The sequence below is a fragment of the Paraburkholderia sp. BGA-UO-ETr-F12 genome (assembly GCF_059567945.1).
This window is the reverse complement of sequence record NZ_JCAQOZ010000034.1, coordinates 1-41,411: the sequence shown is the minus strand read 5'-3', so window position 1 is coordinate 41,411 and position 41,411 is coordinate 1. Positions and strand designations below refer to the sequence as shown.

35 protein-coding genes are annotated in these 41,411 nt (G+C 63.0%); 10 read left to right on the top strand and 25 right to left on the bottom strand.

What is annotated here, in order from left to right; genetic code table 11:
* Window positions 1-178: 178 nt before the first annotated feature.
* Window positions 179-1,834: a Na+/H+ antiporter gene (locus AC57B6_RS16515; RefSeq protein ID WP_496421721.1), complete on the bottom strand. Its 1,656-nt coding sequence runs from the start codon at window positions 1,832-1,834 to the stop codon at window positions 179-181.
* A gap of 427 nt (window positions 1,835-2,261) precedes the next feature.
* Between AC57B6_RS16515 and AC57B6_RS16510 the strand changes: the two genes are divergently transcribed.
* Both AC57B6_RS16510 and AC57B6_RS16505 read left to right on the top strand, forming a co-directional pair.
* Entirely contained in the window at window positions 2,262-3,530 is a 1,269-nt protein-coding gene (locus AC57B6_RS16510) for a sensor domain-containing phosphodiesterase (RefSeq protein ID WP_028198927.1), read from the top strand.
* Between the two features lie 146 nt (window positions 3,531-3,676).
* The gene (locus AC57B6_RS16505; RefSeq protein WP_183802736.1) at window positions 3,677-4,381 is read left to right on the top strand and encodes a copper homeostasis protein CutC; all 705 of its coding nucleotides are present in this window, start codon (window positions 3,677-3,679) and stop codon (window positions 4,379-4,381) included.
* A 164-nt stretch (window positions 4,382-4,545) separates the two neighbouring features.
* Here the strand turns inward: AC57B6_RS16505 and AC57B6_RS16500 are convergent, their stop codons facing one another.
* The 4 genes from AC57B6_RS16500 to AC57B6_RS16485 all read right to left on the bottom strand — a co-directional run bounded on the left by AC57B6_RS16500 (window position 4,546) and on the right by AC57B6_RS16485 (window position 11,681).
* Entirely contained in the window at window positions 4,546-8,133 is a 3,588-nt protein-coding gene (locus AC57B6_RS16500) for an indolepyruvate ferredoxin oxidoreductase family protein (protein ID WP_496421720.1), read from the bottom strand.
* A 357-nt stretch (window positions 8,134-8,490) separates the two neighbouring features.
* Window positions 8,491-9,972, bottom strand: coding sequence for a YfcC family protein (locus AC57B6_RS16495; RefSeq protein WP_496421719.1), 1,482 nt, complete (start codon window positions 9,970-9,972; stop codon window positions 8,491-8,493).
* Window positions 9,973-9,985: 13 nt separating this feature from the next.
* Window positions 9,986-10,756 (bottom strand): IclR family transcriptional regulator, encoded by a 771-nt coding sequence (locus AC57B6_RS16490; protein WP_030100020.1) that lies wholly within the window; start codon window positions 10,754-10,756, stop codon window positions 9,986-9,988.
* Between the two features lie 22 nt (window positions 10,757-10,778).
* A complete protein-coding gene (locus AC57B6_RS16485) occupies window positions 10,779-11,681 on the bottom strand; it encodes an N-formylglutamate amidohydrolase (protein WP_028198932.1) in 903 nt (300 codons plus the stop codon).
* Between the two features lie 400 nt (window positions 11,682-12,081).
* On the opposite strand from AC57B6_RS16485, the gene AC57B6_RS16480 reads away from it, so the two are divergent.
* Window positions 12,082-13,197 carry a porin gene (locus AC57B6_RS16480; protein WP_454804914.1) on the top strand — a complete coding sequence of 372 codons (1,116 nt, stop codon included), beginning with the start codon at window positions 12,082-12,084 and terminating at the stop codon, window positions 13,195-13,197.
* Window positions 13,198-13,227: 30 nt separating this feature from the next.
* Here the strand turns inward: AC57B6_RS16480 and AC57B6_RS16475 are convergent, their stop codons facing one another.
* From AC57B6_RS16475 to AC57B6_RS16440, 8 genes are all read right to left on the bottom strand, one after another.
* A complete protein-coding gene (locus AC57B6_RS16475; RefSeq protein ID WP_106352085.1) occupies window positions 13,228-14,199 on the bottom strand; it encodes an ion channel in 972 nt (323 codons plus the stop codon).
* Window positions 14,200-14,331: 132 nt separating this feature from the next.
* Window positions 14,332-14,577 (bottom strand): hypothetical protein, encoded by a 246-nt coding sequence (locus AC57B6_RS16470; RefSeq protein ID WP_030100016.1) that lies wholly within the window; start codon window positions 14,575-14,577, stop codon window positions 14,332-14,334.
* A 61-nt stretch (window positions 14,578-14,638) separates the two neighbouring features.
* The gene (locus tag AC57B6_RS16465) at window positions 14,639-14,869 is read right to left on the bottom strand and encodes a hypothetical protein (protein WP_216751680.1); all 231 of its coding nucleotides are present in this window, start codon (window positions 14,867-14,869) and stop codon (window positions 14,639-14,641) included.
* 207 nt (window positions 14,870-15,076) lie between these two features.
* On the bottom strand, window positions 15,077-15,994 hold the full coding sequence (locus tag AC57B6_RS16460) for a carbohydrate kinase family protein (RefSeq protein ID WP_046567063.1): 918 nt from the start codon (window positions 15,992-15,994) through the stop codon (window positions 15,077-15,079).
* Window positions 15,995-15,999: 5 nt separating this feature from the next.
* Window positions 16,000-17,271 carry an AGE family epimerase/isomerase gene (locus tag AC57B6_RS16455; protein WP_046567061.1) on the bottom strand — a complete coding sequence of 424 codons (1,272 nt, stop codon included), beginning with the start codon at window positions 17,269-17,271 and terminating at the stop codon, window positions 16,000-16,002.
* Complete coding sequence (locus AC57B6_RS16450; protein ID WP_046567059.1) at window positions 17,268-18,254, bottom strand: LacI family DNA-binding transcriptional regulator; 987 nt, start codon at window positions 18,252-18,254, stop codon at window positions 17,268-17,270. The genes AC57B6_RS16455 and AC57B6_RS16450 overlap by 4 nt, the downstream gene beginning before the upstream one ends.
* Before the next feature lie 199 nt (window positions 18,255-18,453).
* Window positions 18,454-20,307, bottom strand: a complete 1,854-nt coding sequence (locus tag AC57B6_RS16445) for an EAL domain-containing protein (RefSeq protein WP_496421718.1) — start codon at window positions 20,305-20,307, stop codon at window positions 18,454-18,456.
* Between the two features lie 285 nt (window positions 20,308-20,592).
* A complete protein-coding gene (locus tag AC57B6_RS16440; protein ID WP_028198941.1) occupies window positions 20,593-21,621 on the bottom strand; it encodes a bile acid:sodium symporter family protein in 1,029 nt (342 codons plus the stop codon).
* Between the two features lie 554 nt (window positions 21,622-22,175).
* Here AC57B6_RS16440 and AC57B6_RS16435 point away from each other — a divergent pair.
* From AC57B6_RS16435 to AC57B6_RS16425, 3 genes are all read left to right on the top strand, one after another.
* On the top strand, window positions 22,176-22,709 hold the full coding sequence (locus AC57B6_RS16435) for a hypothetical protein (RefSeq protein ID WP_042276309.1): 534 nt from the start codon (window positions 22,176-22,178) through the stop codon (window positions 22,707-22,709).
* 559 nt (window positions 22,710-23,268) lie between these two features.
* Window positions 23,269-24,357 carry a porin gene (locus AC57B6_RS16430; RefSeq protein ID WP_028198943.1) on the top strand — a complete coding sequence of 363 codons (1,089 nt, stop codon included), beginning with the start codon at window positions 23,269-23,271 and terminating at the stop codon, window positions 24,355-24,357.
* 261 nt (window positions 24,358-24,618) lie between these two features.
* On the top strand, window positions 24,619-25,557 hold the full coding sequence (locus AC57B6_RS16425) for a LysR family transcriptional regulator (RefSeq protein ID WP_252888656.1): 939 nt from the start codon (window positions 24,619-24,621) through the stop codon (window positions 25,555-25,557).
* A 90-nt stretch (window positions 25,558-25,647) separates the two neighbouring features.
* On the opposite strand, the gene AC57B6_RS16420 is transcribed toward AC57B6_RS16425, so the two are convergent.
* Entirely contained in the window at window positions 25,648-26,607 is a 960-nt protein-coding gene (locus AC57B6_RS16420) for an NAD(P)H-dependent flavin oxidoreductase (protein ID WP_030100009.1), read from the bottom strand.
* Window positions 26,608-26,918: 311 nt separating this feature from the next.
* Between AC57B6_RS16420 and AC57B6_RS16415 the strand changes: the two genes are divergently transcribed.
* Window positions 26,919-27,809, top strand: a complete 891-nt coding sequence (locus AC57B6_RS16415) for an alpha/beta fold hydrolase (protein ID WP_046567048.1) — start codon at window positions 26,919-26,921, stop codon at window positions 27,807-27,809.
* Window positions 27,810-27,880: 71 nt separating this feature from the next.
* On the opposite strand, the gene AC57B6_RS16410 is transcribed toward AC57B6_RS16415, so the two are convergent.
* Window positions 27,881-28,351 carry an Lrp/AsnC family transcriptional regulator gene (locus AC57B6_RS16410; RefSeq protein ID WP_046567047.1) on the bottom strand — a complete coding sequence of 157 codons (471 nt, stop codon included), beginning with the start codon at window positions 28,349-28,351 and terminating at the stop codon, window positions 27,881-27,883.
* A 114-nt stretch (window positions 28,352-28,465) separates the two neighbouring features.
* Between AC57B6_RS16410 and AC57B6_RS16405 the strand changes: the two genes are divergently transcribed.
* Entirely contained in the window at window positions 28,466-29,365 is a 900-nt protein-coding gene (locus AC57B6_RS16405; protein WP_030100006.1) for a DMT family transporter, read from the top strand.
* A 319-nt stretch (window positions 29,366-29,684) separates the two neighbouring features.
* Here the strand turns inward: AC57B6_RS16405 and AC57B6_RS16400 are convergent, their stop codons facing one another.
* The 6 genes from AC57B6_RS16400 to AC57B6_RS16375 form a co-directional block, all read right to left on the bottom strand.
* A complete protein-coding gene (locus AC57B6_RS16400; RefSeq protein WP_178369061.1) occupies window positions 29,685-30,605 on the bottom strand; it encodes an MBL fold metallo-hydrolase in 921 nt (306 codons plus the stop codon).
* On the bottom strand, window positions 30,602-31,075 hold the full coding sequence (locus tag AC57B6_RS16395; RefSeq protein WP_178369060.1) for a MaoC family dehydratase: 474 nt from the start codon (window positions 31,073-31,075) through the stop codon (window positions 30,602-30,604). The genes AC57B6_RS16400 and AC57B6_RS16395 overlap by 4 nt, the downstream gene beginning before the upstream one ends.
* A complete protein-coding gene (locus AC57B6_RS16390; protein ID WP_028198951.1) occupies window positions 31,072-31,299 on the bottom strand; it encodes a DUF1289 domain-containing protein in 228 nt (75 codons plus the stop codon). The genes AC57B6_RS16395 and AC57B6_RS16390 overlap by 4 nt, the downstream gene beginning before the upstream one ends.
* A gap of 4 nt (window positions 31,300-31,303) precedes the next feature.
* Entirely contained in the window at window positions 31,304-31,825 is a 522-nt protein-coding gene (locus AC57B6_RS16385) for a YbaK/EbsC family protein (protein ID WP_030100001.1), read from the bottom strand.
* A gap of 28 nt (window positions 31,826-31,853) precedes the next feature.
* Entirely contained in the window at window positions 31,854-32,780 is a 927-nt protein-coding gene (locus tag AC57B6_RS16380) for a hydroxymethylglutaryl-CoA lyase (RefSeq protein WP_030100000.1), read from the bottom strand.
* Window positions 32,781-32,870: 90 nt separating this feature from the next.
* Window positions 32,871-33,812, bottom strand: coding sequence for a 2-hydroxyacid dehydrogenase (locus AC57B6_RS16375; RefSeq protein WP_496421717.1), 942 nt, complete (start codon window positions 33,810-33,812; stop codon window positions 32,871-32,873).
* A gap of 281 nt (window positions 33,813-34,093) precedes the next feature.
* Between AC57B6_RS16375 and AC57B6_RS16370 the strand changes: the two genes are divergently transcribed.
* Both AC57B6_RS16370 and AC57B6_RS16365 read left to right on the top strand, forming a co-directional pair.
* Entirely contained in the window at window positions 34,094-34,696 is a 603-nt protein-coding gene (locus tag AC57B6_RS16370; protein WP_279224034.1) for an alpha/beta hydrolase, read from the top strand.
* Between the two features lie 110 nt (window positions 34,697-34,806).
* On the top strand, window positions 34,807-35,832 hold the full coding sequence (locus tag AC57B6_RS16365) for a sulfate ABC transporter substrate-binding protein (RefSeq protein WP_030099997.1): 1,026 nt from the start codon (window positions 34,807-34,809) through the stop codon (window positions 35,830-35,832).
* 73 nt (window positions 35,833-35,905) lie between these two features.
* Here AC57B6_RS16365 and bioB read toward each other — a convergent pair whose 3' ends face one another.
* The 4 genes from bioB to bioA are packed head-to-tail and all read right to left on the bottom strand — an operon-like array spanning window position 35,906 to window position 40,335.
* A complete protein-coding gene (gene bioB, locus AC57B6_RS16360; RefSeq protein ID WP_496421716.1) occupies window positions 35,906-37,006 on the bottom strand; it encodes a biotin synthase BioB in 1,101 nt (366 codons plus the stop codon).
* Between the two features lie 34 nt (window positions 37,007-37,040).
* Window positions 37,041-37,772, bottom strand: a complete 732-nt coding sequence (bioD, locus tag AC57B6_RS16355) for a dethiobiotin synthase (protein ID WP_496421715.1) — start codon at window positions 37,770-37,772, stop codon at window positions 37,041-37,043.
* On the bottom strand, window positions 37,769-38,953 hold the full coding sequence (gene bioF / locus AC57B6_RS16350) for an 8-amino-7-oxononanoate synthase (protein WP_496421714.1): 1,185 nt from the start codon (window positions 38,951-38,953) through the stop codon (window positions 37,769-37,771). The genes bioD and bioF overlap by 4 nt, the downstream gene beginning before the upstream one ends.
* Entirely contained in the window at window positions 38,953-40,335 is a 1,383-nt protein-coding gene (bioA, locus tag AC57B6_RS16345; RefSeq protein WP_496421713.1) for an adenosylmethionine--8-amino-7-oxononanoate transaminase, read from the bottom strand. Before bioA ends, bioF begins: the two co-directional genes overlap by 1 nt.
* Between the last annotated feature and the right edge of the window lie 1,076 nt (window positions 40,336-41,411).

The window sequence follows — 41,411 nt, the reverse complement described above, 5'->3', positions numbered from 1 at the left end:
TTTGAGCCGCTTTCTTTTGCCTACTTTTCTTTGCGGCAGGCAAAGAAAAGTAGGTGCCGCCCCGCACAGGGGCAACGCTAATAGACCACTAACAATTCAAGGAAAGGCCAAAAGACCAACACCAGAACGGACCACTACAACAAGGCAACACCCAAAATCCAGACCAAAAACAAAACCTTCATTTCCTCCGCACAGTAAGTGCGGTCTCAGCCAGATCCACTTCCCGCATGAGCTTATTCAAAGTCTCATCATTAATCTGCTGAGAATTCCGCAGCGCAAGCAGCGCCTTCCTCTCCGCCCGCATAGCCGCCAACTTCATCCGGAACTCCAGCGCATCGGCACGACGCGCCAACTCCCTTGGCTCCTGCTCCTCATCGAGCGTCGCAAGCCGCCGTCGATACACATCCATCACCCTCGCGGTGACATCCGCGGCATACGCGGATGCCGACTCATCGAGATCCGCGCACTGAGTATCGTGCACCTCATCGACAGCGCGGATCGCCGCCTGGGCCGCCGCCGTGCGTGCCATCGCCTCCTCCGCAGCATGCGGATCCTTGCCGCGCCGCCAACCCCGCAACAACAGCGGCAAGGCCACCACCGCCACCAGCAGCGATAAAAGTATCACCCCCGACGCAATGAAAATCGCCAGATCCCGCCCCGGCAGCGGCGCGCCGCCGGGCAACACCTCAGGCAAAGACAACACACCCGCCAGCGTCACCGCGCCACGTACGCCGGCCACTGTCGTCACCGTCACCGTGCGCAAGCCAGGCACGGCGTTCGCCACACCGTGTTTCGCCGCACCGCGGCTCGCGAACCAGCGCAACAGCCACACCCACACGAAGCGCATCGCGTACAGCGCCGCCGCCACCGCGGCAATGTAGCCAATCAGCAAACCCACCTGCGCGTCGCTAGTCTCGTGCGCGTCGAGCAGCGCACGGCCAAGAATGTGCGGGAACTGCAGCCCCAGCAGAATGAACACCATGCCATTGAAGACGAATTCGATCATCGTCCACGTACTGCTGGCCCGCACGCGCGACGACACCGGCCCGACGTTCACTATGCTCGCGTAATTCATCATCATGCCGGCCGCGACCGCAGACAGAATGCCCGACAATTCGAAGCGCTCGGCAATCAGATACGCAGCGAACGGAATCAGCAACGTCATCACGACGCCCGGCGCCGGATCGCCTTCTTCATTGAGACTCAGAAAGCGCGCCGATACGAAGCTGAACGCCCAGCTCACCGCCGCACCCGTCGCCAGGCCGCCCACCGCGATGATCGCGAAGCTGATCGACGCGTCGCGCAACGAAAACACCCCGGTCAGCGCCGCGGCAATCGCGAACTTCAACGCGACCAGGCCCGACGCGTCGTTCATCAACGCCTCGCCTTCGAGAATATGCATCAGCCGCCCGGGAATCCTGCCCTTGCCGGCAATACCGCTGAGCGCAACGGCATCGGTCGGCGACAACACCGCAGCAAGCGCGAAGGCGACCGGCAGCGAGATCGACGGCACCAGCGCATGCACGAAGTAGCCGACGGCCAGCACCGTCATGAAAACCAGCCCGAGGGCCAGCATCAGAATCGAACGGCGCGCCATGAATAATTCGCGCTTGGGAATGCGCCATCCGTCCGCGAACAGCAGCGGCGGAATGAACAGCATCATGAAAATTTCCGGATCGAAGGTGACGTGCAGTCCAAACATCGGCCATGCGAGCAAAGCGCCGATCGCGATCTGAACGAGTGGCAACGGCAACGCAATCGGCAGCATCCGGATAAAGATGCCGGAAGCAGAGACGGCGAGCAAAAGAATCAGTACGGTAAAGACAATATCCATCGGTCTATTTCTGAAGATATAGCGGTGCCGCCTCGGCGAACATTGGCGATGTCACCGCAACCCGGCCACAAGGCGTGCGTGAGAGATAAGACGTGAGACGCAAGACGTAAGGCCGAAGTTTAGCCCGATGATGCGACACCCCCTCGTCAACCCTGCAAGCCCCAGCGCCCTCATCCGGCCAGTCCCCGTGCGCGTCGGCGGCCGGCATCCCGTCAACGCGATGCACCTGAACGGTGCGCGTCACGCCCGCGAGCGGCGCATCGTCCCTTGCGCCGGTGCAGCCGGCTATGCAAATTTCGTTCGAATGTGCGCCAGCGTGCGCATGGAGCTTGCTTAAGGAATATCGATGACGCACATTTTGGGAATCGGTGCCGAGGTTGTTCGCTTTCGCGTCCGGACCGGCCCGGCTCTCGCATGAGAGGATTGCATGACGATCGCGCAACAGGAAAGGACGGCCGCAGCGCCGCATGGTTTCGACGTCGAGGTGACATCGGGGCTCGAACGTTTTTCGGTGCAGCATGGCGAGCTGACGCTGACCAGCGTGTTTCAACCGATTTTCAGCCTCTCGCATATGCGGGCGGTCGGCTACGAAGGCTTGCTGCGCGCGCACGACGCGCTCGACCGGCCAGTGTCGCCGCTTGACGTGTTCGGCGAGGCCGCACGTCTGGGCGACGTGCTGCAAGTCGACCGGCTCGCCCAGACGCTGCATCTGGAGAACTTCAAGGTGCTCGGCGCCGAGCGCGAATGGCTGTTCCTGAACATTCATCCCGGCGCGCTCACCGATCCGTATCTCGCCGCCGCGTTGCTGGCCAATCTCCGGCGCCTCGATCTGTCGCCGCGGCGGATCGTGCTCGAAGTGCTCGAACAGCAGGCGGAAGATCTCGAACGTCTCGTCGAAGCAGTGCGTCAGTTCCGTGAGCGCGGCTTCCTGATCGCGCTCGACGATTTCGGCGCGGGTCACTCGAATGTCGAACGGATCTGGCAATTGAATCCCGATATCGTCAAGCTGGACCGCATCATGCTGTCGCACGCCGCGCATCGTGCGGATATGGCGACTATCCTGCCGGGCCTAGTGGCGCTGCTGCATGAGGCCGGCAAGCTGGTGCTGATCGAAGGCGTCGAAACGGAGCATGAAGCGCAGATGGCGCTCGCCTGCGATGCGGACTTCGTGCAGGGTTTTTTCTTCGGTCGGCCGAATCCTGGCGCGGCCGACGCGGCGCACGCCGCGACTTGCATCAGCGAAGTGACCGACCGTTATCGCGATCAGGCCGAAGCGCGCGAGCGCCGCAATGCGAGCCGTCTCACCCCGTACCTGCGGGCCTTTGAGCGCGCTGCGGAACGGCTTGCCGCCGGCGAGCCGCTCGAGGAAGTGTGCTGGAATTTCCTTGCGCTCGACCATGCCGCACGCTGTTTTCTGCTCGACGCGAAGGGCAAGCAGGCGGGCCGCAATGTCGTGTTGCGCGCCGATCGCGCGGCGCATGAAACGCGCTTTCTGCCGCTGGCCGACGCGCAAGGGGCGAACTGGCTGCGTCGGCCGTATTTCCGTGCGGCGATCAATGCGCCGGAACGCGTGCATGTGACGCGTCCGTATCTGTCGATCAATGAGGCCTTGCCATGCGTGACGCTTTCGATGGCCACGCGCGTTGGCGATCAGACCTGCGTGCTGTGCGGCGATATCGATTGGGTCGAAGAATAGCGGTTCGGATGGGGCGTTCGGGAGAACAAGCGAAGGGGTCCGGTAGTTCAGACCGGAACGGCGAGTGGCGGCAGCCGTGGTTCAGATTGGCAGGACGAGCAGCGGTTCTGCGATCATGTCGTTTTTGACGACCCTCCGCCACGTTTATGTCCGTTCTACTCGAAGTCATCGCAACGACCGTCGCCGACGCCCGGCTTGGCCTTCAGGCGGGCGCGGACCGGCTCGAACTCGTCACCGCGATGGGCGAGGGCGGTCTGACACCGAGTCTTGGCCTGATCGAAGCAGTGGTTGCCGCGTCGGCGCCCGCGCCGGTCAACGTGATAGTACGTCCGCATAGCCGCTCGTTCGTGTACGACGCCGACGACTACGCCGTCATGCTGCGCGACGTGCGTGCCGTCAAAGCGGCCGGCGCGAACGGCGTGGTGATCGGCATGCTGACGGCAGACGATGAGATCGATCGTGAAGGCCTCGCGCGCGCGATCGATGCGGCAGATGGCCTCGCGATCACCTTCCACCGCGCGTTCGACGAAACGCGTGATCTGCAAAAAGCACTCGACGTGCTGCTCGGTTTCGATGCCGTGACGAATGTGCTGACTTCGGGCGGCAAACCTTCGGTGTTGCAAGCGGAGCCCATCGTGCGTGAATTGGTGCGGCAAGCGGCCGGCTCACATTGCACGGTGCTGGCGGGCGCGGGTTTGACCATCGACGCGGTTGCCGGTTTCGTGAGCGCGACGCAAGTTCAGGCGGTTCACTTCGGTTCGGGGGTGCGCGTTGGCGGCAACGGTCTTGCGCCCGTTGAGGCGGAGAAAGTCGCGCAGGTGAGAGCGCTACTGGACCAAAAGCGGAGCTAACTAGTCAGGAAGATAATCGGCGCTCTGGGACGCAGCGCGTAGCAAAACGATCCGGCAGACAATCAACGCTACGAGATGCAACGCGTCGCCAATCCAGCAAGCAAAAAAATGCCGCTTCGAGGTTACACTCGAAGCGGCATTTTTTATCGTACAGCGCGAAAGAACTACTTCGCGACGACCACCGGAATGCCGCGCAACTGACCGGCGCCCTTGACCTCCTCCAACGATTTCTTCACCGACGCGCTGGTCGCCGCTTCGATCTGCAAGCGTGCCGCGAGATCGCGCTCGCCGCGCTTCACGCCGGCCAGATTTGCCAGTTTCACGTGACCGTAACCCCGCACACGCGCATGCAGATCGGCGAGCTTTGCAACGTCCTCGAGATTGTTCACGTTGAGCTTCGAGAGCGCGCGTTGCAACGTCGTTTCATAGTCGTCAGCAAGTTCGCGCTCCATCTTGCGCTCCAGCGTGCGGCCGAACGGATCGAGCATCGTGCCGCGCAAACCGCGGAATTTCGCCATCACGCCGAGCACCGGCCACATCCACTGACCGAAGGTCTTCTTGGTCGGATTGACGCCCGGTTGTGCGCGCGCGAGCGTCGGCGGCGCGAGGTTGAACTTGATGCCGAAGTCCTTGCCCGCGACACCTTCGAATTGCGCTTCCAGTGCTTCACGGAAAGCCGCATCCGTATGCAGACGCGCGACTTCGTATTCGTCCTTCACCGCAAGCAGACGGTAGAACGTCGTCGCCACAGCACGCGTCACGCGCTCGCTCTTTGCATCGACCGCGGTTTCGGCGCGACGCGCCGCGTCGACCAGCGTGCGATATCGCTGCACATAGCGCGCGCCGCCGTAGGTCTGCAGACGGCCTTCGCGATGCGCGATCAGTTCGTCGAGCGTATCGACGCGTACCGCCTGCTTCGCCAGGTGCCGTGCTTGCCACAGCGATTCCAGTGCCGCCGGATCTTCCGCAGCCACACGCCCAATCGAAAATGCCAGTTGGTTCATCTGCACAGCGACGTTGTTCAATTCGATCGCGCGCATCATCGCCGCGAACGACACCGGCACCAGACCGAGTTGCCAGGCATAACCGAGCATCAGAATGTTCGCGCCGATCGTGTCGCCGAGGAAACGCGTGGCGAGTGCCTGAGCGTCGCACGTCGACATGCGCTCTTCACCCGCGGCGTGGCGCATCTTGTCGATCAGGGCATCGGCATGCAGCGTCGCATCGGGATTCTGCACAAAGGTCGCGTTCGGAATGGCGTGCGTGTTGACGACGATGCGCGTGCGGCCATGACGCACCGTTTGCAAGGCATCGGCGCTCGCGCCCACCACCATGTCGCAGGCGAGCAGCACGTCGGCCTGTTGCGTGTCGATACGCACCTGATTGAGCCACTCGTCGCGTGCGGCAAAGCGCACGAACGACAGCACCGAGCCGCCCTTTTGCGCGAAGCCCATGAAGTCGAGCACCGACGCACTCTTGCCTTCCAGGTGCGCGGCCATGCTGATCAGTGCGCCGACCGTCACGACGCCGGTGCCGCCAACGCCCGTCACCAGGATGTCGTACGGCGCGGCATCGAGATGCGTCGCGGGAATCGGCAACGCGTCGACACGGGCAGCGAGCGCGACCGGATCGAACGCGGCGCCCGCGGCCTTCTTCAGCTTGCCGCCTTCCACCGTGACGAAGCTCGGGCAGAAACCGTTCACGCAGGAATAATCCTTGTTGCACGACGATTGATCGATGCGGCGCTTGCGCCCCAACGCGGTCTCAACCGGTTCGACCGACAGACAGTTCGACTGTACGCCGCAATCGCCGCAGCCTTCGCAGACTTCCTCGTTGATGAAAAGACGCTTATCCGGATCGGGAAACTCGCCTTTTTTCCTGCGACGCCGTTTTTCCGCCGCACAGGTCTGGTCGTAGATCAGCACGGTTACGCCGTCGGTGTCGCGCAATTCGCGCTGCACGGTATCCATTTCGCTGCGGTGGTGGAACGTCGTGCCCTTCGGGAACTGGTCGTGATGGCCGTCGTATTTCTCCGGCTCGTCGCTGACCACGACGAAACGCGACACGCCTTCGGCTTCCACCTGACGCGCGATCTGCGGCACGGAGATGCTGCCGTCGACCGGTTGTCCGCCCGTCATCGCGACCGCATCGTTATAGAGAATCTTGTACGTGATGGTGGCTTTCGCGGCGACCGCCTGCCGGATCGCGAGAATACCGGAGTGAAAATAGGTGCCGTCGCCGAGATTCTGGAAGACGTGGCGCGTTTTCGTGAACATCGAATGCGAGGCCCAATCCACACCTTCACCGCCCATCTGAATCAGGCCGGTGGTGTCGCGCTCCATCCACGAGGCCATGAAGTGACAGCCGATCCCCGCGTGCGCGATTGAACCTTCAGGCACTTTGGTCGACGTGTTGTGCGGGCAGCCGGAGCAGAAATACGGCGTACGTTTGACGCTATCCGCGGCATTCGAAAGAATTTGCGGCGCGACCAGATCGACCACACGCTCGCGACGATCGAGCGCCGGCTTGTGCTTCGCGAGCCAGTTCGCGAACACCGGCAGAATGCGCGACGGCCGCAATTCACCCAGCGACGACAGCAGCAACGTGCCGTCCTCGGCGTTCTTGCCGACCACGATCGGCCGCGTGCCTTGCGTGCGGTTGTACAGATAGTCCTTGATCTGCTGCTCGATGACCGGACCCTTCTCTTCGATCACCAGCACTTCCGACAGGCCGGAAACGAACGCGTCGATGCGCGTCATTTCCAATGGGAACGACAAACCGACCTTGTAGATCCGCACACCGGCCGCTTCCAGATCGGCCACCGTCAGATCGAGCCGGCGCAGCGTTTCCATCAGGTCGAGGTGGGCCTTGCCGCAGGTGACGATGCCCACGTTCGCATGCGGACTCGGCGCAATCCATTTGTCGATGCTATTGGTGCGCGCAAAATGACGAACCGCGTCGAGCTTCGCGTGCATGCGCGATTCGATGGTCAGGCTCGGCAGATCGGGCCAGCGGTTATGCAGGCCGCCGGCAGGTGCGGCGAAATCCTGTGGCGGCGCCCATTCGGTTGTCAGCGCATCGAGGTCCACCGTCGAGCCGGACTCGACCGTTTCCGAGATCGCCTTGTAGCCGACCCATGCACCCGAGAAACGGGAAAGCGCCCAGCCATACAGGCCGAACTCGAGCATGTCGGCAATGTTCGACGGATTCACCACCGGCATATGCCATGCCATCAATGCGAAGTCGCTTTGATGCGGCATCGACGACGACACGCAGCCGTGGTCGTCGCCCGCCACCACCAGCACGCCGCCGTGCGGCGACGAGCCGTACGCGTTGCCGTGCTTCAGCGCGTCACCCGCGCGATCCACGCCCGGGCCTTTGCCGTACCACATCGCGAATACGCCTTCGACGGTGCGCTCCGGGTCCGATTCCACTCGCTGCGTGCCGAGCACGGCGGTGCCGCCAAGTTCTTCGTTGATCGCCGGCAAAAAGCGAATATCACTCGCCGTGAGCAGTTTCTTTGCTTTCCATAACTGCTGGTCGACCATGCCGAGCGGCGAGCCGCGATAGCCGCTGATGAAACCGGCGGTGTTCATACCGTGTGCGCGGTCGGCGGCGCGCTGCATCAGCGCAAGTCGCACCAGCGCCTGGGTGCCGGTCAGGAAAATCCGGCCGCGCGTGGCGGTGAGGTTGTCGGACAGCTTGTAGTCGGCGAGAGCGGGCGTGCCGTCGATGGGCAGGCGAGCGGTCATGGGTGAGTCTCCATTGTCGATCGGAGTTGGCGCTTTAGTGCCTTACTCCGATCCCATGCATTAATTGCGTTTTGCATCCGCGCGCCGTGGGTGGGGACCACAAAAGGTGACGCGGCGAAAGAGACTCTATTTTTTAGCGCCAATTGGAGTGAATTTTTTCTACTTGGCGACGCGTTCAACGAAACAGCGCGACGGGTCGCGCTTTTTAATGAAGTTTTGAGATGGATCTGCCACGCAACGGAAGGGTTCGGGTATGCCCTGGTGTGTCGCGTGACGGTGAAATTGGCATCAGCGCGTGCCCAGCCGGCCGTTTCGCGGCCGGCGGGCGAATACCTTTCAAAGCGGCCGGCCTAAGGTTCAGTACTTGGTCCAGACGGCCAGCGCCAGGGCGCCGCCCGAGAGCAACAGCAGCACCACGAATAATGGCAGGATGAACCTGATCCACTGACCGAAGCCGACCCGCGCGGTGGCGAGGTACGCGAGCAGCATCCCCGAGGTCGGTGTGACCATGTTCGTCAAGCCGCCGCCCAACACGAAGGCGAGCACCGAGGTCTGGCCGCTGACGCCGGACAACTGCGCAATCGGTCCGATGATCGGCATGCTGACCGCGGCCTTGCCGGACACGGACGGAATGAACACGTCGAGCACCATCTGCACGGCCATCAGGCCGTTCGCTACCCACACCGCGGATTGGCCGCGCGCGAGTCGCGTGAAATGCTCGATCAGCGTGTCGAGAACTAGACTATTTTGCAGAATCAGTTCGACGGATGCCGCGAGCCCGATCAGCAGGCCGGCGAGAATCATCCCCTTCATGCCGTCGACGAAAGCATCAGCCGCGCTGCGCGAATCGAGCCTGCCCACAGCCGCCGTCACGATGCTGATGAACACGTAGAACGCGGACAACTCCACGTTGCCCCAGTGCAGTTCACGCGTGCCGATCACGAGCATGGCGGCGGCGACGGTCAGCACGATCAGCGTCGCTTTGTGGCGGCCCGACAGCCTGGCTTGCGGATGCTGATCGACGCTTTGACGGGCGACAGCCAGCCGGTAGCCGCTCAAACGTACGTGGGCCAGCAGATACAGAATGCCTAGCGTCAGGAACACAACGAACACGCCGATGCGCATTGCGATTCCGCTAAAGAGCGGCACCCCGACGATCGGCTGCGCGACGGCGAGCGACAGCGGATTGGTCACCGAGGCGATATAACCGACCTTCGCGGCAATCGCGACCAGCCCGACCGCGAACAGGTTCGACAAGCCGAGCCGCCGCGCCAGCACCATCACCATCGGAATGATCACGAGGTATTCGGAGATGAACCCGAGCAGGGTGCTGCCCAGGCCGATCAACACCATCAGCAGCGGCGCCAGCACATACACGTTGCCCGCGGTGAGTTGCAGGAGCCGGTCGATCCCCGCGTCCACGACGCCGGTCTTGCGCATCACGCCGAACATGCCGCCGACGAACATCACCATGAAAATCAGCGGTGCGTTCTTGATGAGACCGTTGGGCACCGCGACGAAGGCCGACACCAGGCTCGCGGGCGCGGCTTGTTCGGGGGTGCTTTTGCTGACGCCGGGCGCGATCAGCGTGGCGAGGCTGTGGCTCTTCGGCACCACCTGATAGGTGCCCGGCACCACCAGCTTGTCGTGACGCTCGAAGCGGCCGGCATCGATCAGATAGGTCATCGCCACGGCGGCGAGCACGACCCAGATCATCATCACCACCGGATGCAGCATCTTACCGTGCGGTTTCTTTTCTTCGCTGCCGCTGCCGGGATGGCTGCCCGGTGGTTGGTCGTCGTCGGCGGTGGGGGCCGCGGGTGGAGCAAGCGTGGTCATGGATGGATTCCTGTCATGCCGGCAGCGGATTCATTTGCGGCGCGGTGTAGCCGAGTTCGGCGGAGATGGTGCGACTGCACGCTTGCAGCCGTTCGAGGTAATCGGGAATCTCGATGCGGCTAATGCGCATTTCGGGTCCCGACACACTGACTGCGGCCACCGCTTCTCCGGTGACGTCACGCACCGGCACCGAGATCGCCACGGCGCCGGCCGTCACTTCGCCCACGCTGACCGCATAGCCTTTGCGTGCGATCGCGTCGAGTTCGTCGGCGAGCTTCATCAGGTCCGGCGGCTGCGGCAGCTTTTTCAGGCGCGCGAAGTATTCGGTCTTGACGGCGTCCGGCGCGAACGCGAGCAGGATCTTGCCGGACGCGCCGCTGTTGAGCGCGCGCCGGTTGCCCACCGCGCCGATGGTGCGCATCTCGTGCGTGCTTTCGCAACGCGCGACGCAGACGGTTTCGAGCCCTTCGCGCACGCGCAGCACGACGTTCTCGTTGATTGCCTGGTTGAGCGCAAGCATGTGCTTTTGCGCCGAGCGCACCAGCGTGTTCTGCTGCGCGGCCGCGACGCCGATCACGAAGGCCTGCGGACCCAGCGCGTAGGTTGAGGCACGCGTGTCCTGCACCACGAAGCGATGCAATTCGAGCGTGCACAGCATGCGATAAGCGCGCGATTTGTTGATGCCGAGTTGGTTGGCGAGTTCGGTGACGCCAAGGCCTGGATGTTCGGCCACGTGGCTTAGCAGCTTGAGTGCGCTGTCGACGGAATCGACGATGTAGTTCACGGTTGTTCCTTCATTCGTTGCGTCATTGAGCCGGATAGGGCCGAGGCGCGGCAAGCTGGGCGCGGACATAGCCGGCGAGCGCGGCGGCGAAAGCGTCGAGGTCGCGCTTGAGCGTGTCGAAGCCGGTGTTTTTGACGAACGCGGCTTCGTCCATGTACAGCGCGCGATTCAGTTCGATCTGGATACTGTGCCTGCGCCGCGCGGGATCGCTGACGGCGGTGAGCAGATCGCCGCCCTGATATGGCTCGTTGATCTGAACGCGATAGCCCGCGCCGCTGAAATAGTCCGCCACCCATTGTGTGAAGGCCGGGTCGGCGGTGGTGCCACGACGGTCGCTGATAACGAAGTCGGGACGTGCCGCGCCGGCGTCGACGTTCATCTCGTTGCCGCGCGATTTCATCGAATGGCAGTCGATGTGCCACAGCGCACCGTGCTGGGCGTAAGCACGCTCGGCGGCGGCGCTGAGCGCGGCACGATAGGGCAAGTAGTACGTGTCGATGCGATGCCGTACTTCGGCGATCGACAGCTTGCGGTCGTACATCGGCACATTCGGCAGCGCGTCGCGCCGGATCAGCCCCATGCCGCGCAACGTGTACTTCTCCGGGGCGAGCGGTTCGGGCCACGGCTCGGCGAGCAATTGCACGTCGATGTCGGTGATCGCCCGGTTCGGGTCGATATAGGCGCGCGGGAAATGTGCGCCGATCAGCACGCCGCCTTGCTCGGGCACGCCGGCCCACAGTTCGTCGACGAATGCGTCCCACGAACTGCGAATCGCGGCGGTCGGCGCGGACGTGCCGAAGTCGGCCGGCAGCGCGATGCCACTGTGCGGCGAATCGAACAGGATCGGTAGCGCAGCCGCAGTGGGTTCCGCGATAAAGAACGGCGCGTTTGCCGGCGCGGCAAAAGTGTTGCTATCGGGCGTCAAAACAAATTCCTTTCGGGTGGCCGACGCGCTTTGAAGGTCGTCGTGGCTTGAGTCAGTGGCTTGCGTGTTTTATTAAATAAAACAGCATATCAATATTTAACGACGAACCTTATTGCCGGTCAAGTCACTCGTCGAAAGCCTTGCAATCTGGGTCATCTATTTTGAAATCCCTGTTGGTCAAGGATTTGCGCGGTGTCACTCAGTAAAACCCCCAGCAGCACGTAATGCCGTCAATGCGGGCAAACCAGTATTTCTACGATACCTTGACCAAGCAATTTTGCATTTCGAATAATAAACGATACGTTGTTTTATTCAATAAAACAAAATGGTCGAGGCAAGCAGGCCATAAGCGATCGGCTTCGACATGACGGTTTCACACACTCATATCAAGGAAATGCAGATGAACAGCAAAGGTCTGGTGATGGCGCTTACAGGTACGGCGATGGGTGCGGTGCTCGCGGTGTCGGGGGGCAAGGCCATGGCGCAGTCGAGCGTGACGCTGTACGGCATCGTCGACTCAGGCATCACCTACACGAGCAACCAGAAAGGCAGCACGACCTGGCAGGCGACCGGCGGCAACGAACAGGGCACACGCTGGGGCATGGTGGGCACGGAGGATCTGGGTGGCGGCACCACGGCGATCTTCAAACTGGAGAACGGCTTCAATATCGAGACCGGCACCGCGAGCGCAAACGGCCGCATGTTCGGCCGTCAGGCGTGGGTGGGATTGTCGAACCAGCGCTGGGGGACTTTCACGATGGGCCGCCAGTACAACGCCGCACAGGATTCGCTGGCGCCGTTGCAGATTGGCGCGAGCACGTCGCTCACGCAGTACGCGCTGCACCCGTTCGACACCGACGACCTGAACAACTCGTTTCGCACCGACAACTCGGTGAAGTACGTGACGCCGAATTTCGCGGGCTTTCAGGGCAATGCGATGTACGGTTTCTCCAATGCGACCAACTTTGCGGCGAACCGCAGCTGGAGCGTCGGCGGCACCTATGCGCACGGTCCGTTGCATCTGGGTGTCGCGTATGTGGTGCTCGATAACCCGGCGCTCGATCCGACCGGTGCGATTCCGTCGGACAACTATTTCACTTTCCTGAAGGGCATCACGAAACAGCAGATCTGGGGCGCGGCCGGTACGTACGACTTCGGCAATGCGACGTTCGGGATGCTGTACACCACCTCGCTGTTCAATCTGCAAACCGGTGCGTCACAGCGCTTCAACAACTACGAAGGCAGTTTCCGTTACCGCTTCACGCCGGCCGTGATGTTCGCGATCGGCGAAACATACACGCAGGTCAATACGACGCAAAGCGCGAAGCCGAGCGTGCATTACCTGCAAACCAGCGCGGGCGTGCAGTACTACCTGTCCAAGCGCACCGATCTGTATGTGAACGCGATCTATCAGCGCTCGTCGTCGAATACGGTGGCAGCGATTGAAGGGATCAGCAATCCGTCGAGCTCGAAGATTCAGGTGGTGGGCGTGGTGGGGATTCGCCACAAGTTCTGACGGAAGCGATTCAGCCGGAGGCCGCGCGGCTTACGATGCAGGGGCTTTCGCCGCCGGCGCGGCAACAGGCGCCGGATCGAGCGGCACGACGTCGTTGAAATGCGAGTAGTCGATATGACTCACGCCGTTTTCCTCATGCATGATGTCGACGTACTTGTACTGCCAGCGGATCTGCTCGCAAGACCACATGTGACGCGCCTGCATGGTCTGCGAGGTCGATTCGTCGACACCTTCAAGCGTGAGCCATAGCGACGCCTCGCGGCCTTTCAAGGTTTCGGCGGTTTCACCGAATAGCGGACTGCTTTCGTCGATGACGTGCATCAGGCTCCAGCCCAGTTTGAACACCGGGTGCTGATTGCGCACTAGCGTGAGGTCGTAGAGCTTGCGCAAGGTAAAGCCTTCGACGGTGGTCTCCAGCCGCAAGAGGCGCAGGTTCGCCCGCGCCTCGGCAATCACGTTCTGACGCGCGTTGGCGGCGCGCACCACCAGCGTCATGCGGCCCTCGAGCGGCCGCACGATCGCGTAGCGGGCGAACATGATCTTGGCGTGCGGGCGTGAAAAGCGCGCGAAGATCAGCCCTGTCGCCAACGCGATACTGGACATGCCGACAAAGATCTCCAGGGTCGCGATCCAATGCGCGTAGACAGTCTGCGGATGCATGTCGCCATAACCGACCGTGGCGAGCGTTTCGACGCTGAAGAAAAACGCGCCGCCGAAACCCGCTGGGAACTGATTGGCGATCGGCGCCGTGCCGAGCATGTAAAGCGACGCGAACACGGTATTGAGCAGCAGGAACAAAACCGCGAGCGAGACAAAGAACGTCGGCCAGCGCACGACCAGTGCGCGGTGGTAGAGATCCTGCCAGAGCGGCGTGGGCATGCCGTGCGTGACCACGACGCGATCGTCCAGGCGCATTTCCCGGCTGCCGCGCGCGCGACGTCTCGGCGCAGGCGTTTCGTCGTCGCCGATGCTGGAAAGACGGTCGGGTGAGTCAGTCGCCATCGCGTGCTCGTGAAGATGGAAAACGCGCAAAGCGTAGCACGCCGGTTAGCGCGCGGAGGGGGATTTTCAGCGCGCTGCAGGGGCGGTGGAGGTGGCGCTGCCCGGCGCTCGACGCGCCTGCGGCAAATGACTCTACGGAAAGGCTCGCGGTTTCGGAATGCCGGCGCCGTGTTCGATGTCGTCGACGGCTTGCTGATGCGCTGCGGCGATGGCTTCGGTTTGATCCGCGTAGCCGTTGTCGCCGCCCACGGTGGTCCACGACTTGACGGCTTTCTCGCGATGCCGGATTTCGTATTCCGCATCCCAGCGCGCACCGCTGAGTTCGAGAGGGCGGACGTGAATCGAGTACACGCCGTAGAGGAAGAGCTGTTCAGCCATGTTCGCCTCCAGCCGGTTGATTCGCAAAAGGCGCCGTGCGATGGGCGCGGCGCCGGGTTGCCTAGAGTTCGATCTCCCCGAGGATGCGGTGGGCGAGGGCTTTGGCTTCCTCCAGCGCTTCCTCCGGCGTGGACGACGTGGCCTCGACCTCGTAGACCGTGGTTTCCTGGTCGGCGCTGGCTTCGCCTTCGTCGCGGGACAAGGTGACGAGGCCCTGCCACGTGTCGCTTTGTACTTGCCTTATCGACGCGGTGGCCGTGTAGATGCCTTTGGTGTAGGTGATGTCCTCCATGGCAACGCTCCTTGTTCCAAAGGGGTGGTTTTTTTCATCCTAGCACGATGATCGCGGTTCGGTTTATCGCGCGCACGGCGCTCGATTTTTTGCAGCCGGTGTCTACCATTGCATTCGCCGACGCTCTTTCCATCGAACTTACAGCCGCACTTATCGCCGCACTTACCGCCGCATCTGCAACCCTACGCGCCTTACAAGGCAAAAAAGCTACAGCAGCGCCACCACCTCGTCCAATGAAGGCGCATGCGCGCCGGCGTGGCGGCAAGCGGCGGCGCCCGCTGCCAACGAAAAGGCAAGATGCTCCGGCCATGCCCGCTGCGGCGCGGTCATCAGGCTGAACAGCAGCCCACCAATCGACGCGTCCCCGGCGCCCACGGTATCGACCACTTCGACCCGAGGCGGCCGGGCTTCCACCACTGTGGCGCCGTCGATCAACATGGACGTCTCCGGTCCACGTGTCACCAGCACGGTAGCGGCGGGATTCATGGCCCGCAACTGCGCAAGCGCGCCGGCCTCGTCGTCCGTCTTGAACAGCATCCGCAAATCCTCGTCCGACACCTTGATCAGGTCGGCCAGCGCGGCCATTTTCCGCAATGTGGGCTCGTAGCCGTGTTCCATCAGGTTCCGATAATTCGGATCGAAACTGATCTTCACGCCGCGCGAACGCAACTCGGCGGCCAGTGCGGCCAGCGTATCGCCGAGCGGCTGACGCACGAGGCTGATGCAACCAAAATGCGCCCACTTCACCTGCTCCATCCAGCCGGCCGGCAGGCGCGCCGGATCGAAGGCCAGGTCGGCGCCGTTCTCGCCCATGAAAAAATACGCCGGCGGATGCGTCTGGTGGACGATCGCCAGCAGAGGCGGCCGTTCCACGCGCTGCATGAAGCGCATGTCGAGCCCTGCGGCAATGCTCGCGTTCCACAGGTCGTCCGAGAAGTTATCGACGCCCAGCGAGCCGGCGCTCGCCGTCGGCAAACCGAGCCGCGCCACGCAGCGCGCGACGTTCCAGCCCGCGCCGCCCGGGCGCGAGAGCCATTGCGAGGCGCCGGTCCGCACGAGGTCGGTGAGGATGTCGCCGGCGGAGACGAAGAGGGGAAATTCAGTGTTCGCGTTCAGGTTGCTCATTGTGCTTACTCCGCGGATTCGGACCCAGCGGCCGCGCCGTCAGGCAGTGCATGCGCCAGCACCTCATAGCACGCGCCCATCGTGTGATAGTCGGTCTTGCCGGCGGGACTCTTTTCGTCGCTGTACTTACGGTTGTCGCAGGTGAGGATGCGGTACCACGCGCCATACTTGTGATCGACGAAATGCGCCCAGCTGTAGCGCCAGATCTCGTCGTACCAGTCCCAGAAACGCTCGTTGCCGGTACGCTTGCCGAGCAGCGCCGCCGTGGCGAATGTCTCCGCCTGAACCCAGAAATACTTGTCGTGATCGCACACGGTGCCGTCCGGGCCGAAGCCGTAATAGAGGCCGCCGTGATCTTCGTCCCAGGCATGCGTCATGGCCGCGTCGAATAACTCGACGGCGCGCGGCAGAAGCCACGGCAACGGACGATAGCGCTCCAGAATCAGCAGCAGCTTGGCCCACTCGGTCTGATGCCCGGGCTGAAAGCCCCACGGACGGAAGATGTTCGAGCTGTCTTCCTCGTTGTAATGCCAATCGACCGACCAGTCCGCGTGAAAGTGCTCCCACACGAGACCTTGCGAGAGCTTCGCCTGACGCAGGGTGATGTTCGACGCCACCCGTTCCGCGCGATCCAGATAGACCAGATGCCCGGTCGCCTCGTGCGCGGCCAGCAGCGCTTCGGTGGTGTGCATATTCGCGTTCTGGCCGCGGTACGAACTGACGCGCCAGTCGGCTGTCGCCTCGTCGGCGTAGAGGCCAGCTGCGGCGTCCCAGAAACGGTGTTCCATCAACTCGAAGGTTGCGCCGATCATCGGTTTCGCTTCCTCGATGCCGGCCATCGCCGCATGCGAGTACGCGAGCAGCACGAACGCGAGGCCGTAGCAGTGGCGCGTTGCGTCGAGCGTGCGTTTGCGGCCGTCGCGCCATTCGAGTTCCCAGTCGTAGCCCTGGTGTTGCGCGTCCCAATGCGCTTCGCGCAGGAAGCGCAAACCGTGGCGCGCGTACTCGAGATGCTGCGGGTCGCCGAACTGGCGATAGGCCATCGCATAGTTGAAGACGAAGCGGCACGTGCTCACCAGGTGGCGCGTGGTCCTGTCGTAGACGGAGCCGTCGTCGCGGAAAAAATGGAAGAAGCCGCCGCTCGGATCGAGCACGTTCGGCGCGTAGAACTTCAGCGTGTCCTGCACGTGCGAGAGCAGGAAGTCGCGGTTGCGGAAGCTCTCGACGAGCGGCGCGGCGGCGCCGTTGGCGGAGTGAGGCAGATCGGATTGCGTCATGGCGTTTTTACCAAAGTGCTGGCACGGGCAACGAGATGGACGGGCAAGTGGACTTCGAGTTCAAGGGGGGCATCTTCAAGCAGCAACTCGACGCCGCGCCGCCCAAGCGCTTCCTTGTCGACCGAAATGGTCGACAGCGGCGGCGTGGCATGCGCGGCGGCGGGAATGTCGTCGAAGCCGATGATCGCGATGTCCTCGGGGACGCGCAGGCCGCGCACGAGGCACGCGCGCAGCGCGGCGAGCGCCGCGGCGTCGTTGTAGGCGAACACGGCATCGGGCCGCGGGCCGGGCGCGTCGAGCAGCTGGTGCATCGCGCGCGCCGCGCCGCTGGCGGGATCGAGGCCGGCGTCGATCGTGACCTCAAGCGAGGGGTCGAACAGCAGGCCCGCTTCGAAAAACGCTCGCCTGTAACCGAGCGCGCGCTGGGCAATGCTGAAGTGTGCGAGCGAGCCGCCGATGAACGCGACGCGCTTGCGCTGCTGTTCGAACAGATGCCGCATGGCGAGCGTGGCGCCCCCGGCGTTGTCGAGATTCACCGAGCGCAGGCCGGGCGCCCACAGGTCGATCAGCACGAGCGGACGCTGCATGGCCACCAGCGTGGTTAGCGTTTCAGGCTCGACGAAACCGGCGATCGCCACCGCGTCCGGCGCATGCAGGCGCATCTGCTGGATCACGTCTTCAGTCGGACCGGCGGTCAGCACGGACGGGACAATGCCGCGTTCGCGGCACGCATCCTCAACGCCGTGCAGCACGTGCGAAAAGAACGGGCTGACGGCGAAGTTGTTGTGCTGACGATGCAGCAAAAAAGTCAGACGGCGGATACGGGGACGCAACTGGGCGGCGTCGTAGCCGAGCTGCCGTGCCGCTTCGATCACGCGTTCGCGAGTGGCCTCGGACAGGCCGGGCTGATTCTTCAGGGCGCGTGAGACGGTGCCGATCGACACGCTGGCCGCGCGGGCGACGTCGCGGATGGTTGTAGCCATCGAGTGAAGCGGCCGCGGGCGGCGCGACCGTACGGTGTTTGGGTTCGGGCGATTGTATAGTAAAACATCGCTAAAACCGCCCCATAAACCGTCGATGCGCCCCCGTAAATACCCGTAGCTACGGGCGTTGGTCTGATTTATGTTGTTTAGTAAAAATACTAAACAACGCGTCAATCCTCGTGTTGACGCGTCCGCGCACTCAGTCGAAAGACATCGCCGCTACGTCGGCCTGTCCGCGCAGCAGGGCCACACTCTCATCCGCCTCGATCAGCACGAAACCGCTCGCCTCGTGCTTCGCGCGCCGCTTCGCCAGCGCCGCGACAGACGCAATTTCTTCGCTGCTATACAACGACGGACCGCCGTCCGACTCGACGCGTACGCAGCCGATCGCCATTGTCACGAAGCCAAAGAAGGTCGGATTGCCGCGCCGGTCTTCACCGTGGATGCCGCCGGCGAGCCGGTCGGCGGGCGCATAGAAGCGCTGGGCGCCTTCGTTGAAAAGGTGAATCGCGCGCAGCACGCGATCTTTCCAGTCCTCGCTCTGAAACAGGATCAGGAAGTCGTCGCCGCCGACGTGGCCGAGGAAGTCGCGGGTCGGGTCGCACACGTCGGCGAGCACGGCGGCCGCGAATTTCAGCACTTCGTCGCCTTGCCAGTAACCGTACTGATCGTTGAAGGGCTTGAAGTGGTTCAGATCGACATAGCAGGCGTAGAAACCGGCATCGTTGCCGAGCAGGCGGGCGATGTGCGAGCTGATCGGGATGTTGCCCGGCAGGAAGGTCAGCGGGTTCGCGTAGCGCGCGGCTTCGATGCGCACCTCGGTGACCGCGCGCACCAGATTCTCACCGGTGCCGAGACCGGCGTATTTGCCGTGTTTGTCGGTGATGACGAAGCCGTCGGCGAGGTAACGCTGGTCGTCGCTGGCAAGCAGTTTGGCCATTTGCTCGACGGTCATCGATTGTTCGATGATCACCGGCGATGCGTTCGCGAACTGCAGGCAGGGCCGCTTGCCAAACAGCTCGCGGTGGTACGGCAGCGCGTAGCGGTCCATGAAACTGCGGCGGTTGATAAGCGCGACCGGTTCGTCGTTCTCGACCACCGCCACCGCGTGCAGATCGGGCAGACGGTTGAATAGCTCGAGCACGTCGTTGTTGGTGGCGTGACGCGGTAAGGCGGGCGCATGCACCATCATCTTTGCCGACGCCATGCCGCCCGACGGCGATGCGCTGCTCACCGTGCGCGTCGTTTCCGGGAACACGGCGATGTGGCCGGAGAGCAGCGCGTCGCGGGCGTCGTCGGTGACGCTGCGGGACGGCTGCGCATGGGGGCGGCCGAAGAAATAGCCTTGCCCGCAGCCGATCCCCATGTCACGCACCACGATCAGATCCGCTTCGTCCTCGATGCCTTCGGCCACCAGCCGTGCGCCGCTCGCGTTGGCGAAGTGCTGCATGGCGCGCACGGCTTCGAACTTGAGCGAATCGCTGGAGATGCCGTGAATGAAGAATCGGTCGATCTTCACGACGTCCGGTTGCAGGCGCACCCACAGATTCATGCTGGCGTTCGCGGTGCCGTAATCGTCGAGTGCGAATTGCGCGCCCTCGGTGCGCAGCGCCGAGATCAACGGCACAAAGCTGGCGACGTCCAGAATCGTGCTCTGCTCGGTCAGTTCGATCACGATCCGGTGCGGATCGACGCCGCGATGGCGCAGCAGCGCGAGCGTGTCGTCGCGTGCTTCGGCCAGCCGGCGGATCGCGCCCGCGCTGAAATTGAGAAACAGCTTGCCGTCGACATCGAGCTTCGCGAACGCGTCGATGCAGGTGCGTGCGGCGGCTTGCTCGAGCTCGAGCGTGCAGCCCTCGGCGAGCGCCTGCGAAAAAAGTGCGAACGGCGCTTCGAGCGAGGTGCCGGACGGCCCGCGAATCAGACCTTCGTAGCCGAGGATCGCGCCGCCGTCGAAATCGATGATCGGCTGGAATACGGCGGACAGATCACGCCGGGCGATCAACTCCTCGATGCGCGGCGTAGCGGATCGGGAGGGCGAACGAGGTTGCATGGCAGTTAGGCGTAGCGATCGACCTATGACTTATCGACCTATCCGGCACGGAATTAAGTGAACTTTTAGTGAAGCGTTGCACCGGCGTGGTGCGCCGGCCAGTTTCGGCAGCGGGCTCGCTGCCGTCTGGTTTTGCCGCGGCCAGGACTTTGCCTATGCCGTCCGGCTGAGGCGACAGCGGCGGCGTTTGAGCGTGAAATAACAAAAAAGCCGCACAAGGCGGCTTTCTTCAAATGACGCTCAGGGAGGGCGCTTATGAATGTCCTGTTTGCATTGCGCGCGTATTCAACGGCGCGCGACGGCGGCGGCGGCCCGCTCGCGCGATGCGGCGCGGGTTTCACTGCTCATGTCGCGAGCCCCCCAGCGCTGCGCGAGCGCGGCGCACACCATCAACTGGATCTGGTGGAACAGCATCAGCGGCAACACCACGGCACCCACCGCATGCGCGGCGAAAATCACTTTGGCCATCGGCACCCCGGCAGCGAGGCTTTTCTTCGAACCGCAGAAGATGATCGTGATCTGGTCGGCGCGGTCGAAGCCGAGCCGCTTGCTGACCACGATCGTCACGGCCAACGCGAGGGCGAGCAGCACAACGCTGATCAGCACCAGTCCGCCGAGCGCGGACAACGGGATCTGGTGCCACAGGCCTTCGTTCACGGCCTCGCTGAATGCTCCGTACACCACCAGCAGGATCGAGCCCTGGTCGACGAACTTCAGCACGCCGCGGTGGCGCTCGATCCACTTGCCGATCAGCGGGCGCAGCAGTTGTCCGGCCACGAACGGCACCAGCAATTGCAGAACGATGTTGCCTACCGTATGCCACGGCGAGGCGCCGCCGCTTGCCGCCTGATTGGTGACAACGAGGCTGACGAGCGCGGGCGTGATGAAGATGCCCAGCAGGCTCGAGGCCGACGCGCTGCATACGGCGGCCGGTACGTTGCCTTTGGCAATCGAGGTGAACGCGATAGACGACTGAACCGTCGACGGCAGCGTGCAGAGGAAGAGGACCCCCGCATAGAGCGCCGGCGTGACAAGTGGCGAAAGGAGCGGCTTAAGCGCGAGACCGAGCAGCGGGAACAGCGCGAACGTGCTGAGCAATACGACCAGATGCAGACGCCAATGCGTCGCGCCCGCTACGATCGCCTCGCGTGAGAGCTTGGCGCCGTGCAGGAAAAACAGCAGGCCCACTGCAACGTTCGTCACCCAGTTGAATCCGACAGCGGCCTGCCCGTGGACCGGCAGGAGGCTGGCGAGGATCACGGTGCTTACAAGGCACAGGGTGAAATTGTCGGGAAGCAGTTTCGGGCGAGCCATGGCGGAATCTCGATTCGGTGATGCGGAAAGCGGGCGCGCGGATGCGCCCGACTCAAGCTATGAAAAACGCCTATTGTTGCTAAAAACCGATTAAATATGCAAATTCATTTGCCGAATCGATTAATGAGCGTTGCGCATTAGAACGCGGGATCGGTGCGCCTCAGTCCATGCTCACGGTCAGTTGCAGTATTGGCGAGCGCATCGGTTTGGTCCACTGCCGTTTTGACAATCCGGCCAGAAATCCGCGGGGGATTCGTCATGCGAAAGCACCTTCAGCGGATCTCGGGACAGCCGTTTCAGCAAGCTGTTTCAATGCTTTCGCGCAAGGGCTCTGTCGCGGAAAAACGTCGCAGTAACAAGGTGTTACAACAGCCGTCGAGGCCTAACACTTTTTGGCTCGACACCCTTTGCCCGCAACCATAAATTACTGATCAAAGGCCATCGGGATGCCCCGCGCCGCAGCAGAGATGCAGCGCTTGCGCCGATCCCAGAACAGGTCCATCGCAGCTCGAACGATGGGCTTCAGGCAGGTCTTCGGGCATGTGAGTCACTTGGTGGACGGGTTGTCGAGAACGAAGCACTGGGCATTGGGCGCGGTTATCACCGCGCTGTGCTCGTTCGCCTGCGCAAAAGTGCCGGGCATGCCGCACGGCGGCGGTGGTTCGCATGCGGTGTTTAGCCACGCAATGCGAGGCGACGCGCACAACGGCGGCTACTACCATGGCGCCGCCAATGTCAGACAGCCTCGCACCAGCGTGGCCGACAGTAACGCCCGCTTGCCACGTGGCCGCGCGAACTTCGCCGGCAGCTACGGTAACGGCTTTGGCGCCTACAACCCGGGTATGCGCCGTGTGGCCGGCCCGGGTGGATACCCCAACGACGGCCGCGGCGGTGTGCAGTACGCCGACGCTATCACACCGGTCAGCGCCGAATCGCGCGGGGTGCCGCGGCCACCGCCTAACGCACCGATTCGCACCGGTTCGATTCGCGCCGACGTCGCCCGGTATAACGAAGAGCGCGGCGCCGCGCGCGCTATGCAGCGTCCGGGGGATGACCCACGTCAGCAGGAAGGTCCGTACCGTAACTGATCACCGTGTGGGCGTCGGGTTCGTCGCCTGCGCTCAAGGTGCTTCCACAGCGCTTTTCCTCCCACCGAACTTTCCCCGTTCCCACCGTGAAACCCGTATCTCCGGCTATCAAACCGGCTTACTGCGGGATTACACGCCACTACTGTTCAAAGCCCCCTGTCAATGTGACGTTTCGACGCCACACTTTTTTGAAAACATCCGGCAGCAAATCGCAGCCCGTTGTCAAATTCGGTCGATTTTGGCGCGGCGCGTCATCCCCCTGACATCTGGGCCGTTATCAACCGTTCAGGCTCAGTCTCAGTAACGCTTTGCGCCGAACCGCGAAGTCCGCCGCGACGCGATGAGGGCACCCGCCGCGCCGGCTTTATCAGGCTGATAAATGACAAAACTAATCAGAACGCTATACCCGCAATAACCCACGATATTTTTGTCCATAAAAATGGTCCGCAAAGATGGTCTCGCCCAGATTGACTCGATGATCGAACGGACAACAACAACGGTTCGCGCGAGCGCCCCCTTTCGCACAGCCACACCCCTTTTGACAAAGACAGGAGAACCCATGAAAACAAGCATCAGCCGTGCGCTGAAGACCACCCTCAAGGCAACTGCGTGTGCCGCTCTGCTGGCCAGTGCCTCGTCTGCTTTTGCACAATCGAGCGTGCAACTCTACGGCCAGGTCGACGAGTGGGTCGGTGCGCAGAAATTCCCGGGCAACAAGACCGCGGTCCAGGTGTCCGGCGGCGGCATGTCGACGTCGTACTGGGGCCTGAAGGGGGCTGAGGATCTGGGCAACGGCTACAAGGCGATTTTCGCACTCGAAGGCTTCTTCCTCGCGCAGAACGGCCAGTACGGCCGCTTCACGGGCGACACGATGTTCTCGCGTAACGCGTACGTCGGTATCGAATCGCCGTACGGCACGGTAACGGCAGGCCGCCTGACCACGCCGTTGTTCGTGTCGACGATTCTGTTCAACCCGTTCGTCGACTCGTACGTGTTCTCGCCGATCATCGCTCACACGTATCTGGGTCTCGGCACGTTCCCGACCTACACGACCGATCAGGGCGTGACGGGCGACTCGGGCTGGAGCAATGCGGTGTCGTACTCGTCGCCTAACTTCAACGGCCTGACCGCGACCGCGATGTACGCGCTCGGCAATACAGCGGGTCAGAACGGCGCGAAGAAGTGGAGCGGCCAGGTGCTGTACTTCCACGGCCCGTTCGCGGCGACCGCGGTGTACCAGTACGTGAACTTCAACAGCGTGCCGGGCGACCTCGGCAGCTTCAATACGTCGGGCGTTCCGGGTCTGAAGAGCCAGAGCGTGGCGCAAGCCGGCGTGTCGTACGACCTGAAGTTCGTGAAGTTCTACGGCCAGTACATGTACACGTACAACCAGCAGACCATCTCGAGCTGGCACGTGAATACGGGTCAGGGCGGCGTCACGGTGCCGGCCGGCCCGGGTTCGGTGATGGCGTCGTATGCCTATTCGCGCGACGGCGGCGGCTTGAACCAGACTCGCCAGACGGCATCGATTGGCTACGATTACCCGCTGTCCAAGCGCACGGATATCTACGCGGCTTATATGTACGACAAGATCAGCAGCCAGTCGAGCGGCGACACGTACGGCGTCGGCCTGCGCGCCAAGTTCTAGGCGTCCAGGTCGAGGCGGGCGGCGTCCGCGAGCGGATGCCGCGGACGCCATACCGGTTGCCTGCTGACACGGGCACTGACACGCGACTAAACGTAACGTCACGCAGCAACACGCAATATCGCCAAAGCCCACCTTCCCAAGAAGGTGGGCTTTGGCGCTTCTAGCGTCCATTCTTCGTCTGCGCATCGGCTCGATTTGCCGCCCGGCTTTTGATAAACCCGGCAGAATGGCGTCGATTGATTCCTGAAGCGAGCGATTGAGATGGATACCCTCGTCAGCATGAAAGTGTTCCGCCACGTGGTTGAAGTCGGCAGCTTTGTCGGCGCGGCCGAACGCATGGAGATGTCGGCGGCCATGGCGAGCAAGCATGTGATGCACCTCGAACAGCAGCTCGGCGCACGTTTGCTCAACCGCACCACGCGCCGCGTTGCGCCGACCGAGGCGGGCCGCGAATACTACGAACGCCTGAGCCAGGTGCTCACCGAACTCGAAGAAGCCGAGCAGGTGGTCGGCGCGGCGAGCGTCGTGCCGCAGGGACGCTTGCGGGTGTCGTCTTTATCGGCGTTCGGCTTGAGCCACGTGATGGCCGCGGTGGCCGACTATGCCGCTCAGTATCCGCAGGTCACCGTCGACATGACCTTGTCCGACCGGGTAGTGGAACTGATCGACGAAGGTTTTGACGTGGCGATCCGGGCGTCGCCGAGCGGGCTGAAATCGTCTTCGCTGATTGCCCGGCAGATTGCGACTGCGCATCTGGTGCTGTGCGCGTCGCCCGCCTATCTGCGCCGGCACGGCACGCCAAAGACCGTTGCCGACCTGGCGCGCCACAACTATCTGCAGTACGCGGGCGTGTCCGCGCTCGAAATTGCACCCGCGACCGGCGATGCCTCGTCGCGCGTCCGATTAACCGGCAATCTGATCGTCAACCACCTGGAGGCGCAGCGCGTGATCGTGCTGCAAGGTGCGGGAATCGCGATGCTCGGCACCGAGGTGATCGGCGACGATCTGGCGGCGGGGCGCCTCGTGCCCTTGCTGGTGGACGACGTGCCGCCTCGCGAGTTGCCGATCCATGTGGTTTATGCGAGCCGGCGGCATCTGTCGGCCAAGGTGCGCTCGTTTGTCGACTTCCTGGCCGACCGTTTTGCCAACGAATCGCTTTGGCCTTCGCTGGAGCAGATCAAGGCACTGGCGGTGCGCTAGGTACATTGCCTGGCGATGTCGGGCGGCGCCTGCGTTCGGTCGCCGCCGTCCTGCTGTTACCGCTGCTGTTACCGCGCCTGTTTCCGCGCCTTACCGTGCGATGCCGAGCCGCGCCTTGGCGTCGTTATATTCCTTCGTCAAACGCTGGACCAGCTCATCGACGCTCGGCACATCGTCCATCAGCCCGACGCCCTGGCCTGCGCCCCAGATGTCCTTCCACGCCTTCGCCTTGTCGCTGCCGAAGTTCATCGCGGTCTTGTCGGATTCCGGCAGCGCGTCCGGGTCCAGCCCCGCGTTCACGATACTTTCGCGGATGTAGTTGCCGTGCACGCCGGTGAACAGATTCGTGTAGATGATGTCCGACGCCGTGGAATTGACGATCGCCTGCTTATAGCTGTCGACCGCGTGCGCCTCTTTGGTCGCGATGAAACGCGTGCCCATGTAGGCGAGGTCCGCGCCCATGGCCTGCGCGGCGAGAATCGAGCCGCCGTTGGCGATCGAGCCGGACAGCACGATCGGGCCGTCGAACATGCGCCGGACTTCGCCCACCAGTGCGAACGGAGAGGTCGTGCCCGCATGGCCGCCGGCACCCGACGCGACCAGGATCAGCCCGTCGACGCCCGCTTCCAGCGCTTTCTGCGCATGCCTAAGATTGATCACGTCGTGCAGCACGATGCCGCCGTAGCTGTGCACCGCGTCGACGATCTCACGCGCCGGTGCGCGCAGGCTGGTGATGAAGATCGGCACCTTGTGTTCGACGCACACACGCACGTCGTGCTCGAGCCGCGTATTCGACTGATGAACGATCTGATTGACAGCGATGGGTCCGATGATCGCGTCGGGATTCGCCGCCTTGTGCTCGGTGAGCTGCGCCTGAATCTGCGTGAGCCATTCGTCGAGCAGTTCTGCCGGGCGCGCATTCAACGCGGGGAATGAACCGACGATACCGGCCTTACATTGAGCCAGCACGAGTTCGGGATAGCTGACGATGAACATCGGCGAAGCGACGACGGGCAGCGCAAGTTTTTGCAGGACGGCGGGCAATGCCATGATGCGAGTCTCCTGATAAGCGGACCGGTGCGGCACGGGGCGCCCGGCGATAATGAGTTTAGCGGCACATGGCCTCGGGTGCGTCGAGACTGACCGGCGACATGCAGCCGCCACGATCTCACCACCTGTTCACCACGGTCGTCCAAAAATTTAAGAACGATCGTTCGATTATAGGCGAAGCCGCAGTGCCCTGTGCGTTTTGAACAGTTGGAAGGAGTGTTCAGGTTCTATGCTTGCGTGGCCTATCCCACTCCGCTTGGACACATTGCGCTCCTACAATGGTTTGACTTCCAAACGACAAGAGACCTGCCATGGCCTTCGAGGATTTCGCGCCCTTTCGTGTCGCCGCGGGCGACGTCGATATTTTCGGAGTGAAGGGCGGAGCGGGGCCGCCGCTTCTGTTGTTGCACGGTCATCCTGAGTCGCATCTGATCTGGCAACGGTGCGCCGCGCAACTGGCGCAGCACTTTACCGTCGTCGCTACCGACTTGCGCGGCTACGGCGCATCGGGCAAACCGCCGAGCGACGCCGCTCACGCGCCGTATTCCAAACGCGCCATGGCGGCCGATCAGGTCGCCGTGATGCGGCACTTCGGCTTCGAACGATTCCTGGTGTGCGCGCACGATCGCGGCGCCAGGGTTGCGCACCGGATGGCGCTCGATCATGCCGACGCCGTCGAGCGTTTGATGCTGCTCGATATCGCGCCCACGCTTGCGATGTACGAAGCCACCGACCGCACTTTCGCGACGCATTACTTCCACTGGTTCTTCCTGATCCAGCCGGAACCGCTGCCGGAGACGCTGATCGGCGCGAACCCGGCGGCGTATGTCGACGCCGTGATGGGGAGCCGTCACGCCGGCCTGGCGGCGTTCGCCCCCGAAGCGCTCGACGCGTATCGCCGCGCGCTGGCACAACCCGGCGCCGTGCATGCGATGTGCGAGGATTACCGGGCCTCGGCGGGCATCGATCTCGAACTTGATCGGGCCGATATCGAGCGGGGCCACAAGATCGGTTGTCCGTTGCGTGTGCTGTGGGGCGAACAGGGCGTGATCGAGAAATGCTTCGACCCGCTCGCGGAATGGCGTCAGGTCGCGCGGGACGTGAGCGGGCGTTCGCTACCGTGCGGCCACTACATTCCTGAAGAAGCACCGGAGGAACTGGTCGCGGAAATGCTGTCGTTCTTCGAGGCGGTTGAACAGTAAGCCGCCGCGTTTCGCACACCTAAGGCGGCGGCCTTTCAGTCGGCCGCGAGAGCTAAGGCAGCGCGCCTGCCTTAGCCCAGCGGCGGCAAGCGGCGCGCAATCGGTGTCGACTTGATGATCGCGGTGCTGGTCTCCGCGCGTTCGGTGACCTTCGACAGAATCTCGTCGAGCTGCTCGATCGAATGCAGATAGAGGCGGCAGATGAAACAGTCGTCGCCCGTCACTTTGTCGCATTCGACAAATTCCGGAATACGCCGGATCACGTCTTCCACCAGATGCAGTTGTCCGGGCAAGGGCTTCACGCGCACGATGGCCTGCAACGTGAAGCCGAGCGCGCGTGGATCGATCTGCACGGTAAAGCGCTCGATCACGCCTTGCGCTTCGAGTCTTCGAACACGCTCGGCCGTGCTTGGCGCTGAAAGGCCCACCAGACGCGCCAGTTCGCTAACCGGCTGGCGCGCATCCGCAGCCAGTGCGGCGAGCAGCGCGCGGTCGGTTTCATCGAGTGTCGCGGGTGTGGCGGGAGCAAGGCGTTTAGACATGATGGCCTTCGATTATTAGGCTTCTCTGCAGGGAGACTTAAGTTTAGCCATGTATTCGGCTCGCCGGATTAATTACACTGCTTCTCGTGCAGGAATCCATTCGAGGATCGAATCATGGCGTCAAACGAGATTCGCCGCGGCGCGGCGGAAATGAGCATGGCCATGCTGATGTCGGGCACCATCGGCTGGCTGGTGGTGTCGTCGCAGCAGAGCCCGTTCAATGTCGTGTTCTTTCGCTGCATCTTCGGCGGCGCGACGCTCGCGCTCGTGTGCGCGGTGCTCGGCCTGTTCAGGCGCAAGCTCTTTTCGTGGAAGATGCTCGGCCTCGCGCTGCTTGGCGGCGCGGCGATCGTCATCAACTGGCTGTTGCTGTTCGCGGCCTATTCACGTGCGTCGATTTCTATGGCAACGGCCGTCTATAACACGCAGCCGTTCATGCTGGTCGCGCTCGGCGCGTTGGTGTTTCGCGAGCGCATCAGCGCGTCGACTGTGGTCTGGCTGGTGGTCGCGTTTGTCGGTCTCGTGTTCGTGGTGAAGGTTGAGCCCGCGGTGTTGGCGGTGCCGGGCCACTACCTGGCCGGGGTTGCCTACGCCGTGGGCGCGGCGGCAATGTATGCGATTTCGTCGATCATCACGAAGCGCCTGAAGGGCACGCCGCCGCATCTGATTGCGTTGATCCAGGTATCGCTCGGCGTCGTGATGCTGGCGCCGTTCGTGCGCTTCGATGCGCTGCCGGCCAGCGGCGTGCAGTGGCTCGAATTGATCGTGCTCGGCGTCGTCAATACGGGACTCATGTACGTACTGCTCTATGGGGCAATCCAGAAACTGCCGACCTCGATGACCGGTGCGTTGTCGTTCATCTATCCGGTGGTGGCGATCATTGTCGACCGGGTTGCATTCGGGCAGAAGCTCGCGTGGATTCAGGTGCTCGGCGCGGTGCTGATCCTGCTCGCGGCGGCCGGCGTGAATCTCGGCTGGCGGATCGTGCCGCAAAGACGCTTGTCCTCAACCTGACGCGATAACCGCTGTGCCGATGTATCAGCAGACAATGGTACGGATTCCGGAGCAAAAACACGCAGCATTGTTCGTATCGACGAACCAATGAGAGCCGGATTGCGCCACTACGGTGTTTCGTAGCAGGGGTTGTATGCGGGTTTAAAAGGCGGCGTCAAGCTTCTGTAGGGAAATCACTGATGCGGTCAAAAAACCGGCACGCGTATCATTCGTACCGACGCTGATCACGTCCGACAGAATTTCCGCCGCTCGCCATGATGGTCGAGCGGTTTTCTTTTTGTGGCGACGGTTCCGGTGTTCTGCGTGCGTGCGCGCCGCATCAGCCTTGGCGCGCGACGATACGCTCGCCGTCGATTTCCAATGGCCCGTTGCGCACGGCCAATTCCTCAACGATCGTTCGCACTAACGTGGGCCACTCGGCGCGCGGCTTGAGCATCGATGCGGCGGCGTGCATCACGGCGGCGTCGTCGAGCATTCGCAGCACGGTGTCGAAGTGCATCGCGCGAACTTCGAGCAGCTTGAACACGATCAACACCTTCAACGCATTCTTCGCGTTACGCGCCGGGTCGGCCCGTAGCCACGCGACGCGTGAAAACGCCCGATCGAGCGCCTCGTCGACGTTCGTGAAGGGTGGGCCATGCCCTGGAATCACGAGCCGCACGTCGAGCTTCGCGATGCTTTCGAGAACCGACTGTTCTTCGGCGAAACCGCTTTCACCTTCCAGTTCGGGAAAGATCACGCCAAAGCCGTTTTCCCACAGCGCGTCCGCACTGATCAGGATGCGTTCGCTCGCGCAATACAGCATCAACGAATGGGGATCGTGGCCCGGCGCGCCGAGCACCTGCCAGTCGAGCGCGCCGAGCCGCAATGGCGCGCCGGGTGCGATCGTCCCGCTGAAGGTGAAGCGCTCGCAGCGCTGGCCCGTGGCGCGAAACGTCAGACGGGTTTCGTCCCAGTCGCGCACCGCGTCGGCTTCGGATGCGGGAATCGCGGTACGGCACGGCCATGTCGACTGCAATAGCGCGTTGCCGCCGCAGTGATCCGAATGCAGGTGTGTGTTGACGATCAGATCGAGCCCGCGCGCACCGAGCGCCTGCTTCACCAGCGCGACGGTTTGCGGCGCGTGCGTCGCGTAACCGGTATCGACCAGCGCGGCGCACGTGTCGTCAACCAGCAGTACGTTGTTCGACGAAAGCCAGCCGCGTTCGAAGACTCGAATCGATTCAGGCAGTGTGATCATGGTGCGCTTGTGTTCACGTTCGTTTCCGCCGACGCTTCGGGCTTCGCCATCACGAGAATGGTCGACGTGCCGATCAGCATGGTGTCGCCGCGCTGATTCACCACGCTGCCTTCGAGATGCGTCAGATCGCCGTTCAGACTCGGCTTCCAGTAAGCATCGCGCACACGCCAGGTGATCGTCAGCGTATCGTTCGCGTGGACCGCTTTCTTCAGCTTGATATCGAACTCGAGTCCGAGCGGCTGCGCATAGGTTGAAAAATGGGTGGCCAGCAGCGCCATGAAATACGCGGTGGGTTGCGTGCCCGACGCGATCAGACCGCCGAAGCGGCTTTGCGCGGCATAGGCGTCGTCGTGATGCAGCGGGTTGAGGTCGTTGACGAGCGTGGCGAACGATTTCACCGATTCCGCCGAGAGTTCGAGCGTCGAGCTGAACGTTTCGCCAATCGTCACGATGCGAGGCGCAGCGTTCATCGCTGGGCCTTTGCCTGTCTGGCCATGAATTCCGCGTGACGTTCCTCGATCGCGTTCCAGACCGTGCGCTTCGCGTCGTCGTCGAATAACGACCAGCCGGCGATTTCGTCGATGGTGCGCAAGCAGCCTTCGCACCAGCCGGTGGAGGCGTCCATTCTGCACACGCTGATGCAGGGTGACGGCACGGCGGCCTCGTCGTCTTCGTTGTCGATGCCCGCTGTCATGGCGTCACGCCGTCTCGCGCAGCGCCACGTCGATCACCGGCGCGCCCGTGAGCGCAATCAACTCCTGCGCCGTCAGATTGAACACGGCATGCGGATGACCTGCCGCCGCCCACAGGCTGTCGAGCGCCAGCAGATCGGCATCGATCAGCGTGACGGGTTCGGTGGCATGGCCGATCGGGCACACGCCGCCGATTGCATAGCCGGTTTTCTCGCGCACGAACTTCGCATCCGCACGGCCGATCTCGCCGACTTGCGCCGCAACCTTCTTTTCGTCGACGCGATTTGCGCCGCTCGCGACTACCAGCACCGGTGCGTCGTCTTCGCGGCGGCGAAACAGAATCGACTTGGCGATCTGCGCAACCGAACAGCCGAGGCCGGCGGCAGCTTCGGCGGAGGTTTTGCCGGTTTCCGGCAGCATCACGATCCGGCCCGCGTGGCCGCGCTCGCGCAACAATTGCGCGACGCGGCGCGCGGAATCGGGCAACGCGGTGAGGTCGTCCGGTTCGAGAGAAGCGTGGTCCGTCATTGTGCTATGTCCTGATCGAGATGCGGGGTCAAACGCAGTTGGCCTGTTCGCTGCGTGCTTTGGCAAGCAGGGCCTTGCCGGCGCGCGACACGTTCGGCCGGCCAATCGACGTCGAAATGAAATCGCCGATTGCGACGACTTGCGCGAGGTCGATGCCGGTTTCGATGCCGAGGCCGTTCATCAGATACAACACGTCTTCGGTCGCGACATTGCCGGTTGCGCCCTTGGCATACGGACAGCCGCCAAGCCCAGCCACGGACGCGTGATAGATCTCGATGCCTTCCTGCAACGCGGCGTAGATGTTCGCGAGCGCTTGCCCGTAGGTGTCGTGGAAGTGACCCGACAGACGTTCGCGCGGGAACACGCGGGTGACCGCCTCGAACACTTCGCGCGTGCGCTTCGGCGTACCGACGCCGATGGTGTCCGCGATATCGATTTCGTCGCAGCCGAGCGCCGCGAAACGTTCGACCACATCGACCACCGACGCGACCGGCACCTCGCCTTGATACGGGCAACCGAGCGCGCACGACACGCTGCCGCGAATTCGCAGGCCGTGTTCCTTCGCCGCTTGCGCGACCGGTACGAATCGGTCGATGCTTTCCGCGATGCTGCAATTGATGTTCTTCTGCGAGAACGCTTCGCTGGCCGCGCCGAAGATCACGATCTCATCCGCGCGGGCGGCGAGTGCGCCTTCGAAGCCGCGCAGGTTCGGCGTCAGCACCGAGTAGATCGTGCCCGCCCGGCGCGCGATGCCGGCCATCACGTCGGCGCCATCGGCCATTTGCGGCACCCATTTCGGCGAGACGAACGACGCAGCTTCGACGTTGCTGAAACCCGCTGCCGCCAGGCGGTTGATCAGCTCGATCTTGACAGCGGTGGGGACGAATTCCTTTTCGTTCTGCAGTCCGTCCCGCGGACCGACTTCGACGATTTTGACGCGTTGTGGCAAGGCCATGATATGTCTCCGTCCCATGCAATGAGCCCGCGCGTGGCGGTGCTCTTTCAGTTGTTCAACTGGATTCGATGGCGGTATTCAAACCCGCCCTCAGTATCCTCGTTCGATATCGACCACGCCGCTCACGGTCTCGCCGCGCGTGAGCGCCACCATCTTCTGTGCGACTTGCACGACGCTCTCTTCGCGCAAGGTGAGCGCCGACATGTGCGGCGTAATCGTGATGCGCGGTTCCCGCCAGAACGGATGATCGGGCGGCAACGGTTCTTCGCGAAACACGTCCAGCGTCGCGGCGGCGATCTGGCCGCCGGCGAGCGCTTCGAGCAGATCCTGTTCGACCAGATGCCCGCCGCGTGCGACGTTGATCAGATAGGCACCCTTCGCGAGCTTCGAGAAAGTATGCCGGTTCAGCACGTCGCCCGTATCCGGCGTATGCGGCAACAGATTCACCAGCACCTTCACGCCGTCGAGAAACGCGTCGAACTGCTCGTCGCCGGCAAAGGTCGCGATGCCGTCGATTTGCCGTGCGCTGCGGCTATACCCGCGCACCGGCATGCCGAACGCCGCGACCGCTTGCGCGACATGCGCACCGAGCACGCCGAGACCGAGCACGCCAACCGTGAAGGTGTCGCGTCGGTGCGGCTCGAGCACTTCCCAGCGGCGCTCGCTTTGCAGCGTCTGATACTCGTCGAAACGGCGCAGATAGCGCAGCACGGCATGCGTGACATATTCGGCCATCTGCGCAGCCATGCCGGTGTCTTCGAGCCGGATCAAGCGGGCGTTGCGCGGCAGCGTGCCGGGTTGCTCGTGTTCGAGCCCGAGAATCGCATCGACGCCCGCGCCGAGATTGAAGATCGCGCGCAGATCGTCGCGGCCGGCCAGCATCTCGCGCGGCGGACGCCACACGACCGCGAAATCAGCGGGTGCGGTGTCGCCGGGTTGCCATTCGCGCAGGTCGGCTTCCGGCAGCGCGCGGGCGAAGTCGTGAAGCCACGCGGCGGCGTCGGCATGCTGCATGTAAAAAAGGATTTTCATACGGTCCGGAGTGCGCATGCGTGCGCGAGTCTGATGACGGAAAAGGCCCGGCGGGACGGCTGCACCGCCCGCCGCGCTTCAGACGACGCTTGCTGCATGGGGCCTCCTGCTTTTATGGATAGGCATCATTCTACTTTTTCGACGCGAATCGCGCGCGTTTGCGCACGGGCGTGCGGTTTTGGCCCTGTATTCGCCCCATAAACAAAGCACAAAAACTTGGTTCGCCCTTGCGGCGTCAGGCGGGACAATCAATTCCCGGATTCCGGCAGCGAGGGACTCACATGCTTTCATGCACCAAATCGACATGGCCGCCGCGACTGGTCACCGTTCCCGGTCTGCACGGCAGCGAAGGCGCGCACTGGCAAAGCTGGCTTGAACGGCAATTCGCGCGCTCGCTGCGCGTCGAGCAGGCCGACTGGGATGCACCGGACGTCGCGCTTTGGGCAAAGTCGCTGCGCGACCTGCTCGCGCGCGAACGTGGCCCGTTCGTACTGGCCGCCCACAGCTTCGGTTGCCTCGCGACCGCGCATGCGTTGCAGCAGGCGTCGTATGCGAACGATGTAGTCGGCGTGCTGTTCGTCGCACCGGCTAGCCCGCAGAAATTTGCTTTCGCCGGCCCGTTCGACGCGCGACGTCTCGGCGTGCCGTCGATTCTGATCGGCAGCGAAACCGATCCTTGGATGACGCTCGCCGGCGCGCGCGATCTCGCGCAGCGTTTCGGCAGCGCGTTCGTCAATCTGGGCGACGCAGGTCATATCAACACCGCGGCGGGATTCGGCCCGTGGCCGCGTGCCAAGTATTTCGTCGACACCCTGGTGCATTGCGCGGCGCCGTTGCGCTTTCGCGAGGAGACGCTCGAGCTCGCGCAGCATGCGTTCGTTTGAGTGTCCAAACGGGCGCGAGTGAACACGTAAGCAATCCGTTAGAATCCCGCTTCACGCTGCACGTTTGTGTGGCCGCAGTTTTTCATCATCGACAGGCGGGGACAAGAAAGATGGCAGGCAACACGGGGACATCGCGCTGGCTGGCAGCCGGCATGACGGCAATCACGCTCGCGCTCGGCGGCGTATCCACGGCACACGCGGACACGTCGCTGCTGAATGTGTCGTACGACGTGACGCGCGAGTTGTACAAGGACATCAATGCCGGCTTCATTGCGGCTTATAAGCAGAAGAGCGGCGAGACCGTATCGATTCGCCAGTCGCATGGCGCGTCGAGCGCGCAGGCGCTGTCGGTGCTGCAAGGACTGCAGGCCGACGTCGTGACGATGAACCAGCCGAACGACATCGACCTGCTCGCCGAAAAGGGCCAACTGGTGCCCGCCAACTGGCGCGCGCGTCTGCCTGACGACAGCGCCCCGTACACCACCACGATGGTGTTTCTCGTGCGCAAGGGCAATCCGAAGCACATCAAGGACTGGGATGACCTCGCCAAGCCGGGCGTGCAAGTGGTGATCGCCAATCCGAAGACGTCCGGTAACGGCCGCTACGCGTATCTGGCGGCATGGGGTTATCGCAAGCAGCACGGTGGCAGCGATGCGCAGGCGCTCGACTTCGAAAAGGCCATCTTCAAGAATGTGCCGGTGCTCGATACAGGCGGCCGCGGCGCGACCACGACCTTCACGCAACGCGGTATCGGCGACGTGCTGGTGACGTTCGAAAACGAAGTGTCGTTGATCGATACGGGTGTCGGCGCGGGCAATTTCGAGGCGGTGTATCCGTCGGTGAGCCTGCTGGCCGCGCCGCCGGTTTCGATCGTCGACAAGGTGGTCGACAAGCGCGGCACGCGCAAGGAAGCGCAGGCGTATCTCGACTATCTGTGGTCGCCGGCCGCGCAGGAAATCATTGCGGAACACCATCTGCGTCCGCGTGACAAGAACGTGCTCGCGAAGCACGCGGCGGAATTCAAGCCGATCAAGACCTTCACGGTTGAAGAGATGTTCGGCAGCTGGCAGAAAGCGCAGCAAACGCATTTCTCCGACGGCGGCACGTTCGATCAGATCATCGTCGACAGGAAGTAAGCGTTATCTGGAAGCAGAGAGGCCACCTCGGAAACGAGGTGGCCTTTTTTATGGCACGTGCTTCGTAAGCAGCTTAGTTCGGTGCTGCCTGCGTGTTGTGCTCATGCGCGCAGCTATGTTCGCAACCGCTCTGATCCAGCGGCATCTGCTGCGCCGCTTCCGCGCGAATGCCCAGCCGTTCGAGCAGCTTGCGATCCGCTTCGGCCTGCGGGTTGCTGGTGGTCAGCAACTGGTCGCCGTAGAAAATCGAGTTCGCGCCGGCGAGGAAGCACATGGCCTGCAACGCTTCGTCCATCTGTTCGCGACCCGCCGACAGGCGCACCATCGCGCGCGGCATCGTGATGCGTGCAATCGCAATCGTGCGCACGAACTCGAACGGATCGATCGCTTCGGTGCCGGTCAGCGGCGTGCCTTCCACCTGCACGAGGTTGTTGATCGGCACCGATTCCGGATACGGCTCCATGTTCGCCAGTTGAGCGATCAGGCCGGCGCGCTCGCGGCGCGATTCGCCCAGCCCGACAATCCCGCCGCAGCACACGTTGATGCCCGCATCGCGTACGCGTTCCAGCGTGTCGAGGCGGTCCTGATAGGTGCGCGTCGAAATGATCTGGCCGTAGAACTCCGGCGACGTATCGAGGTTGTGGTTGTAGTAGTCGAGGCCCGCTTCGCGCAGACCTTGCGCCTGATGCGTCTCCAGCATGCCGAGCGTCACGCAGGTTTCGAGACCCATCGCTTTCACGCCGCGGATCATGTCCTTGATCGGTTCGAGGTGGCGGTCCTTCGGATTGCGCCACGCCGCGCCCATGCAGAAGCGCGTCGCACCGTTTTCCTTGGCGGCCCTGGCGGCAGCCAGTACTTCATCGACCGGCATCAGCTTGTCGGCCTGCAGCCCCGTGTCGTGATGCACCGACTGCGGACAGTATGCGCAATCTTCTTCGCAGCCGCCGGTCTTGATCGACAGCAGCGTCGACAGTTGCACGGTGTTGGCGTCGAAGTGTTCGCGATGGGTTTGCTGCGCGCGGAACATCAGGTCGCTGAACGGCAGTTCGTACAGCGCGACGATGTCGGCGACGCGCCACTTTGCCATCGGCTTGGCGCCTGCGGCGGCGTGGTTGGCGTTCTGCTTGGTAGCGGCCGTATCGGCGGGCGTCGGAGCGATGTTCAGTTGCGTCATGTCGTCAATCCTCATGGATGGATGTGATGGTTTTTCAGCGCTGCGCGTGGCGCAGCGTCTGCAGGAGCCGGTTGATGTCGAGTTGATCCGCCGCGAGCTCGGGCGAAGCCGGGTTCAAATGCGGCACGATGCCGAGCAGGGGCGCGTCGTGTTCGCGCGCCAGATGCTCGCGAATCGAGGCGATGTTTTCGTCGGGGAACGTCATGGCCGGATCGACGCGATTCGCCACCCAGCCGGCGAGCGTCAACCCGCGCGCGGCGATCGCTTCGGCGGTGAGCAGTGCGTGGTTGATGCAGCCGAGGCGCATGCCGACCACCAGCACGACCGGCAGTTTCAGCGCGACGGCGAGATCGGCGGTGTCTTGCGTGGCGGTTAGCGGCACGCGAAAACCGCCGACGCCTTCGACCACGACGACGTCCGCCTGCTGCACAGCCTGCCGATGGCAAGCGACGATGTGGTCGAGATCGAGTGTGACGTTTTCCAGCGCGGCGGCGATATGCGGCGCCGCGGGTTCTTTCAGCAGATACGGCGTGCGAAGCGTCGGCGGCAGCAGGACGCTCGACGCGGCGTCCAGTTGATCCGCGTCTTCGTTATGCAAGACACCGTTCACTTCGAACGCGCCCGCGGCAATCGGCTTCATCGCGGCGGCTTGCAGGCCCTCGCGAACGAAACCGCGCAGGAGTGCCGCGGACACGAAGGTCTTGCCGATTTCCGTATCGGTGCCGGTGACGAAGAGCGACAGTGCGCTTTGATTCGACTTACTCATGCCGCCTTCGCTTCGAGTTGTTGCAAGCCCGCTTCGAGGCGGTCCAGATCCGCTTGGGAATGTGCGGCGGAAAGCGAAATGCGTAGCCGCGACGTACCCACGGGCACGGTGGGCGGACGGATCGCCGGCACCCAGAGACCCGCGCGATCGAGCGTGGCCGCGATATCGAGCGTCGCGTCGTTCGCGCCGATGATCAGCGGCTGCACGGCGGTATGCGAATCGACCGGCAGCCACGGCGTGGCCTTCAGCATCGCGCGTGTGCGCTCGACCAGTTGCTGGAGATGGGCGCGCCGCGCGTCACCTTCTTCGCCACCGATGATCCGCAGACTCGCCGACACCGCATGCGCCGCAGCAGGCACCGACGCGGTCGTGAAGATATACGGACGCGCGCGCTGCACGAGCCATTCGATCACGGTCTCATGCGCGACGACGAATGCGCCGGATACGCCCGCCGCCTTGCCGAGCGTGCCGATCGAAATCAGATTCGGCGAGCGCAACGCGGCCTGGGCGATCGCGCCGCGACCTTGCGGGCCGAGCACGCCGAAACCGTGCGCATCGTCGACGATCAGCCATGCGCCGTGCTGCTCCGCGAGTTCGAGCAAACGGGCGAGCGGGGCGATATCGCCGTCCATGCTGAACACGGTATCGGAGACGATGACTTTGACGTCCGCATCCGACGCGTCGAGCATCGCGCTCAGAGCATCCGTGTCGCAGTGCGGATAGATCTGCACGTCGGCGCGCGACAGGCGCGCGCCGTCGATCAGCGACGCGTGATTCAGCGCATCGGAGAAGAGTGTCGTGCCGCGGCCCGCGAGCGCGGTGAGCGTCGCGAGATTCGCCATGTAGCCGGTGCTGAAGTAGAGCGCGCGTGCATTGTCGACGAAGCCGCCGGCGAACTCGGCCAGATCGTCTTCCAGTTGCGCATGGGCGCGCGAGTGGCCGCCTAGCAGATGCGAACCGCCGCTGCCTGCGCCGTAGCGTTGTGCACCCTCGGCGATGGCCGCGATCAGTTGCGGATGTGCGGCGAGGCCGAGATAGTCGTTACTGGCGAAGCCGATGATTGCGCGGCCGTCGACCGTCATGTGCGCGGCGCACGGTGTGTCTGCCGTGCGGCGACGACGACGCAGACCGCGCGCGTCGATCTCCTTGAGGCCTTCGGTGAGTGTGTCGAGCAGATGCATTAGCGGGTCTCCGCAAGCGTGGCTTCGAAGGTTTCGCGTGTGCGCGAGGCGAGCAGCGCGATTTCTTCGTCGTCCAGGATGTAGGGGGGCATCAGATACACCGTCGTCGAAATCGGGCGCAGCAGCAGTTCACGCCGCAACGCGTTTTCGAAGAAACGGCGCGAGAATGTTTTGGCTTGCTGAGCATCGTCGATTGCGGCGTCGAACGCGAAGATCGTGCCGCACTGACGCAGATTGCGCACCTGCGGGTGTTCGGCGAGCGGCGCGAGTGCGGCCTTCAACTGCGCGGATTTCTGCGCGTTGACGGCGAGTACGTTGTCGCTCGTGAACAGATCGAGCGTGGCGAGCGCCGCGCGGCACGCGAGCGGATTGCCCGTGTACGAATGCGAGTGCAGGAAACCGCGGGCGGTGTCGTCGTGATAGAAGGCTTCGAAAATTTCATCGCGCGACAGCACGGTCGAGAGTGGCAGATAGCCACCGCTGATGCCTTTCGACAGGCACAGGAAGTCCGGCCAGATGCCGGCCTGTTCGCATGCGAAGAAGGTGCCTGTGCGTCCGCAGCCGACTGCGATTTCATCGGCGATCAGATGCACCCCGTACTGATCGCAGAGCGCGCGCAAGCCGGCGATATACGACGGATCGTGCATGGCCATGCCGGCCGCGCATTGCGCCAGCGGCTCGACGATCAGCGCGGCGATTTTCGTGGCGCGGGCTTCGAACAGCGAGCGGACCTGATCGAGTGCGTGGCGTGCGACGTCGGCTGCGCTTTCGCCTGGCTGCGCGAGGCGCGCATCGGGCGACGCGACGACGTGTGCGTTGCGGATCAGCGGATCGTAGGCGTCCTTGAAGAGTGCGACGTCGGTGACGCCGAGCGCGCCGATGGTTTCGCCGTGATAGCTGTTGGCGACGCAGACGAATTCCTGCTTGTCGGCGAAGCCGCGATTGCGCCACGAGTGGAAGCTCATCTTCAATGCGATCTCGACGGCCGATGCGCCGTCGGATGCAAAGAACGCGTGGCCGAGCATGTTGCCGGTGAGCGCGCCGAGGCGCTCCGCGAGTTCGATGGCGGGCTCGTGCGTGCAGCCGGCGAGCATGGCGTGTTCGAGCGTATCGAGCTGATCTTTGAGGGCTGCGTTGATGCGCGGATTCGCGTGACCGAACAGGTTGACCCACCAGGAGCTGATCGCGTCCAGATAGCGGTTGTTTGCGCGGTCGTAGAGCCACGCGCCCTGGCCGCGCGCAACCGGGATGAGCGGCAGGCGTTCATGGTGCTTCATCTGGGTGCAGGGGTGCCAGACGGCACGCAGGCTGCGGGTGATCCAGTCTTCAGGAGATGCTGAGTTTTCCAAAGGGTACTCCGAGGTGCTTTTTTGCCGTTGCATGGCGGGCTTTTTTTAGGGCCTTTTCAGTCGCGCGGCGGTTTTTTCTGGCGCTGCGCGCGGCCTTGCGGTGGCGTGCGGGGTCGAGATTAGCTGTTTATTTCGCGCTGTGCACTAGGGGTTCGGGGTGGGTTTTTTGCCTGCGGCGCTGGGGTTGGGGGCTGTTCCGTGCAGGTGGTTTCTGTTTCGCTCAGAAGGTTGCCGATCGGCGGAGTTGACGACGGCAAAGTAGTGGGTCCTTGTGGGCGGGAAATGGGGTGGGTTGTGGCTGATCGGCGGGTTTTTGGCTGTTTGGCGGTTTGGTTGTCGGTCTGGGTTTTGGGGTTTGTTTGCTGTTTTCGTGGTTTGTTCTGGTGTTGGTCTTTTGGCCTTTCCTTGTTTTGTTAGTGGTCTATTAGCGTTGCCCCTGTGCGGGGCGGCACCTACTTTTCTTTGCCTGCCGCAAAGAAAAGTAGGCAAAAGAAAGCGGCTCACACCGCTAATTTTTAAGTGGGTCCCCCGCACAGTAGCGGTAGTGGTACATCTGGAATCTGTCGCCTCGCGCACTCCGCGTTAGCGACAAGGCGCTCATCAGCTCCCACTCCGCACTGCGTGCGTCGCGGACGGGTCTGCCAGGGAAACCAGCGGCTTCGCTTCGCGCTGCGGGGGCCTTCGGCTTCGCCTCGGCCAGACGCTCACGCTCTGATTGGTGAACCCGCTTCAAAGGAAATGTCGTGCGTTGCATTCGCGGTGCGATCGCGATCGCTGCCGCATTGTGCTTACAGCAGAAGCAACGGTGAGTCAGGGAGGGGGCAAACGCGAGAGCGAAGCGACATCGCGGTGGCAGCGATGCAACGGCGAATCACGAAATGGGGCAAACGGGGGAAGCAAACCACAGCTTGATCGCAGCGACGCAACGACGAGTCAGGGAACGGAGCAAACCGCGGAAGCGAAAATCCGGCGGCCGGTTTTATGAGCCGGGTATCGGCGCGCGCAGCGCCGCCGGAGGTATGACTGCCTTGTCACTGAGGCGGAGTGTGCGAGGCGACAGATTCCAGATGCACCACTACCGTGGCTGCGCGGGGGACCCGCTTATGAGC

Excerpts from the sequence above, each read along its gene's own strand:
- AC57B6_RS16515 (WP_496421721.1), bottom strand. The coding sequence starts at position 1,834 with ATGGATATTGTCTTTACCGTACTGATTCTTTTGCTCGCCGTCTCTGCT.
- AC57B6_RS16510 (WP_028198927.1), top strand. The coding sequence starts at position 2,262 with ATGACGATCGCGCAACAGGAAAGGACGGCCGCAGCGCCGCATGGTTTC.
- AC57B6_RS16505 (WP_183802736.1), top strand. The coding sequence starts at position 3,677 with ATGTCCGTTCTACTCGAAGTCATCGCAACGACCGTCGCCGACGCCCGG.
- AC57B6_RS16500 (WP_496421720.1), bottom strand. The coding sequence starts at position 8,133 with ATGACCGCTCGCCTGCCCATCGACGGCACGCCCGCTCTCGCCGACTAC.
- AC57B6_RS16495 (WP_496421719.1), bottom strand. The coding sequence starts at position 9,972 with ATGACCACGCTTGCTCCACCCGCGGCCCCCACCGCCGACGACGACCAA.
- AC57B6_RS16480 (WP_454804914.1), top strand. The coding sequence starts at position 12,082 with ATGAACAGCAAAGGTCTGGTGATGGCGCTTACAGGTACGGCGATGGGT.
- AC57B6_RS16475 (WP_106352085.1), bottom strand. The coding sequence starts at position 14,199 with ATGGCGACTGACTCACCCGACCGTCTTTCCAGCATCGGCGACGACGAA.
- AC57B6_RS16470 (WP_030100016.1), bottom strand. The coding sequence starts at position 14,577 with ATGGCTGAACAGCTCTTCCTCTACGGCGTGTACTCGATTCACGTCCGC.
- AC57B6_RS16465 (WP_216751680.1), bottom strand. The coding sequence starts at position 14,869 with ATGGAGGACATCACCTACACCAAAGGCATCTACACGGCCACCGCGTCG.
- AC57B6_RS16460 (WP_046567063.1), bottom strand. The coding sequence starts at position 15,994 with ATGAGCAACCTGAACGCGAACACTGAATTTCCCCTCTTCGTCTCCGCC.
- AC57B6_RS16455 (WP_046567061.1), bottom strand. The coding sequence starts at position 17,271 with ATGACGCAATCCGATCTGCCTCACTCCGCCAACGGCGCCGCCGCGCCG.
- AC57B6_RS16450 (WP_046567059.1), bottom strand. The coding sequence starts at position 18,254 with ATGGCTACAACCATCCGCGACGTCGCCCGCGCGGCCAGCGTGTCGATC.
- AC57B6_RS16445 (WP_496421718.1), bottom strand. The coding sequence starts at position 20,307 with ATGCAACCTCGTTCGCCCTCCCGATCCGCTACGCCGCGCATCGAGGAG.
- AC57B6_RS16440 (WP_028198941.1), bottom strand. The coding sequence starts at position 21,621 with ATGGCTCGCCCGAAACTGCTTCCCGACAATTTCACCCTGTGCCTTGTA.
- AC57B6_RS16430 (WP_028198943.1), top strand. The coding sequence starts at position 23,269 with ATGAAAACAAGCATCAGCCGTGCGCTGAAGACCACCCTCAAGGCAACT.
- AC57B6_RS16425 (WP_252888656.1), top strand. The coding sequence starts at position 24,619 with ATGGATACCCTCGTCAGCATGAAAGTGTTCCGCCACGTGGTTGAAGTC.
- AC57B6_RS16420 (WP_030100009.1), bottom strand. The coding sequence starts at position 26,607 with ATGGCATTGCCCGCCGTCCTGCAAAAACTTGCGCTGCCCGTCGTCGCT.
- AC57B6_RS16415 (WP_046567048.1), top strand. The coding sequence starts at position 26,919 with ATGGCCTTCGAGGATTTCGCGCCCTTTCGTGTCGCCGCGGGCGACGTC.
- AC57B6_RS16410 (WP_046567047.1), bottom strand. The coding sequence starts at position 28,351 with ATGTCTAAACGCCTTGCTCCCGCCACACCCGCGACACTCGATGAAACC.
- AC57B6_RS16405 (WP_030100006.1), top strand. The coding sequence starts at position 28,466 with ATGGCGTCAAACGAGATTCGCCGCGGCGCGGCGGAAATGAGCATGGCC.
- AC57B6_RS16400 (WP_178369061.1), bottom strand. The coding sequence starts at position 30,605 with ATGATCACACTGCCTGAATCGATTCGAGTCTTCGAACGCGGCTGGCTT.
- AC57B6_RS16395 (WP_178369060.1), bottom strand. The coding sequence starts at position 31,075 with ATGAACGCTGCGCCTCGCATCGTGACGATTGGCGAAACGTTCAGCTCG.
- AC57B6_RS16390 (WP_028198951.1), bottom strand. The coding sequence starts at position 31,299 with ATGACAGCGGGCATCGACAACGAAGACGACGAGGCCGCCGTGCCGTCA.
- AC57B6_RS16385 (WP_030100001.1), bottom strand. The coding sequence starts at position 31,825 with ATGACGGACCACGCTTCTCTCGAACCGGACGACCTCACCGCGTTGCCC.
- AC57B6_RS16380 (WP_030100000.1), bottom strand. The coding sequence starts at position 32,780 with ATGGCCTTGCCACAACGCGTCAAAATCGTCGAAGTCGGTCCGCGGGAC.
- AC57B6_RS16375 (WP_496421717.1), bottom strand. The coding sequence starts at position 33,812 with ATGAAAATCCTTTTTTACATGCAGCATGCCGACGCCGCCGCGTGGCTT.
- AC57B6_RS16370 (WP_279224034.1), top strand. The coding sequence starts at position 34,094 with ATGCTTTCATGCACCAAATCGACATGGCCGCCGCGACTGGTCACCGTT.
- AC57B6_RS16365 (WP_030099997.1), top strand. The coding sequence starts at position 34,807 with ATGGCAGGCAACACGGGGACATCGCGCTGGCTGGCAGCCGGCATGACG.
- bioB (WP_496421716.1), bottom strand. The coding sequence starts at position 37,006 with ATGACGCAACTGAACATCGCTCCGACGCCCGCCGATACGGCCGCTACC.
- bioD (WP_496421715.1), bottom strand. The coding sequence starts at position 37,772 with ATGAGTAAGTCGAATCAAAGCGCACTGTCGCTCTTCGTCACCGGCACC.
- bioF (WP_496421714.1), bottom strand. The coding sequence starts at position 38,953 with ATGCATCTGCTCGACACACTCACCGAAGGCCTCAAGGAGATCGACGCG.
- bioA (WP_496421713.1), bottom strand. The coding sequence starts at position 40,335 with ATGCAACGGCAAAAAAGCACCTCGGAGTACCCTTTGGAAAACTCAGCA.